This is a genomic window from Collinsella sp. wc0529 (genome assembly GCF_046116875.1).
GTDB lineage: Bacteria > Actinomycetota > Coriobacteriia > Coriobacteriales > Coriobacteriaceae > Collinsella.
Genome location: NZ_JBJXBO010000001.1, coordinates 1 through 57,671 on the forward strand (window position 1 = coordinate 1; position 57,671 = coordinate 57,671).

At 58.5% G+C, this 57,671-nt stretch carries 49 protein-coding genes, 1 tRNA gene and 1 other RNA gene (1 of these 51 running past the window's edge); 18 read left to right on the top strand and 33 right to left on the bottom strand.

Annotated elements, in window-relative coordinates; all coding sequences use genetic code 11:
• Window positions 1–176, top strand: a 176-nt coding sequence (locus ACKUTP_RS00005) for an ATP-binding protein (protein WP_409063866.1), incomplete at its 5' end; no start/stop codon positions are given.
• 479 nt (window positions 177–655) lie between these two features.
• Here the strand turns inward: ACKUTP_RS00005 and ACKUTP_RS00010 are convergent.
• From ACKUTP_RS00010 to ACKUTP_RS00030, 5 genes are all read right to left on the bottom strand, one after another.
• Window positions 656–1,153 carry a nucleotidyltransferase domain-containing protein gene (locus tag ACKUTP_RS00010; RefSeq protein ID WP_009247521.1) on the bottom strand — a complete coding sequence of 166 codons (498 nt, stop codon included), beginning with the start codon at window positions 1,151–1,153 and terminating at the stop codon, window positions 656–658.
• Window positions 1,154–1,684: 531 nt separating this feature from the next.
• Window positions 1,685–2,839, bottom strand: coding sequence for an AAA family ATPase (locus tag ACKUTP_RS00015; protein ID WP_009247525.1), 1,155 nt, complete (start codon window positions 2,837–2,839; stop codon window positions 1,685–1,687).
• Window positions 2,829–3,164 (bottom strand): plasmid mobilization protein, encoded by a 336-nt coding sequence (locus tag ACKUTP_RS00020; RefSeq protein ID WP_009247526.1) that lies wholly within the window; start codon window positions 3,162–3,164, stop codon window positions 2,829–2,831. The genes ACKUTP_RS00015 and ACKUTP_RS00020 overlap by 11 nt, the downstream gene beginning before the upstream one ends.
• Window positions 3,154–4,245 carry a tyrosine-type recombinase/integrase gene (locus ACKUTP_RS00025; protein ID WP_409063227.1) on the bottom strand — a complete coding sequence of 364 codons (1,092 nt, stop codon included), beginning with the start codon at window positions 4,243–4,245 and terminating at the stop codon, window positions 3,154–3,156. The genes ACKUTP_RS00020 and ACKUTP_RS00025 overlap by 11 nt, the downstream gene beginning before the upstream one ends.
• Window positions 4,246–4,434 carry a transcriptional regulator gene (locus ACKUTP_RS00030; RefSeq protein WP_009247528.1) on the bottom strand — a complete coding sequence of 63 codons (189 nt, stop codon included), beginning with the start codon at window positions 4,432–4,434 and terminating at the stop codon, window positions 4,246–4,248. It abuts the gene before it with no gap.
• Window positions 4,435–4,882: 448 nt separating this feature from the next.
• On the opposite strand from ACKUTP_RS00030, the gene ACKUTP_RS00035 reads away from it, so the two are divergent.
• Window positions 4,883–5,413 (top strand): helix-turn-helix domain-containing protein, encoded by a 531-nt coding sequence (locus ACKUTP_RS00035; RefSeq protein ID WP_009247529.1) that lies wholly within the window; start codon window positions 4,883–4,885, stop codon window positions 5,411–5,413.
• A gap of 292 nt (window positions 5,414–5,705) precedes the next feature.
• Here the strand turns inward: ACKUTP_RS00035 and guaA are convergent, their stop codons facing one another.
• On the bottom strand, window positions 5,706–7,304 hold the full coding sequence (guaA, locus tag ACKUTP_RS00040; protein WP_409063228.1) for a glutamine-hydrolyzing GMP synthase: 1,599 nt from the start codon (window positions 7,302–7,304) through the stop codon (window positions 5,706–5,708).
• Window positions 7,305–7,572: 268 nt separating this feature from the next.
• On the opposite strand from guaA, the gene ACKUTP_RS00045 reads away from it, so the two are divergent.
• The gene (locus ACKUTP_RS00045; protein ID WP_409063229.1) at window positions 7,573–8,586 is read left to right on the top strand and encodes an asparaginase; all 1,014 of its coding nucleotides are present in this window, start codon (window positions 7,573–7,575) and stop codon (window positions 8,584–8,586) included.
• Between the two features lie 321 nt (window positions 8,587–8,907).
• On the opposite strand, the gene ACKUTP_RS00050 is transcribed toward ACKUTP_RS00045, so the two are convergent.
• Window positions 8,908–9,126, bottom strand: coding sequence for a helix-turn-helix domain-containing protein (locus ACKUTP_RS00050; protein WP_035136926.1), 219 nt, complete (start codon window positions 9,124–9,126; stop codon window positions 8,908–8,910).
• A gap of 76 nt (window positions 9,127–9,202) precedes the next feature.
• Here ACKUTP_RS00050 and ACKUTP_RS00055 point away from each other — a divergent pair, with 76 nt between their 5' ends.
• Complete coding sequence (locus ACKUTP_RS00055; protein ID WP_409063230.1) at window positions 9,203–9,592, top strand: hypothetical protein; 390 nt, start codon at window positions 9,203–9,205, stop codon at window positions 9,590–9,592.
• 9 nt (window positions 9,593–9,601) lie between these two features.
• Here ACKUTP_RS00055 and ACKUTP_RS00060 read toward each other — a convergent pair whose 3' ends face one another.
• The 5 genes from ACKUTP_RS00060 to ACKUTP_RS00080 all read right to left on the bottom strand — a co-directional run bounded on the left by ACKUTP_RS00060 (window position 9,602) and on the right by ACKUTP_RS00080 (window position 14,282).
• Window positions 9,602–9,985: a DUF1648 domain-containing protein gene (locus ACKUTP_RS00060; RefSeq protein WP_117628884.1), complete on the bottom strand. Its 384-nt coding sequence runs from the start codon at window positions 9,983–9,985 to the stop codon at window positions 9,602–9,604.
• 11 nt (window positions 9,986–9,996) lie between these two features.
• The gene (gene ychF / locus ACKUTP_RS00065; protein WP_409063231.1) at window positions 9,997–11,073 is read right to left on the bottom strand and encodes a redox-regulated ATPase YchF; all 1,077 of its coding nucleotides are present in this window, start codon (window positions 11,071–11,073) and stop codon (window positions 9,997–9,999) included.
• Between the two features lie 127 nt (window positions 11,074–11,200).
• Window positions 11,201–12,544 (bottom strand): 6-phospho-alpha-glucosidase, encoded by a 1,344-nt coding sequence (locus ACKUTP_RS00070; RefSeq protein ID WP_195520637.1) that lies wholly within the window; start codon window positions 12,542–12,544, stop codon window positions 11,201–11,203.
• Between the two features lie 155 nt (window positions 12,545–12,699).
• Window positions 12,700–13,110 (bottom strand): glucose PTS transporter subunit EIIB, encoded by a 411-nt coding sequence (locus ACKUTP_RS00075; protein WP_409063232.1) that lies wholly within the window; start codon window positions 13,108–13,110, stop codon window positions 12,700–12,702.
• Complete coding sequence (locus ACKUTP_RS00080; protein ID WP_409063233.1) at window positions 13,092–14,282, bottom strand: PTS transporter subunit EIIC; 1,191 nt, start codon at window positions 14,280–14,282, stop codon at window positions 13,092–13,094. The genes ACKUTP_RS00075 and ACKUTP_RS00080 overlap by 19 nt, the downstream gene beginning before the upstream one ends.
• 390 nt (window positions 14,283–14,672) lie before the next feature.
• On the opposite strand from ACKUTP_RS00080, the gene ACKUTP_RS00085 reads away from it, so the two are divergent.
• Window positions 14,673–15,698: a zinc-dependent alcohol dehydrogenase family protein gene (locus ACKUTP_RS00085; protein ID WP_409063234.1), complete on the top strand. Its 1,026-nt coding sequence runs from the start codon at window positions 14,673–14,675 to the stop codon at window positions 15,696–15,698.
• Window positions 15,699–15,763: 65 nt separating this feature from the next.
• The gene (locus tag ACKUTP_RS00090; RefSeq protein WP_161116120.1) at window positions 15,764–16,519 is read left to right on the top strand and encodes a GntR family transcriptional regulator; all 756 of its coding nucleotides are present in this window, start codon (window positions 15,764–15,766) and stop codon (window positions 16,517–16,519) included.
• A 131-nt stretch (window positions 16,520–16,650) separates the two neighbouring features.
• Here ACKUTP_RS00090 and ACKUTP_RS00095 read toward each other — a convergent pair whose 3' ends face one another.
• The 4 genes from ACKUTP_RS00095 to ACKUTP_RS00110 form a co-directional block, all read right to left on the bottom strand.
• A complete protein-coding gene (locus tag ACKUTP_RS00095; RefSeq protein ID WP_161116119.1) occupies window positions 16,651–17,904 on the bottom strand; it encodes a 4Fe-4S binding protein in 1,254 nt (417 codons plus the stop codon).
• Window positions 17,905–18,055: 151 nt separating this feature from the next.
• A complete protein-coding gene (locus tag ACKUTP_RS00100; RefSeq protein WP_161116118.1) occupies window positions 18,056–18,562 on the bottom strand; it encodes an iron-containing alcohol dehydrogenase in 507 nt (168 codons plus the stop codon).
• 113 nt (window positions 18,563–18,675) lie between these two features.
• Window positions 18,676–19,776 (bottom strand): glycerol dehydrogenase, encoded by a 1,101-nt coding sequence (locus ACKUTP_RS00105; RefSeq protein WP_117563611.1) that lies wholly within the window; start codon window positions 19,774–19,776, stop codon window positions 18,676–18,678.
• A 78-nt stretch (window positions 19,777–19,854) separates the two neighbouring features.
• Window positions 19,855–21,078 (bottom strand): iron-containing alcohol dehydrogenase, encoded by a 1,224-nt coding sequence (locus tag ACKUTP_RS00110; protein WP_035136916.1) that lies wholly within the window; start codon window positions 21,076–21,078, stop codon window positions 19,855–19,857.
• A 500-nt stretch (window positions 21,079–21,578) separates the two neighbouring features.
• On the opposite strand from ACKUTP_RS00110, the gene ACKUTP_RS00115 reads away from it, so the two are divergent.
• The 4 genes from ACKUTP_RS00115 (at window position 21,579) to ACKUTP_RS00130 (ending at window position 26,294) form a co-directional block, all read left to right on the top strand.
• On the top strand, window positions 21,579–22,655 hold the full coding sequence (locus ACKUTP_RS00115; protein ID WP_409063235.1) for a hypothetical protein: 1,077 nt from the start codon (window positions 21,579–21,581) through the stop codon (window positions 22,653–22,655).
• A complete protein-coding gene (locus ACKUTP_RS00120; RefSeq protein WP_215675220.1) occupies window positions 22,655–23,698 on the top strand; it encodes a hypothetical protein in 1,044 nt (347 codons plus the stop codon). Before ACKUTP_RS00115 ends, ACKUTP_RS00120 begins: the two co-directional genes overlap by 1 nt.
• A 45-nt stretch (window positions 23,699–23,743) precedes the next feature.
• Window positions 23,744–25,918 carry a MurT ligase domain-containing protein gene (locus ACKUTP_RS00125; protein WP_409063236.1) on the top strand — a complete coding sequence of 725 codons (2,175 nt, stop codon included), beginning with the start codon at window positions 23,744–23,746 and terminating at the stop codon, window positions 25,916–25,918.
• Window positions 25,919–26,217: 299 nt separating this feature from the next.
• Window positions 26,218–26,294 (top strand) — tRNA-Glu (locus tag ACKUTP_RS00130).
• Window positions 26,295–26,734: 440 nt separating this feature from the next.
• Here ACKUTP_RS00130 and ACKUTP_RS00135 read toward each other — a convergent pair.
• On the bottom strand, window positions 26,735–28,069 hold the full coding sequence (locus tag ACKUTP_RS00135; protein ID WP_409063237.1) for an IS256 family transposase: 1,335 nt from the start codon (window positions 28,067–28,069) through the stop codon (window positions 26,735–26,737).
• 374 nt (window positions 28,070–28,443) lie between these two features.
• Entirely contained in the window at window positions 28,444–30,531 is a 2,088-nt protein-coding gene (locus tag ACKUTP_RS00140; RefSeq protein WP_409063238.1) for a glutamine synthetase III, read from the bottom strand.
• 426 nt (window positions 30,532–30,957) lie between these two features.
• On the opposite strand from ACKUTP_RS00140, the gene ACKUTP_RS00145 reads away from it, so the two are divergent.
• The 6 genes from ACKUTP_RS00145 to ACKUTP_RS00170 all read left to right on the top strand — a co-directional run bounded on the left by ACKUTP_RS00145 (window position 30,958) and on the right by ACKUTP_RS00170 (window position 38,323).
• Window positions 30,958–31,830, top strand: a complete 873-nt coding sequence (locus ACKUTP_RS00145) for a methylenetetrahydrofolate reductase (RefSeq protein ID WP_409063239.1) — start codon at window positions 30,958–30,960, stop codon at window positions 31,828–31,830.
• The gene (locus tag ACKUTP_RS00150; protein WP_409063240.1) at window positions 31,830–32,618 is read left to right on the top strand and encodes a hypothetical protein; all 789 of its coding nucleotides are present in this window, start codon (window positions 31,830–31,832) and stop codon (window positions 32,616–32,618) included. The genes ACKUTP_RS00145 and ACKUTP_RS00150 overlap by 1 nt, the downstream gene beginning before the upstream one ends.
• A gap of 9 nt (window positions 32,619–32,627) precedes the next feature.
• Window positions 32,628–35,186, top strand: coding sequence for a homocysteine S-methyltransferase family protein (locus ACKUTP_RS00155; RefSeq protein WP_409063241.1), 2,559 nt, complete (start codon window positions 32,628–32,630; stop codon window positions 35,184–35,186).
• Window positions 35,187–35,294: 108 nt separating this feature from the next.
• Window positions 35,295–36,659, top strand: coding sequence for a PFL family protein (locus ACKUTP_RS00160; protein ID WP_035136908.1), 1,365 nt, complete (start codon window positions 35,295–35,297; stop codon window positions 36,657–36,659).
• A 480-nt stretch (window positions 36,660–37,139) separates the two neighbouring features.
• Complete coding sequence (locus tag ACKUTP_RS00165; RefSeq protein WP_409063242.1) at window positions 37,140–37,865, top strand: class I SAM-dependent methyltransferase; 726 nt, start codon at window positions 37,140–37,142, stop codon at window positions 37,863–37,865.
• A 158-nt stretch (window positions 37,866–38,023) separates the two neighbouring features.
• Window positions 38,024–38,323 carry a YhbY family RNA-binding protein gene (locus ACKUTP_RS00170; protein WP_006234690.1) on the top strand — a complete coding sequence of 100 codons (300 nt, stop codon included), beginning with the start codon at window positions 38,024–38,026 and terminating at the stop codon, window positions 38,321–38,323.
• Between the two features lie 69 nt (window positions 38,324–38,392).
• Here ACKUTP_RS00170 and ACKUTP_RS00175 read toward each other — a convergent pair whose 3' ends face one another.
• The 8 genes from ACKUTP_RS00175 to ssrA all read right to left on the bottom strand — a co-directional run bounded on the left by ACKUTP_RS00175 (window position 38,393) and on the right by ssrA (window position 47,825).
• On the bottom strand, window positions 38,393–41,392 hold the full coding sequence (locus ACKUTP_RS00175) for a BTAD domain-containing putative transcriptional regulator (RefSeq protein ID WP_409063243.1): 3,000 nt from the start codon (window positions 41,390–41,392) through the stop codon (window positions 38,393–38,395).
• Window positions 41,393–41,840: 448 nt separating this feature from the next.
• On the bottom strand, window positions 41,841–42,569 hold the full coding sequence (gene nagB, locus ACKUTP_RS00180) for a glucosamine-6-phosphate deaminase (protein WP_409063244.1): 729 nt from the start codon (window positions 42,567–42,569) through the stop codon (window positions 41,841–41,843).
• A gap of 271 nt (window positions 42,570–42,840) precedes the next feature.
• Window positions 42,841–43,308: a PTS glucose transporter subunit IIA gene (locus tag ACKUTP_RS00185; protein WP_306421699.1), complete on the bottom strand. Its 468-nt coding sequence runs from the start codon at window positions 43,306–43,308 to the stop codon at window positions 42,841–42,843.
• A gap of 101 nt (window positions 43,309–43,409) precedes the next feature.
• Window positions 43,410–44,747: a phosphoglucosamine mutase gene (glmM, locus tag ACKUTP_RS00190; protein WP_271730316.1), complete on the bottom strand. Its 1,338-nt coding sequence runs from the start codon at window positions 44,745–44,747 to the stop codon at window positions 43,410–43,412.
• A 123-nt stretch (window positions 44,748–44,870) separates the two neighbouring features.
• Complete coding sequence (rpsI, locus tag ACKUTP_RS00195) at window positions 44,871–45,266, bottom strand: 30S ribosomal protein S9 (protein ID WP_022094634.1); 396 nt, start codon at window positions 45,264–45,266, stop codon at window positions 44,871–44,873.
• 2 nt (window positions 45,267–45,268) lie between these two features.
• Complete coding sequence (rplM, locus tag ACKUTP_RS00200; protein ID WP_022094635.1) at window positions 45,269–45,712, bottom strand: 50S ribosomal protein L13; 444 nt, start codon at window positions 45,710–45,712, stop codon at window positions 45,269–45,271.
• A 193-nt stretch (window positions 45,713–45,905) separates the two neighbouring features.
• Window positions 45,906–46,784: a patatin family protein gene (locus ACKUTP_RS00205; protein ID WP_409063245.1), complete on the bottom strand. Its 879-nt coding sequence runs from the start codon at window positions 46,782–46,784 to the stop codon at window positions 45,906–45,908.
• Between the two features lie 677 nt (window positions 46,785–47,461).
• Window positions 47,462–47,825: a transfer-messenger RNA gene (gene ssrA, locus ACKUTP_RS00210) on the bottom strand.
• 236 nt (window positions 47,826–48,061) lie between these two features.
• On the opposite strand from ssrA, the gene ACKUTP_RS00215 reads away from it, so the two are divergent.
• Window positions 48,062–48,496: a hypothetical protein gene (locus tag ACKUTP_RS00215; protein WP_409063246.1), complete on the top strand. Its 435-nt coding sequence runs from the start codon at window positions 48,062–48,064 to the stop codon at window positions 48,494–48,496.
• Window positions 48,497–48,554: 58 nt separating this feature from the next.
• Here ACKUTP_RS00215 and ACKUTP_RS00220 read toward each other — a convergent pair whose 3' ends face one another.
• From ACKUTP_RS00220 to ACKUTP_RS00245, 6 genes are all read right to left on the bottom strand, one after another.
• On the bottom strand, window positions 48,555–49,070 hold the full coding sequence (locus tag ACKUTP_RS00220) for a type II toxin-antitoxin system VapC family toxin (RefSeq protein ID WP_409063247.1): 516 nt from the start codon (window positions 49,068–49,070) through the stop codon (window positions 48,555–48,557).
• Entirely contained in the window at window positions 49,067–49,420 is a 354-nt protein-coding gene (locus ACKUTP_RS00225; RefSeq protein ID WP_409063248.1) for a hypothetical protein, read from the bottom strand. The genes ACKUTP_RS00220 and ACKUTP_RS00225 overlap by 4 nt, the downstream gene beginning before the upstream one ends.
• A 139-nt stretch (window positions 49,421–49,559) precedes the next feature.
• Window positions 49,560–51,575: a heavy metal translocating P-type ATPase gene (locus ACKUTP_RS00230; RefSeq protein WP_409063249.1), complete on the bottom strand. Its 2,016-nt coding sequence runs from the start codon at window positions 51,573–51,575 to the stop codon at window positions 49,560–49,562.
• A 78-nt stretch (window positions 51,576–51,653) separates the two neighbouring features.
• Entirely contained in the window at window positions 51,654–51,899 is a 246-nt protein-coding gene (locus ACKUTP_RS00235) for a DUF6110 family protein (protein ID WP_022094642.1), read from the bottom strand.
• A 145-nt stretch (window positions 51,900–52,044) separates the two neighbouring features.
• Window positions 52,045–53,802, bottom strand: a complete 1,758-nt coding sequence (locus tag ACKUTP_RS00240) for an ABC transporter ATP-binding protein (protein ID WP_409063250.1) — start codon at window positions 53,800–53,802, stop codon at window positions 52,045–52,047.
• Window positions 53,803–55,629, bottom strand: coding sequence for an ABC transporter ATP-binding protein (locus tag ACKUTP_RS00245; protein WP_409063251.1), 1,827 nt, complete (start codon window positions 55,627–55,629; stop codon window positions 53,803–53,805). It abuts the gene before it with no gap.
• A 120-nt stretch (window positions 55,630–55,749) separates the two neighbouring features.
• Between ACKUTP_RS00245 and ACKUTP_RS00250 the strand changes: the two genes are divergently transcribed.
• Entirely contained in the window at window positions 55,750–56,748 is a 999-nt protein-coding gene (locus tag ACKUTP_RS00250; protein ID WP_409063252.1) for a helix-turn-helix domain-containing protein, read from the top strand.
• A 64-nt stretch (window positions 56,749–56,812) separates the two neighbouring features.
• Here ACKUTP_RS00250 and ACKUTP_RS00255 read toward each other — a convergent pair whose 3' ends face one another.
• Window positions 56,813–57,671, bottom strand: partial view of an ATP-binding protein gene (locus tag ACKUTP_RS00255; RefSeq protein WP_409063253.1) — the 3' portion only. Its footprint extends 506 nt past the window's final position; only the last 859 of its 1,365 coding nucleotides appear in the window; the start codon falls outside the window, past its right edge — the gene reads right to left on this strand; it ends in the stop codon at window positions 56,813–56,815.

A 57,671-nucleotide genomic window follows, 5' to 3' on the forward strand; every position in this document is an offset into this window, starting at 1 on the left:
AGCGCCTCTTCACAGACGACTCCTCCCGCTCCTCGCGCGACGGAGGCCGCCACTACGGGCTCGGCCTCCACGCCGCCTCCGAGGCCGCGAGCGCCCACGGGGGCTCCGTCTCGCTCGCCAACAGCCCCTCGGGCGGCGCGGTGGCCACCATCGCTGTCCCCCTGTGCGGGGCCTGACGAATCAGGCCCTCACACTGGCATACCTCGCAATCAAACGCTTCCATCTTGAAATACGGGGAGTAAATAGCGAAATCGCAGGTGAAGGGGAGTAAAACGACAAAGAAAAAGCCTCCGTTCCAACGAGGGAACAGAGGCTAGAAAATCGTTTTTACTCACCGCCGTCGCTGGCGGCTTTGCCGTAACTCTCGTCCGAAACGAAACTCAGCGGCACAGTGCGGCACTCAAAAGTGCAGGTCAAAGCCCTGCTTACTCAAACTCTACAAAGACTAACGCTTTTTGTTTAGGAATTATTCTCTGTAATGTTTCTCGTTCTTTTGATTATTTGATATATCCATATTATCCTGCCTATACGAGCTAATGTTATCATTTTGTTATCGGCATTGATAACACCTACTCGATAACTGTGGATAATAACTATATGTAGCATGTCAAATTATAAGCTATTTTGCTTAGAGATTCAACACAAAACTGAAATTTTACTTTTCCTTATATTCATCTGGTATTGCTATTTGAAATGTTTCACACAACAGCATCACATCATGCACATCATTTTTATCGTGTTCATATCCCAAATGAAGCATTACCTGACTCAATGGTTCAATACAAGAAACAGTTATATCTCCAACTTTTCCAATACCGGAAAAAGTTTTTGATGGAAATATATCTCCCTCATAAACAATTCCGTCATCTGTAAATTCAAAACAATGTAAATCAATGATTCTTTGTTTATCATCTTTCCAGACAGTATGACCATCCGTTGTATAATCAGTATTTACTTCCTCAAATCCATGCTGCTTAATCACATAAATATAATCATGATAATGTTTCAGTTCAACAAACAAATCAATATCATTGTGTATTCTTGATTCTCTTTTAAGAAGTGCATCAACACCCCATCCGCCATCTAAATATACTTTAATTTCGTTTTGCAAAGCATATTTTATAATTTCACATGCATCTTCTGTACGTACCATAATCTATCCTCCAAATTCAAATCTTTGTATGCTTTCCAACTCACTAAAAGCCTGAAATTTGTCAGTCTTTCATCCTTTTTGTTATCAATCACCAATTAGCTGTAATCCATTAGGATTTAGCTGATATATTTTATCGCACACCTCTTCAATATATTGACCGAGCCTTTACCGACCATTGCACTTATCGTTCTCTGCATTTTTTCATCTCCCATCTGTAAATTTCAACATTCTCAGGTTTTGTTACTTTTGTCAAAAGTAACGCAAAAGCACTTTTGACGGGTACACCCATCAAAAATGCGACCTGTAAACAGGTTTTGCGTTCTCCGAAGGCTCTCCGAGGGGTGAGCGTGTGCCGGTGGCACACACGCCTGCGAACCGACCGAGCCAGCAGGCGAGACCAAAGAGCCGCCTTTGAAAAGGCACTCTCTGCACACTCCCCTAAACTTTATCCGGTGTCAAAGTGTGACGATGGTGACAATGTTTTTCACAGCGTGCTGCTCTCAAAAACATTGACACCTTTGACACCGTTTGTCACGCCGTCTGCTCGGTTTCTTTCCAAAGTGAAACCTTTCTTCCGTCGTGTGTGCGGCTGTTCTGATAACGGATACCGTAATCACGAAACAGCCTGCTTGCGTTGATACTGAGCCTTAAAGAAAGTACATTCGGCTTTATATCCACCGCAAGCCTTTCGCAAAGTTCCGAAGCAGTTCCTTCCCATCTGTCACTTTCCGAAAAGAGCGTATCCGCTATCTTCTCAAGCAGAGGTTCGGGCGGTTCTTTCCACATCTCCGTTTCCGATTTTGCAAAGTTCCACACCAATCGCTCGCTGTCCCTTACAAGATGGATTTTCATATCCTGCTGGTCTCTGCCAGCAACATCAAGTGTGGCATTGTTGGAAGTACGCTTGTCCTTACTGAGAACAAATGCACCGTCTGCCGCACCCATCAGACCATTCGTGCCTGAAATCATATCGAATATATCTTCCGATTTTTGTTTGCGTGTATGATGAACAATAAGCATTGAAACCTTGTAACTGTCTGCCAACGCTTTCAGCCTTGCCACAACATCATAATCACTTGCGTAGCTGTAATCTGCTCCGCCTGCTTCACGCACACGCTTTAAGGTGTCTATGATAATCAAGCCTGTGTCTGGGTGTTCCCTCATAAACCCTCTTATCTGTTCTTCCAGTCCGCCATTGACCGTTTTACATTCCGTTGCGAAATACAGATTGCCTGTCTCCTTTGCACCGAACATCTGAAACAATCGCTTCTGCAAACGTGGGTAATCATCTTCAAGGGCAAAATAAAGCACCGTTGCCTTACGCACCTTATACTCCCAAAGCGGTGTGCCTGTGCTGATATGATAGGCAAGCTGTGCCATCATAAAGCTCTTTCCCACTTTCGGGGAACCTACGAAAAGGTAAGTTCCCCTTTGGAGCAGACCGTCGATAAGTGGTGTCTGAACCTCAAACACCGTATCATACAGCGTTGTCATTGATACTGTTTTCAGATAGGAAGGGTCTAACTGTCTGAGTATTTCCCTTTGCATTTCTTCAAAAGATTGCTCGTACCCCTTGAAATCCGTATCCTGATTGACTATACTATTGTCAGTACATTTGGAAAGTGACTGTTCCGCATCTGTTGCCGCAGATACATTTGGAATAGTCATTTCTTTTTTATTCTCCATTCGCATCCTCTCCTTTCAAACCGCCGAGAATAATGGAAATCAGTTCTATTACACTCAGCAGTTCATCATCCACACCTTTTCCTGCTTCAATCCTTTTCAGTTCCGCAAGGACTGTGGCAAATTCCGTTTTCAACGCCTTATACACTCTCGGATTGCCCTGTACCACCACATCCTGATTTAAGCAACGGCGGTAACAATACTCCTGTTTTGGCAATCCTGATAGAGCTACAGCTCTGTTAATGAGTTCGTTTTCTTCGGGCGATACTCGAAACCCTACTGTGATATTCCTCCAACGATTTTTGTTATCTCTGTTCTTAGCTGACATTTTCAAAATCTCCTTTCCCTAAATCATCTAATTTTTCTGCCATCTCAATCTGCTTTGACGGAAAGAGGTGTGCGTACTGATAAGTAATATCAATACTTTCGTGACCAACTCGGTCAGCAATCGCCACCGCAGAAAAGCCCATATCAATCAAGAGTGAAATGTGGCTGTGACGGAGATCGTGAATGCGGATACGCTTCACGCCTGCCGCCTTTGCCCCTCTGTCCATCTCGTGATGAAGATAGCTTTTCGTCACCGTAAAGATACGGTCTTTCTTCTTCAATCCGTAAAGCATACCGAGATATTCTTTCATTTCCTCACACAGAAACTTCGGCATTTTAATCGTGCGGTTGCTCTTTTTCGTTTTCGGAGAAGTAATCACATCCTGCCCTTTCAAACGCTGATAGGATTTATTGATTGTGACTGTTTCCTTATCAAAGTTGAAATCTGCCGGAGTCAAAGCTAACAGCTCGCCCTCTCGGATACCGCACCAGTAAAGCATTTCAAACGCATAAAAGGAAACAGGCTTGTCCATCATCTCAAAAGAGAATTTCTTGTATTCTTCCTTTGTCCAGAACAGCATTTCCTTGTGTTCCTCACGTCCCATATTTCCCACCTTTGCCGCAGGATTGGAACGCAGTTCATAGTAGCGGACAGCGTGATTGAAAATGGCGGACAACTGATTGTGCAGCGTTTTCAGATACGTCTGTGAATAAGGCTTTTTCTTCTCATCACGATAGGCAAGCATTTCATTCTGCCAAGTAATAATCTCCTTTGTGGAAATCTCGCTGATTTTCAGTTTCCCGAAATACGGAAGTATCTTTGTGCGTATGATATGCTCATTGGTAAGCCACGTGTTTTCCTTCAAACGGTTCTTCACATCATTGATATAAAGCTCCGTAAAGGCTTCAAAACTCATATCAAGGTCTGAAGAAGTCTGCAATTTGAACATTCTTTCCCATTCCTGTGCTTCTCGTTTGGTAGCAAAGCCACGCTTGCATTTCTGCTTGCGTTCCCCTTTCCAGTTCACATACCTTGCCATCACATACCAAGTACCGTTATCTTCATTCTTAAATACCGGCATTTACATTTCCCCCTTTCCTGCTCCGTAGAGCCTTTCGTAAAAATACTGGCGATTTACACGCCCTGCAATCGTAATAAAGCCCTTTGCTTTCAATTCCTCATTTAATTGTCTGATGAGTTTATATGCATAAGGTTTTGATACGTTTAGTTCCTGAGCCACATCTTCGGCTCGGATAAATCTGTTTTCCATATCCTTTTTCTTCCTTTCTTAAAATAATTTTTTGCTTGCCGCTTTCTCCGTGTTAAAGTTCCAACAGGCACTCCTGCTTGTCGGCAGGCGCTGTGCTGTCCCAATGCACCGCAGTACATCAGGCGCTCGCTCGTATAGGGGTTCCCGAAAAGTCGGAGACTTTTGGGGAAGAGGAGGAGCAGTGCAGCGAATGAGCTTTTGTGCTTGCACACAAGCGAACGATACGGAACTTGCTCCGACGAGGTCTTGGCGGTTTGGCTTTTCGGACGGTCATTCAGTTGTCGCATTAAGCATATTTGTTTAATTCGTAATTTATTTTACTAAACATATTTGCTATTGTCAAGTGGTTGCAAAGAAAATATTAAACATTTTTGTTTCGGTTTTTCTTGACTTCCACTAAACATTTCTGCTATACTTATTTCACTAAATATAAAAGGAGCGTATCATTATGGCTATCAGCGAAAGAATACATTTTTTCAGACTAATGCGTGGTATGACACAAAAGTATCTCGGTACAGCAATCGGTTTTCCAGAAAAGAGTGCTGATGTGCGTTTGGCACAGTACGAAACTGGTACACGCAAACCGAAAGCAGACCTTACAAATGCATTGGCACAGGTGCTTGATGTTTCTCCACAGGCTCTTGATGTTCCTGACATAGACAGCTATATCGGTCTTATGCACACTCTGTTTACCCTTGAAGATATTTACGGTCTTACTGTCAGTGAAGCAGACGGAGAGGTATGCTTAAAGGTCAACAAGGACAAAGGCAGAGAAGCATATGAACTCCTCAAAATGCTGTATGCTTGGAAAGAACAGGCAGACAAGCTATCTTCCGAAGAAATCAACAGAGAAGAATACGATAACTGGCGTTACCATTATCCAGAGTTCGACACCACACAGCGTTGGGCAAAAGTTCCATCACAGGAATTAAGTGACGCTCTCGTGGAAGCATTCAAAGACCACTTGAAAGATAAATAAGCACCTACAGGACCTGCCACTGGCAGCTCCCTACAGATGCTTTGGCAACGACAAAAAAGCCCTTAACTATGGTTATTAACCACAGCTAAGGGCTTAGTTTATAATATGGAATTTGTTCAGAGCCAAGCTCCGAACTTTAGTCTGCAAGCCACCTGTTAATTGTTCCGTTACCCATAAACCACTGGATAACAAGAATAATGGCACTTGCTATGACTGTTATCAATTTGTTATCAAAAGACTAATCGAAATCGCTGAAACCCGCATAAACACTGGCTTTTTTAAGCAACTCGATTTATTCCCACTCGATGGTCGCGGGCGGCTTGGACGTGATGTCGTAGCACACGCGGTTGGCGCCGGGAACCTCGGCCACGATACGGCCGGAGATGCGGGCAAGCACGTCATAGGGCAGCTTGGCCCAGTCGGCAGTCATAGCGTCGCTGGACTCGACGGCACGCAGGATGATCGGGCGCTGGTAGGTGCGCTCGTCGCCCATGACGCCGACGGACTTGATGTCGGGCAGGACCGCGAAATACTGCCAGCAGCTGTGCTCGGAGTTGCGCTCGCCGGTCTGCTCAAACAGACGCTGATTGTAGGCATCCAGCTCCTCGCGCACGATGGCGTCAGCGTTCTTGAGAATCTCGAGCTTCTCCTTGTCGACCGCACCGATGATGCGGATGGCAAGACCCGGGCCCGGGAAAGGCTGGCGGAACACGATGTGACCCGGCAGGCCCAGCGCCAGACCAAGTGCACGGACCTCGTCCTTAAAGAAGTGGTCGAGCGGCTCGATGAGGTCGAAGTGCACGCCCTCGGGGAACGGGATCAGGTTGTGATGGCTCTTGATGGTGGCCGTCTTGCCGCCCGTCTTGCGAGCGCCGGACTCGATGATGTCGGGGTAGATGGTGCCCTGAGCCAGGTACTTGACCGGCTTGCCATCGGTCTCGAGCTGCCGAGCAACCGCGAAGAACTCTTTCCAGAACTGCGTACCGATGATGCGGCGCTTCTCCTCGGGCTCGGTCACGCCGGCCAGAAGCTCGGCATAACGGTCCTCGGCGTGAACGTGGATAAAGTCGACGTCAAACTGCTTGGTGAAGACCTCCTCCACCTGCTCGGGCTCACCCTTGCGCAGCAGACCGTGGTTGATGAACACGCAGGTCATCTGCTTGCCCACGGCGCGAGCGCCCAGCGCAGCCACGACGGAGGAGTCGACGCCACCGGACAGGGCCAGAATCACGCGGTCGTCGCCGACCTTCTCGCGGAACTCGGCCGTCATGGTCTCGACCAGGTTGTCCATACTCCAGTTGGGCTCCAGGCCGCAGATCTCAAACAGGAAGTTGCTCAGCAGCTGCTGACCGTACTCGGAGTGCTTGACCTCGGGGTGGAACTGCGTGGTGAAGATCTTGCGCTCGGGACACTCCATGGCAGCAACCGGGCACACGTCGGTGCTGGCGGTAACGGTAAAGCCCTCGGGCACCTCGGACACGGCGTCGCGATGGCTCATCCACACGGTCTGCTCCATGGGCGTGGAGTTAAAGAGCTTGGCGCCTGCCGTGCGCGTGATGGTGGCGCGGCCGTACTCGCCCACCTCGGAGTGGCCGACCTTGCCGCCGAGCGTCACAGCCGTGATCTGATGGCCGTAGCAAAAGCCCAGGACGGGAAGGCCCAGGTCAAAGATGGCGGGATCGATGGACGGAGCGTCCTCGGCGTACACGGAGGCCGGACCGCCGGAAAGGATGAGCGCAGAGGCGTTCATCTCGCGAATCTCATCGGCCGAGATGTCGCAGGGGACAATCTCGGAATACACGTTGAGGTCGCGGACGCGACGGGCAATGAGCTGACCGTACTGCGCACCAAAGTCGAGTACGAGGACCTTTGCGGAAGCCTTTTGATCCATGGTTTCCCCCTCTTGTTGGCGGGGAGCCGGTGCCCACCCGCATGAATGAACGAAAATAACTTCCATAGTGTACACGTTATATGGGGTTTCTCGTCCCTCGCAGCCATCAGCGCACGGCAAACGCACGACCTGGGCCCCTATTTGACGGCAATTGAAGTGTTACCAGACGTTACAGATGATGTAATACGTTTGAACATTGAACGCTCTGTGCCACAATACTGCCGAACGACTCCGCCTCTGCGGCGGCAAATACGATAGGAATAACAGCATGAAGCGCATCCTTCTCATCGCCACGGGCGGCACCATCGCATCGACCGAGGACGGCAACGGCCTCTCCCCCGCCCTGACCGGTGAGGAGCTCGCCCAGAGCGTCCCCGAGATCTCGGGCCTCTGCGAGCTCGACGTCGTGCAGCCCATGAACATCGACAGCACCAATATGCGTCCCAGTGACTGGATGCGTATCCGCGACGTCATCGTCAAGGGCTATGCCGACCACGACGGCTTCGTGATTCTGCACGGCACCGACACCATGAGCTACACCGCGGCAGCACTTTCCTATCTGATTCAAGACAGCCCCAAGCCCATCGTGCTCACCGGCTCGCAAAAGCCCATGGGCAACCCCTTTACCGATGCCAAGCTCAACCTGTACCAGAGTCTGCTCTATGCACTCGACGAGCATTCGCACGATGTTTCGATCGTGTTTGGCGGCGTCGCCATTGCTGGCACGCGAGCCCGCAAGCAGCGCACCATGAGCTTTAACGCGTTCATTAGCGTCAACTATCCGCCCATTGCCTACATCCGCAACGACCGCATCGTGCGCAACGGGCTCCACGGCACTCATCAGGGCGAAAACCCGGTCCGTTTCTACGACAGCATCGACCCGCGCGTATTTGTACTCAAGCTTACGCCCGGCGTAAACCCGGGCATCCTCGACGCCCTTGCCGATAGCTACGATGCTGTAATCCTTGAAACCTTTGGCATTGGCGGTATCCCCGAGTTTGGCGAGTCGGGCGAGTCGTTCCAAGAGGCAATTTTCCGCTGGGTCGATTCGGGCCGCACCGTCGTTATGACCACGCAGGTCCCCGAAGAGGGCCTCGATCTGGGCGTTTATGAGGTCGGCCGTGCTTACGCCGATCATCCGGGCATTCTGCGCGGCGACGACATGACCACCGAGACGCTCGTGGCCAAGACCATGTGGGCACTCGGCCAGTCACGCGATGCCGCCGAAATCCAGCGCCTGTTCTACAGCCAAGTCAACCACGACCGCATCCCGATGGCGTAATCCCTAAGGCAGTTCCACTTATCGCAGCCTCAAACGACAGGTGGTCCCCCTCGGGCCGTGCAAAAATCGGAGTATTCTGCAATTTCTCCGCCGGAGACATAGAATCGGCCGATTGTTAGACGAACTTTTAGGGCGAAGAGGCCGTCTAGTAAATATTTATTCCACATTTTTATTAAGCGTGTGGATTAACTACTGTCAAAAAGGCAAAGCCAGCCGCTCGAGCTACCATCTACGGCTGAACAAGTGCTGAATACTCGCGATTTTGCACATCGCAACCAGGGGGACCCGCCCAAAGAGCGTCAAATACAGCGGGGGAACGCCCTATTCGATACCCTCGAGAAGCTCTGACACCGTCATGCCGAGTGCGGGCGCGATCTTAAATAGAACCTTGAGCGTGAAATTTGCCGTCCCATCTTCGATTCGGTCGAGGTAGGGTCGGCTGATTCCTGTCGCCACACAAAAATCAACCTTGGAGATACCAAGGTCTCTGCGTGTCTCTTCGACCCGCCTGCCAAGAATCTGTTTCGCACGTTCGTCCATGCAGCCGAGTTTGAAATGGAGCCGAACATAAACGTAAACTATAGTTTACGTTTTGCCGAATACACAGGAGTTTTCTATGTCGGGTTCTTCGGTCCGCATGTACCGAGCCACGCTTCGCACAAACAGCGCGCCGCCCAAGCTCGTCGTCGTTGAAGCAGAATGCCTTTCGCCCGATGAGCGCACAGCATTTGCATTGCTATCAAGTCGCGTCGCCGCCGTTCTGGTCCCTTGCCCGGTGCAAGGTGAACTTGCCATCCAATGCCAAGCGCACAGCTGCTCGCTCAAGCAGGCTGCCGTAATCGCAACCAGCCAACGCGGCCTGCCGCTCCTTTTAGAAGCCGACATCGCACTCGCCCTTCGTGGCGCCGGATACGAAAACGAGACCGCCGCCGACATGGTCTTTAAACCACGATCGAGCGGCGGCCTCGCAGCAGCCATTGAATATGCGTGCAGGCTCGTTGCCTAAAAGGACAAGCTAGAAACCAAAGCCAAAGCCCGTTCCAGTAATCGCCGAATACATAAAGTAGACGTTGACCACGTTGAGAAACACACCCGTGATGCAACCGTTGCGCAGGTAGCGCTCGCACACGATGCGCGCCATGGCGGCGGAGTCATCATTGTTTTTAGCCTGGCGTCCTGCCGTAAAGTACGTCGCCACGCTCAGCAGCAGGTTGAGCACCGGCAGTGCCAGCAACTCGTAGCTCTTGCCCCAGCGCGTCGCCTCGCCGGCGGCATTAAACTTTGTTGCCACCTCGGGACCAATGTTGGGGATAACACACGCTGCGACCACCAGCGGAATCACCGCAAGCACGAGCAGAGCAATACCCATGTAGCCAGCTTTTTTGCCATATTTAAACATATGCGTCGTCCTTACACGTTAAAGCGGAAGTGCACGACGTCGCCATCGGCCATGACATAGTCCTTGCCCTCAATACGCAGCTTCCCGGCGGCCTTGGCGCCCTGCTCACCGCCGAGCTCGATGTAGTCGTCGTAGCCAATGACCTCGGCCTTAATAAAGCCGCGCTCAAAGTCGGTGTGGATGACGCCGGCGGCCTGCGGGGCGGTCGCGCCCTGACGAACCGTCCAGGCCTTGACCTCCATCTCGCCGGCCGTAAAGAACGACTGCAGACCGAGCAGCTTATAGGCCGCCTGCGCAAGCACGTCCAGGCCGGGCTGCTCCAAGCCCAGGCTCTCCAGGTAGTCGGCCGCATCCTCGGGATCGAGCTCGGAAAGCTCGGCCTCGATCTTGGCGCAGATAGGCAGCGGCTTGACGCCGTCGATGGGCGCCAGATCGTCGTTGAGCATATCCTCGTCCACGTTGGCCACGTACAGGATGGGCTTCATAGTGAGCAGGAACAGGCCCTTGGCGGCGGTACGCTCCTCGTCGGTCATCTCCATGGACGCGGCGCGCTTGCCCTCGTTGAGCCAGGCAAGCAGACGCTTGGCGACCTCGAACTTGGGCATGAGTTCCTTGTCGCGCTTGGCCTCCTTCTCGAGCTTGGGCAGCTGCTTCTCGAGCGTGCCCATATCGGCCAGGATGAGCTCGGTCATGATGGTGTCGGCATCGCCGGCGGGATCGACGAACTCGCCCGTGCGGCCCACCTCGCGCATGACGTTGGGGTCCTTAAAGTAGCGCACGACCTCGCAGATGGCGTCGGTCTCGCGGATGTTTGCCAAGAACTGGTTGCCCAGGCCCTCGCCCTCGTTAGCGCCCTTCACCAGACCTGCGATGTCGACAAACTCGACCGTCGCCGGCACAATGCGGCCGGGGTTGACGATGTCGGCGAGCTTTTGCAGGCGGCTATCGGGCACATCGACGATACCCACGTTGGGGTCGATCGTGGCAAACGGGTAGTTGGCGGCAAGGCCGGTCTTTTTGGTAAGCGCGGTGAACAGCGTCGACTTGCCCACGTTGGGCAGGCCCACGATACCGATGGAAAGGGACACGACAGCTCCTTTTGGTACAGGTACTTCAAACTTCATAAGTATAGCGCCGCCGCAGCATCCGGGCGAATCCGGACACCGCGGCGGCGCAAATGAAGCAGAGATGCGTGAGAGTTCGGGACAGCAGTCCTTACTTAAGCTCGGGCCAGAAATCCTTGTTGGCCTCGATGAGCTCGTCCAGGATCTGCTTGGCAACGCTCGCCGAAGGAATGGTCTTGGAGAGCGTGAGTGCCTGCCAGAGCTTCTGGTAGCTGCCTTCGACCCAAGCCTGGACAACGAGCTTCTCGACGGAAACCTGCTGCTCCATCAGGCCCTTCTGGAACTGCGGGATCGGGCCCTGGCAGATCTTCTCAAAGCCGTTGGAGCCAACGATGCAAGGCACCTCGACCATGGCCGTCGGGTCGAAGTTGGGCACAGCGCCATCGTTGGGGACAATCAGCAGGAAGCGCTCGAGCGTGTTCTCGGCCAGCGCGCAGGCAAGGTCGACGATGTAGTTGGCGTGTACGTCGGGCTCAAAGCCGCCGTCCTTGGCAGTACCCTTGGCGATGATGTCGCGGCAAGCGCCAAAGACCTTCTTCTCGCGGCCGTCCATAACCTCATTGGCGCGAGTGTAGTTGGGGTCAGACGTCTCGACAACATAGTCCGGGTACAGGTAGTACTTGAGGTAGGTGTTGGGAATCGTCTCGGGATCTACAGCATAGACATCCTTGGCCTTGCCGAAGGTGTGAATCCAGCTCTCCTCGACATGCTGCTCCTTACCGGCCTCGTGCTCGATGCCGTCCAGGTAGCCGTTCTTAGCCATGTGCTCCTTGATCTGCGGCATGAGGTCGTTGCCGTCCTTGTCGTAGATCTTGCTCCACCAACCAAAGTGGTTGAGGCCGTAGTAGCTATACTGCAGCTCGCGACGATCCTTGATGCCGCACATACGGCTCATCTTATCCATGAGGTCGATCGGCATGTCGCAGATGTTGATGATGCGGCTGTTGGGGCGCAGCACGCGGCAGGCCTCGGCGACGATGGCCGCGGGGTTGGAGTAGTTGAGCATCCAAGCGTTGGGGCTGTACTTCTCCATGTAGTCGAGGATCTCGATGACACCACCGATGGAGCGCATGCCGTAAGCGATACCGCCGGCACCGCAGGTCTCTTGGCCAACGCAGCCGTACTTGAGAGGAATCTTCTCGTCGAGCTCACGCATGGCGTACAGGCCAACGCGGATGTGAGCAAGCACGAAGTCGGTCCCGGTGAATGCGGTCTCGGGGTCGGTGGTGTAGCTAAACTCAACCTCGGGGGCGTTCTCGTGGAAATAGATCTCGCAGGCCTTTGCCACGATCTCCTGGCGCTCGGCGTTGTTGTCGTAGAAGGTCACCTTGTTGACCGGGAAGCGGTCACGCTCCTCAAGCAGCATCAGAGCGATGCCCGGGGTGAAGGTAGAGCCACCGCCGGCAATGGTCACGGCATAGTTTTTCTTGGACATGATGTCCTCCTCATTCTGGCCGCTTGCTCAATCCATCCCCGTACGCGGCCTGCACGGTTTGGAATTGTTACCTAGAAGTGGAGTTTTTTATCTCTAGAATCGGCCTTGCGGTGCATACCGGCTCTGCAAGGCCGATTGTTTCGATGGACGATGGTTTACAGAAGATTCTCGAACTTCAGAAGACTCTCGAACTTCTCGCGAACCTGCGGGACGCTAAGGCCGACGATGACCTGGATTGACTGACCTTGGACCACCAAGCCATGCGTACCGATCGCCTTGAAGGAAGCCTCGGGTGCAACGACGCTCTTGTCCTTGACGTTAACGCGCAGACGGGTAGCGCAGTTAGTTACATCGATGATGTTATCCGTGCCACCGAGCAGATCGAGGATGTTCTCGGCAAGCACCAAGCGCTCATCATCTTTACTCTGGGCGACCGATTTGCCAGCAGCAGCACCGCTCTGCTTTTGCTTGTAGTCGGCCTTGGACTTGAGCTCGACCTCAACATCGTCATCCTCGCGACCGGGGGTCTTAAAGTCGAACTTGACGATCAGGAAACGGAAGACCACAACCCAAAGAGCGGTAAAGCACAGACCGACAAGGATGGAGATGGCGTACTGCAGACCGTGTGCGGCCCAAAGGGGCAGCCAGTCCCACGAGAGCATCGAGATGATGCCGCCGTCGAAGATACCCACGACGCCAAGGAGGTTTTGAGCCATGCAGCCAAGCGCTCCGAGCACGCAGTGGACGACGAACAGGCCGGGCGCGATGAACAGGAAGGTGAAGTCAAGCGGCTCGGTGATACGATACCGCAAAGCATAGCGGTAAGGGTGACCGGGATCAGCAGAGCCTTGACGCGCTGCTTGCGCTCGGGTTTGGCGGTCATATAAAACGCAATGGCGACGCCAAGCGAGCCGAAGACCTTAGTCCAACCAGGGCAGGTATAGGCAGCCCAGGGTGCGGCATCCTTAAGAGCAATGCTCGGATCGGCAGCCAGTTGGGGCAGGATGTTGGCCCAAGCAGCAAAGATGCCGCCGTTGACCGCCGCGTTGTCGTAATAGAACGGCGTATAGATAAAGTGGTGCAGGCCTGTAGGGATCAGCACGCGCTCGAAGAAAGCAAAGACACCCACGCCAAACGTACCGGCGGAAAGGATGAATCCCTGGAAGGCGGAGATAGCAGCCTGAACATGCGGCCACACCAGGCAGGCGATAAGAGCGACCGGAACCATAACGAAGAAACCGATCATATAGATGAACACGGAACCCGAGAACACGCCCAACCACTCGGGGAGCTCGGTGTCGAAGAACTTGTTATGCAGCATCGTGGCGATACCAGAGATAATGAGCGCGCCCATGATGCCCATGTCAAGCGTTTTGATGCTTGCGATAGTGGCAAGACCAGTACCGCTGCCCGCCTCGACAGAATAGTCGACACCAAAGACAGGGCCCCACTGCCCCAAGATTGTGCTTACAAAGTAGTTGAAGGTAAGGTAGATGGCCAAAGCCTCCATGCAGCAGCGAGCGTTCTGCTTGTTCGCGAGCGAGATTGGCAACGCTACGCAAAACAGCAACGGCATCTGGTTAAAGAGCGTCCAACCACCCTGGAGCAGCACATTCCAGCAATCAAACCAAAGATGGCCCGCAGCGGCCATCTCGCCAAAGATCGCCTCGGTGGTAAACAACGTACCCAGGCCGACGACGATTCCGGAAAATGCGAAAAGAATTGCAGGCGTGTACATTGCACCGCCGAAACGTTGTATCTTTTGCATCATGACGGGGAATCCCCCTCTCTTCATTCGGAGCGACTGCGGTTTTGGCTTCACTCGAGACCGCAGACGCGCCGTTTGCGTGTACCTCGTGCAATAGGACGGGTGGGCCCGCTTCCCTGACTTCTTGCGCTTCTATTTTTATCATGTAACTTATCTAGACAAGTTAGCATAAATACAACGGTCGGTAAACGGTTGATTATTGGCCGTAAACGGTATATGTCCAGTATTTCGCCTGTTAAATCTGACATAGTTGATGGCTGCATTTCAATTTTCTTTTCTACTTGTCTAGATGTGCTTGTCTATATCTATAGACATGCCTATACTTCATTACAACATTCACCGCCACGTTAAGGAGTCACCATGAAAAGCGCGGTCTTCTATGGAAAGCACGACCTCAGAGTCGAGGAATCGGCAAAGCCGGCCGTGGGCAGGCGCGACGTTCTGATCAACGTCAAAGCTTGCGGCGTCTGCGGTACCGACGTTCATATCTATGAAGGCGACAAGGGTGCAGCCGACGTTACCCCGCCCACGATCCTTGGTCATGAGTTTGCGGGCGTTGTCGAGGCCGTGGGCAGCGACGTCGCTGGCTTTAAACCGGGCGATCGCGTGTGCATCGACCCAAACCATCCCTGCGGCTGCTGCGAACCCTGCCGCGACGGAATCAACCACTACTGCGAGCATATGACCGGTTACGGCACCACCGTTAACGGCGGCTTTGCCGAGTACTGCTCCGTCGATATGCAGCAAGTCTACAAGTTGGGCGATCACACCAGCTTTGAGCAGGGTGCTATGACCGAGCCCGTCGCCTGCTGCCTGCACGGCATCGATATGTGCAACATCAAGCCCGGCAGCACAGTTGTCGTTATCGGCGGTGGCATGATCGGTCTGCTCATGATGCAGCTTGCTAAAAACGCCGGCGCCACCAAGGTTGTCTTGCTCGAGCCCGTCGAAGGCAAGCGCGAGGTTGCGCTCAAACTCGGCGCCGACCTGGCAATTGATTCCATCCACGAGGACGTCCCGGCCCGCCTGAAGCGGGAGGGCGTCGGCAACGTCGATGTCGTTATCGAGTGTGTTGGCAAGCCCGTCACCATCGAGCAGGCCATCCAGATCGCCGGCCATAAGGCTACGGTCATGATGTTCGGCCTCACCAAGCCCGATGAGACAATCACCGTCAAGCCCTTCGAGGTCTTCCAGAAGGAGCTCGTGCTCACCTCGTCCTACATCAACCCTTACACACAGCGTCGCGCGCTCGAGCTCATCGACTCTGGCAGGCTCGACGTATCCTCGATGGTCGCAAAGGTAGCCTCCCTCGACGAACTCGGCGCCATCCTGTCAGACCCGGCCCTGCGTGCCATGGGCAAATATATAATCGACCCCGGCAAGTAAATCGATTGACACCTGCGCGGGCGGCCCCCATCCGTCGTTCACGCACCCAGCTCTAGGAGACCGTCATGGCGCGAGCCATCTTCCAAACTATTTATGACAACGTGAAGCAGTCGATTGACGACGGCACATACGCCTATCAGAGTTATCTGCCTTCGGAGACTGAGCTCACGCAGCTGTTTGACTGTTCGCGCATGACGGTCCGTCGCGCCATCTCGATGCTTGCGGCAGATGGTTACGTGCTCCCCCAGCAAGGCAAAGGCATGCGCGTCATTCGCAACATCAGTGACGAGACGAGTCGTGGCGGCGGCGGACTCGAGACCTTTAAGGAAATCGCGGTCAACCGAGGCTTTGAGCTCAAGACTGTCACCACCGTCTTTGAGCTCCTCATCTGCAGCAAGGCGCTCTCCAAGATTACCGGGTTTCCCGAAGGCTGTGAGCTCACACGCGCCAAACGCATCCGTTATGCAGACGGACAAGCCGTGTGCTCCGACGACTCCTATTACCTAAGTTCACAAGTACCGGGGCTGACACCCGAGATTGTCAACGACTCGATCTATCGTTACCTCGAAGAAGACCTTGGCATTAAGATTGCCACGGGCAAACGCGATGTAACGATCGAGCATCCCACGCCCGAGGATACGCGCGTGCTCGATCTCGACGACTTTAACGCACTCGCCGTTATACGCGGGCAGACCTACAACGCCGACGGCATCCTTATGGAATACACCGAGACCAAACAGGTCCCCGGGTTCTTTTTGCTCCATGAAACCGTGACGCGCAACGGTACCGGTCGAACCGGCCACCAAAGCAGCATGAACTAACCATCTATTAGTTGCGGTGGGATAGTTCCTAGAATTGCCAGCTTAAGGGCAAAACAGGAACTATTCCACCGCAACTTTTTTGGCCGGCGGGGCAGTACCTGTCCCACCGGCCATCATTTACGCTCTTTTAGCTAGTCCGCGAGCTTCTCCACCTGATCGAGCATCTTGTCGAGCTTGGCCTTTGCTTCGGCCTTGACCTTCTCAGCTTCTTCGTGAGCCTTCGCCTTCTGGGCGGCCTTTTCCTCGGCTTCGGGATCGACGACGACCAGATTGGACGCATCGTGCTCAACAAGCTTGAGCGCATGCTCGGGACAAACCTTGACACAGGCGCCGCAGCCTAAACAATACGTGGACTCCAACGCAAAGCGGCCGCTTCCCACCAGATCGCAGGCAAACGTGGGGCACACGTTGACGCACTCGCCGCACGACGTACACTTGTCAAAATCGCACTCCGGCGTGCTCACCTGCATGTTCTGGGCAAGCTCGGGGTGGTTTTGCAACGTCGAGAGCACCAGTTGGCGCCCGTGCGTGAGCGAACGGCGACGCTTGGTCGTCGTGGTGCCGCACATGGTGTTGAGCGTGCGCTCCAGCTGGGTAATCTGATGGCGATGGGCCTTGAGCTTTTGCGTCACCGAGGCCAGCGCCGCCGTCGCCGGATTGAGCTTGGTCACCGTCAGGCCCGTGGTGCGGGCGATCTTTTCCATGTACTCCTTGCGCTCGTACTCGCGGCGCTTATGGCACTTGAGGCTCTTGGGGTCGACCTCTAGGCCCATACCCGTGCCAGACCACTCTTCGGCCTTCGCAATCGCCTCGCCAAGAATGTCCTCACCGCCGGTGTTGCGGCATTTATCGCACACGCCCAACGGCAGGTACACACTCACGTTGGGATAGTCGGCCAGTACCGAGAACCAGGTCTCCGCCGTAATATCGCCCACGCAGGCAACGACGACTTCGTTTTCGCGCGGCATGCGCTTAAGGGCACGCGTGCAGGTAACGTAGGCGGTCTCGTGGCTCGTAGCCGCCGAGACAATGTCGTCGTAGACGTTTTTGGGTGCAAGGCGCGGAGAGATGATCGCCTCCGTCGGGCAAGTAGCGGCGCACAGGCCGCACTTGCGACAGGAGTCGAGGATCTCGATGGCGTCTTCCTCGACCTCGATAGCGTTGACCGGGCACACGTCCATGCACGCGGTGCAGCCGCTCTTTTCGTTTTTGCAGGTCAAGCACGGAATGGTGTTGCCGCGCGGGCGCTCCTTGTAGTCGGCAGGATTCCACTGCGGCGCCGATGGATCGAGTGCATCGGTCACGCCGCCAAGCGGGTTTTTAAGAAAGTCGAAACCCTTGCTGATCTCGATAATGTCATCAAACAGATCGTGTTCCTGCGCCATGCGCGGCCCCTCCCTGAGCAGTGCAAACAAGCAAGAGATAATGATACGCTATCGGCCCACGCCTCGGGCAAATTACACGCGGAGCATCTTTGCGGCAAATAGCCCATGGCCTATCGCCGCCTCGATTGCACAAGGTCAATCAAGTGCCAAGCTATGCCTCGCACATGAGCTGCACGAGTTTTTGTTTGGTCACCTTGGCCTGCTCGTTGGCCATATTGCGCTCGTTTCTAAAGACCGCATTTGCAACACCCTGCAGATCGGCATCGGAAATCTCGCTGCACGGACCGTCCATCGAAGCCGCCGTGGGGCATACGCACAACGGCAGCTCAGCATAAAACGCAACGGCCTTGGCGATATCGAGCATCTTGCCGCCGCCAATGCCCACCACCATGTCGCAATACTCGGCCCGGGCTTCCTTGGCCATTTCGACAACGGCATCTTCCGTACACGGACCGTTGTAAATCTTAAAGAACGGCTCGCTTAGATCATCGTCCAGAAATCCATCGACGATCTGCCTGCACAGCCGATCCTCGGTGCCCTGGTCAAACAAGACGTAAGCAGCGCAGCCCAACCATGACAAATACCTGCCCTGACGCGAGAGTTCGCCCGGCCCCTGAACATACCGACCGGGACCGCCGTAAACCATAGGAAGCGCCATACGAGAATCCGCCCTTCATCAAACAACGATTGGTGCAAAGTAACCTGACCCCTTTGCACCATAGCAAAAAGGGGCAAAGTCATCTGTTAGCTTTGCCCCTTCCTTAGCTTGATTTACTCATCCATGAGATAGTAGTGGCCCAGCGCGTCGGCACCCAGGATGGCGTTTGCGACCATCTCGGGCGTCACCTCAAAGGGCATGTTGCACATGGTGTCATCGGGTGCGCAGGCGGCCTCGGCAACAATCATGGCCTGCTCGCGCGTAAGCTCGGCAACGCCAAGTTCCTTCATCGTGACCGGCAGGCCAAGCTCAATGCAGAAGCCCAAGACTTCCTCGAGCTTCTCGGTCGGGGCATCCTCGAGTACCAGCTGGACGATAGTGCCGAAGGCGACCTTCTCGCCGTGATACATGCCGTGGCACTCGGGCAGCATCGTCAGACCATTGTGGATGGCATGAGCAGCGGCAAGGCCCGAGCTCTCAAAGCCAATGCCCGAAAGCAGCGTATTGGCCTCGATGATGTGCTCGACGGCAGGCGTGAGCGCGCCCTTCTCCAGCGCGACCTTGGCCTTGACGCCATCGGCCATAAGCGTCTCGTAGCAGAGCTTGGCGAGCGCCAGACCGGCCATTCCGCCCTTGCCGCCGGCGCAGGTGCCGCCGTCGGCATCGTGCGTCGCCTGAGCCTCGAAATAGGTTGCGAGCGCATCGCCCATACCGGAAACCGTCAGGCGCACCGGGCTCGCCGCGATAACCGTCGTATCCATCAGGACGATATTGGGGTTTGCCTTAAGGAAGAGGTACTTATCAAACTGGCCGTCATCGGTGTAAAGCACCGAAAGTGCCGAGCACGGTGCATCGGTCGAGGCAATGGTGGGGCAAATGATAACCGGGGACTCCAGGTAATAGGCGACGGCCTTCGCGGTGTCGAGGATCTTGCCGCCACCGACGCCGACGATGATGTCGCAACCGTTGTCGCGAGCGAGCGCAACCAGGCGATCGACCTCGCCCTTGGAGCACTCGCCGTTAAAGTCCTCAAACAGCAGCTCGGCCTTGGCCTCGGCAAAGCCGCCCTCGATCTTGGCACCGACGCGCTTCTTGCCCGAAGGCGTCACGATGACGAGGGCCTTAGCGCCGAGCGGCTCGACATAGGAGCCGAGCTTGGCCAGCTCGTCCGGACCCTGGATGTACTTGCTGGGGCTATTGAAAATTGCAGCCATAACTATCCCATTCTCTAAAAAAGAAAGGGGCTCCGTACGGATACGTGCGGAGCCCCTCGTTACGATAACAAGAGTCGATTAGAAATCGATGTCGGTGTCGTAGTAGCAGGCCTTGAGGATCTTCTCGAAGTCGGCAGCCTTGGTCTCACGCGGGTTCTCGGGCGTGCAGGCGTCCTGCTCGGCGTTCGCGGCGATCTCGGGCAGCTTGGCGAGGAACTCCTCCTCGGAAACCATCTGCGGGTTCTCGGCGTCGACCTTCACGCCACCATTCGCGTAATCCTTGATGGACTGCGGAATGTTGAGCTGGTCGTTGAGGTCGCGGATCTTCTGGACGAGCGCAGCGATGAGCTCCTCGTTGGTCTCGCCGGGAAGGTGCAGGATCTCCTTGGCCACGTAAGCGTAACGCTCGGCAGCACGGGGATCCTTGGAGTTCCACTGGATGACCTTGCCCAGGTACATGGCGTTAGCGGCACCGTGGATGATGTGGCCGTTCTCGAAGGCAGCACCGGTCTTGTGAGCCATGGAGTGAACGATGCCGAGCAGGCCCGAGGAGAAGGCGATACCGGCGATGCACTGAGCCTCGTGCATGTGCTGACGGGCCTCATGGTCGCCAGCATAGGACTTGGGCAGCCACTCGACGATCTCGCGGATGCCGTGCAGAGCGTTGGCGTCGGTGAACATAGAGGCGCAGGTGGAAACGTAGGCCTCCATGCAGTGGGTCAGAGCATCCATGCCGGTGTGAGCGCACAGCTTGGCGGGCATGGTGTAGGTGAGCTCGGGGTCGACGATGGCGACATCAGGGGTGATGTTGAAGTCGGCCAGCGGGTACTTGATGCCCTTGGCGTAGTCGGTAATGACGGAGAACGCGGTGACCTCGGTAGCGGTGCCGGAGGTAGAGGAGATGGCGCAGAAATGAGCCTTCTGACGCAGCTCAGGGAAGCTGAACGGCTGGATGATGTTATCGAAGGACTCCTCGGGATACTCGTAGAAGACCCACATGGCCTTAGCGGCATCGATGGGCGAGCCGCCGCCGATGGCGATAATCCAGTCGGGCTCGAACTCGCGCATGGCCTCGGCGCCCTTCATGACCGTCTCGATGGACGGGTCGGACTCGACGCCCTCGAACAGCTTGACCTCGAAGCCGCCCTCTTTGAGGTCGGCCTCAACGTCCTGCAGGAACCCGCCGCGGCGCATAGAGCTGCCGCCAGAAACGATGATGGCCTTCTTGCCCTTGAGGTTCTTCACCTCGTGGCGAGCGCCCTCACCAAAGTACAGATCGCGAGGATTGGTAAAACGTCCCATACTGTGCCTCCTAAACAAGCCCCTCTTAGACTTGCGTATATAACGGAGCACCCAATTGGCTCCGTTAGGACCGGTTTGCGCGTTGCCGGCGATGACAATGCGCGATGTCTAAACGTCTCAACGCTCAGACAAACACTATTTTACCGTTCTGGTTGGTCAGTTATTCACCTAAAGCCGATAATGATGAAACGTTTTTTCTATCCCTGAAGACCCTTGTGGGGCATTCATACTCCCAAGCTGGGCAAACGTTTTATCAGGGTTAACCACATATCCCGGGCAGGACTGTGCCCCTCCAAAATGTGCCCCGTTCGCCGCCAAAATTCGACCGTTTACGGCACTGTGATACCACCTGCGCAACCGAGGTGCCGACATTTGTGCGACATCCGTCTTCGTGGTGCAAAGGTGCAAGTCCAAGTGCGGCACCCTCGGTGTGCCACATGCGGGTAAACTAGAACTTTATATAGAAACATTTGAACCCTAACCGCAGCAAAGGAGGCCCCATGGCATTCGATCCCATTCAAGAGGATTGCCATCGCCTCGTTCTTGAGGCCTTGCGCCGCGACAATATCCCGCTCACCGACGGTGCCGCCGTAGAGCGTCTGATGGAACAATTCACCCGCAACCCCGCACCGCTCATCGTGCACGACCGCGACCGCGCCGGGCACCTCATTGCCAAGGTGGTCGAGGCTGTCGACTACCGCATTCCCTTTATCCCTGACGATACCCAGGCAGAGCAAGAAGAGGCAGCTGCCGAGAACATGCTCCGCGAGGCAGCCGCGCTCGACCCGACCAACTGGGACGCTCAGCGCATGCTGACCGCCCTCACCGCCGGCTCCAACGAGGAATACGTGCAGTATCTGGTGTCCAAGTGCGACGAGGTGGAGCACGATCTGGCGCTCAAGACCGCCTCGGCGCAGGACCCCTACGAGCGTGAGGCCGCAGGCGACCTTATGCGCCGCCCCTACCTGCGCTGGCTTGCCGCCTTGGCATCGCGCGCGCTCATTAGCGGACGCTACCGCATGTCGCTCCAAGCCGCGAATCGCAGCTTGGACTTTGCGCCCAACGACCCCGCTGGTGTCCGCCACACCGCGATGCTCGCTATGACAAAGCTCGAATACCCCGCCGAGGAGCTCAAGCGATTTCGCTCTGCCCACTCCGTGCCGTACCTCGCGAATACCCCGCTGCGCCGCCGCCCCAAAGATGCGGAGCGCGACTTGGACCCGTGGACGCTCATCGCACTGATGAGCGCAGCCTGGCGCGAGCTGGACTACGAGGGCGCCGAGCACTATTTGCGCATCCTCGCACGCTCGTGCCCGCACGCGGCCGAGGCGCTCTACTTCCAAACCGAGTTTCCCGATGGCGTCTATGCCCGCGTCAACGTGGGTGTGGGCTCCACCGACGAGCTCGTCCTTGCGCTGTCCGAGGCGACGCCGGTACTGCAGGAGGGCCTGGGCGCCCCCGACAACGCCAGCTTCGCCGCCTGGGTCGCCACCAACGATATCGTGCGTTCCCAAATCGATGAGCGCATACTGCGGGCGGCCGAGCAGGGTTTGCCGTTTAAGGGAGGAGACCTCTAATGGATCCGAGCGTCTACATCCCCGCCTACCTGGAGCGCACCTATCTGGCGTCGCACCCCGAACTCACCGATGCAGCACGCGAGCTTGTCCATAACGACATTAGCGCGAATCCCCAAAAGTACGCGCAGTCCGAGCATGCCCAGGCGCTGCTGTCCTATGCCGGTGTTCATCGCCACCTGCTCGACGAGCTCCATCGCATCGAGGACATGGGCAGCGACGAGGAATTCGAGCAGACGCGCAATCGTCTGTTCGACGACATGCGCGATGAGCTGCTCAAGATTGTCCGCGTCGATGCGTATGTCCTCGATGCCCAGCTGCTCGCCATCATCCTGGCTGACACGCCCGTTGACGCCTGCCTGGGCGACCTGATGAAGCTCGAGGCGACCACAACCGATTACCTGCAGCAAAGCGTGCCCGGGTTCGACATGGAAGCCCCGCACTACTGGGCCAATAAGGTTTTGACGGACGGTGTGACGGCGGCAGAGCTCACCGTGAGCGAGCCGGCTCTTATCGGGTGGCTTCACACACTCGAGGCCATCTCGCAGCTGTGCATGGCGAGCGCTCGCTACCGTGCTGCCGCCAACTACGCCCGCCGTGTTCTTAAGGCGGAAGGCTACCCCACCCGAGCCGCAGGCACCGTGTTGCTCGCCCTCGCTCGCCTGGAAGACCAGGACGGCTTTTTTGCCCTGGCCCACCAGCTCGAGGAAGAGATCGGGGCTGACGCGCTCGAGAACTCTCCTTGGTATCTGCTCGCCCGCACGATTCTGCTGTTCAAAACAAACAAGATGCGCCCGGCGACACGCGCGCTGCGTGAGTTTGCCAACCGTTGCGAGGGCGGTGCGTTCTTCTTACTGAACCCCATGTACCAGACACCGTACCTTCCCTGCCGGCCCGAGCCACACGATCCCTGGGATCTTTCGCACCAGGCCGTTTGGGAAGCGGACGGTATTATCTCGGACACTCCCGACTTTGCCCCCTGGGCCAATGCCTGCGAAGACGTGTCGCAGCTTGCCCAGGAATTTGCGCGCCGCTACGGTTTTTAGTGACGCACTCGACCCGACCATGTCGTTTACGTTAGGAACGGTTTCATGAACCTCCGCTCATCTCTTGCCTGCACCTCGAGCGATATCGCTCGCTGGGGGCTGCGCTCCGTCCTTAAGCGCCAGGGTGGCGTGCTTCCCGGCCGCATCGCCATGAAGATCGACCCCGAGTTGCTGAGCGACCTCGCTGCCCTTGTCGACCGCAGCGTGGTGATCACCGGCACCAACGGCAAGACCACCACCTCCAACCTCATCGCCGACGCCGTTGCCGCCAGCGGCGCCACCGTGGTATGCAACCGCGCCGGCAACAACATGGAGCCGGGCGTGGTGGGCGCACTGCTCGAGGCGCGCAGCGGCCTCAAGCGAGCCGGTGGCAAGCGCGTGGGCGTTTTTGAGTGCGATGAGCTTTACACCGTACGCGTTCTGCCCAAGCTCAAGCCGACGTACTTCGTGCTGCTCAACCTGTTCCGCGACCAGCTAGATCGCTATGGCGAGATCGATCACACCCAGGAGGTCATCGCCCATGCGTTGGAGCTTTCGCCGGCAACAACGCTCATCTACAACGCAGACGACCCGCTGTGTGCCGCGATCGCCGCACGCGTTCCCAATGCAAGCATCGCCTTTGGCATCGACGGCGCCACCAACACCGAGTCCGACCGTATTAGCGACTCGCGCTTTTGCTCACAGTGCAACGCGCCGCTGGAGTATGACTACGTGCAATACGGCCAGCTTGGCGCATACCATTGCCCCTCGTGCGGTTGGGCACGCCCCGCACTGGTCCGCCGTGTGACGGGCGTGAAGCTCGGCTGCGACGGCTACGGCTTCGACCTGGTCTTTGGATCTGCGCCCGACGCGGCTGCCGTACACATCGCCACACGCTACAACGGTCTGTACATGGTCTATAACGTTGCCGCCGCATTCTTTGCCGCACATGAGTTAGGCGTGGATACGGCGCACCTGCAGCCCACGCTCGATGCCTACGTCCCCGCCGGCGGACGCATGGGCCGCTGGGATATCGCCGGCCGCACCGTCGAGGCCAACCTGGCCAAGAATCCCGTAGGCTTCGATCGACAGATCCAGTCCATTAAGACGGCGGGCGGCAGACTCTGCGCCTTCTTCCTGAACGACAACGACGCCGACGGCCACGATGTATCGTGGATCTACGACGTCGACTTCGAGCGCATCGCCGACACACCGGGTCTTGTCGCCTTTGCCGGAGGCACGCGTGCGCACGACATGCAGGTACGCCTCAAGTACGCCGGCATCGATGCCGCGATTATCTCGGACGTCGCGCAGGCAATTGGCGCCGTGGCAGACGAGGCCGCCGATGACACCTTTTACGCCGTCGCCAACTACACGGCCTTCCCGCCGCTGGTCAAAGAACTCGATGGGCTGAAGGGTGCCGATGCAGCCACGGTTGCTGCCCGCGCTGCAACGTGTGCCGATGGCAGTGCCGTCCCCGTCGGCATCGCGCCAGTCGAGCTTTCGCGCCCGCTGCGCATCGTATACCTGTATCCCGATGCCCTTAACCTCTACGGCGACGGCGGCAACGTCATCGCCCTCGAGCGCCGCTGCGCCTGGCGTGGCATTCCCGTGCGCGTGGACGAGGTCCGTATGGGCGAATCACTCGATCTCACCGATGCCGATATCGTCATGATGGGTGGTGGCTCCGACCGCGACCAGCTAGCCGTGGCACACGAGCTGCTCGCTCAAAAAGACAAGGTCGCATCCTATGTTGAGGATGGCGGTTCGCTGCTCGCCATCTGCGGCAGCTATCAGCTGCTCGGCCGTTCGTACTATATGGGTGAGAATCGCATTGAGGGTCTGGGGGTCATTGCCGCCGAAACCGTACGCGGCTCCGACCGCCTGATCGGCAACGTAGCCGTCAAAACCGACCTGGCACCCGAGCCCTTTGTGGGATTCGAGAACCATGGCGGCCGCACGCTTTTGGACGCCGATGCCACGCCGCTCGGAACGTCCGTCGTCACGGGCACCGGCAACAACGGCGATGATGGTCTTGAGGGCCTCATCTACAAGGGCGTCATCGGCACGTACCTGCACGGACCGGCACTGCCCAAGAACCCCGAACTCGCCGACTGGCTCATTACCCACGCCCTCGAGCGCCGTGGCGACGCGCAGGCCACAGCCCTGCTGCCGCTCAAGCCCCTCGACGACACCTACGAGCGCGCCGCCCACGACGCAGCCATGAAGCTCCTCCCCTAGCACCCCACCACCACAAAGGGAACAGGCACCTTTGTGGTGGTTTTGACCCATCCCAGCGGTTTGTCTCAATCTGTAACATCTAGACCGTTAAAAGTCGTCTTACTGTTACAGAATGAGATGTTCGTCCCGACGCCTGCCTTTTGTCTCGATCTGTAACAGATAGAGCCGATTTGCCCGCCCAGATGTTACAGGTTGAGATATTTGAAGATCGGGATAGAGAGCCAGCTCCTATGTGGTGGTTTTCCAGTTTGCCAACGATATACGCGCCGGCAAAAAAGTCTGCTATACTCTTTCCCGCTGTCCCCATCGTCTAGCGGCCAAGGACGCCACCCTTTCAAGGTGGATATCGCGGGTTCGAATCCCGCTGGGGGCACCACAGAATCTGAGAAGCCCGTTACCAATTCGGTAGCGGGCTTTTTGCTACCCATGCGCCGGGATTCGAACCCGACAGGGTGCGGAGCTGAGGAAACGCGAAGCGTTTTCCAGCGCAGCACGCAAGGAGCGAAGCGACGCGGCGAAAGCGGGCGGCGTCAGCCGCACGCGGACATCCCGCTGGGGGCACCATTTAAACTGAGAAGCCCGTTGCCCTTGCAGTGACGGGCTTTTTGCTACCGATATGCCTGGATTCGAACCCGACAGGGTGCGAATCCCGGCATCATCGCAAGGCCTGTGGGCAAAAAATAGCAAATATGAGTACTGTCACCAATTTAGTAACAGCGATTTCATGCCATCAGAAGGCGATTTAGACGCCAGGGGGGTGGCGCGCGCAGACGTGGTGTAAGAGTGTCCTGAGGTCCGTCGCTGCAAGCCCCGATGTTACTCCTTCTTGAGGCCGCGCTTCTCGACTATCTCGTCCACTATCTCCCTGGCGCGCCGCCCGAGCGCGCGGCGCCTCCCCTCTGTCGGGGCCGGCCTGTCCGCGGTCTCGGCGAAGCCCTCGGCGGCCGAGGCCTCGGAGAACACGCGCTGCTGGGACCACTGCCCCTCGGTCTCCATGAGGCTCGCGCACGTCAGGCGCAGCATCGACTCCCTCGAGGGGAAGGACTGCACGACCCTGTAGCGGCGCTTGATCTCGCGGTTGGCGCGCTCCTGGACGTTGTTGGTGCGGAGCTTGGCCCAGTGCGCCCTGGGGAAGGCCGTGAACGCCAGCGCGGAGTCCTCGGCCTGCTCGAAGACCTCGCCGGCCCTGGCGGACACCGACGCCACCCAGGGCGCCGCCTCGGCCCACACGCAGCGCGCGAGGTCGGGGTCGTCCTGGTAGACCGCGGCGTGCACGAGGTCCCTGACGGCCGCCTTGGAGTCCTCGGGCCTGCCCGAGCAGGCGCTCTGGAGGTTGCGCTGCAGGTGCGTCACGCAGCGCTGCCAGGCGCAGCCCTGGAACAGGCGCGAGACGGCGGCCACGAGCCCGGCGTGGCTGTCGGAGACCACGAGGCGGACGCCGGCCAGCCCGCGCTCGCGCAGCCCGCCGAGGAATGCCGCCCAGGAGTCCTCGCTCTCGGTGTCGACCACGTCGCAGCCCAGGAAGTGCTTGCGCCCGTCGGCGCCCAGCCCGATCGCGGTCACGACGCCCTGCGAGACGACCGACGAGCCGACCCTGCAGCTCATGTAGGTGGCGTCGAGCCACAGGTAGCAGCACGGCGTGCCCGAAAGGTCGCGGCGGCGGAACTCCGCCACCTCGGCGTCGAGGTCGGAGCAGAGGCTCGAGACCTCCGAGCTCGACAGCGAGGATATGCCCAGCTTGGACGCCACGCGCTCGACCTTGCGGGTGGACACGCCGCACACGTACATCTCCTGCACGATGGCGGCCACCGAGGTGTCGACGCGCGACCATCGCGCGAGCATGCCCTCGGGGTAGTAGGTGCCGTGCCTGAGCTTGGGTATCTCGAGCTCCACGTCGCCCACGGCGGTCTTGAGCGACCTGGGGCGGTAGCCGTTGCGGCTGTTCTCCCTGCCGTCGCTGCGCTCGTTGCGGCTCGCGCCGCACATCTGCTGGGCCTCGGAGTCCATCAGTGCGTTCATCACGCCGCCCAGCACCCTGCACGCGAACTCGCGCGCGTCGCCGCACTCCTGCCAAAGCCTCGCCGCCTCGAGGGCCTCGTCGCGACCGAGGCGCAGTACACTCTCTTCTTGGGGCATCGCCTTTCCTTCCATTCGTCACCTTCATTACTCCAACGACGAATTCTAGGCGGTGTCCCCTCCCTTTCAAGAAAGGGCGGAGGCGGGGCATGCCCCGCCTCTTACACCACATCTCTGTGCGCTACCGCCAGGGGTCCTACGGCGAAAGAATTGCAGGCGTTTATCAGCTAAGTACTTGAACATATGTTGTGTAACACTGCATATTTTGCAAAAAAATAATGCTACAGGACTTGTGACAGTACTCATATTTGACGTTTTTTGTCCACGCCCCCTTATTGCGTGGGCGAATCAGGTGCAAAACGGGCTTCAAAGCGCCCTTCGCAAACAAAAACCGGGGCCCGCATGATGCGGACCCCGGCTCAATACCGTGACGATATGTCAGTTACGCTCTACACGTAGAACAGGATGTCGTCATAGGTCGGGACCGGCCAGTAGTCGGCGGCCACGATCTCCTCCATGGCATCCACGGCGGCGCGCAGCGTATCCATAGCGGGAACGACCTCATGTGCATACACGTTGGCCTGCTCCTGACCATCGAGGCCCTCGGCCTTCTGATGCACGGCGTCGAGCGCCTTGATGGAGTCGTTGATGGTGGTGATACCGTTGCAGAGCTTGTTGAGCGTGTTCTGCTCGCACTGCATGGCGGCCTCGGCACCGGCGGCACGAATAGTCTCAAGGCCCTTAGCGACCTTGGTGGCATATGCGGTAATGACCGGGCGATAGGTACGACGCGCCTCGCGAACCATCGTGGTGGCCTCGATGTTCATGAGCTTGTTGTACTTCTCGAGCTTGCAGTCGTAGCGGCACTGAGCCTCGGCCTTGGTCAGGACACCCGTCTCCTCAAAGAGCGCGATGGCCTTTTCGGAAACAAAGGCGGGCAGGGCGTCGGCCGTGGTCTTGTTGTTGGCAAGGCCGCGCTTCTCGGCCTCGACGGGCCACTCGTCGGAGTAGCCATCGCCGGAAAAGAGGATGCGCTGGTGGTCGGTCAGGACCTTCTTGCAGTACTCGAGCGCAGCGTCCTGGAACTCATCCTCGGGCGTACCCTCAAGCGCGTCAGCGAAGGACTTGAGCGACTTGGCCACGGCGGCATCGAGCACCAGGTTGGAGTCGGAGACGTTCTGCTCGGAGCCGCAGGCACGGAACTCGAACTTGTTGCCGGTGAAGGCAAACGGGGAGGTGCGGTTGCGGTCGGTGTTGTCCTGCATCAGCTTGGGCAGAGTATCGGCGCCCAGGTCGAGCACGCCGCGCGTGGCATGGACGGAAGCCTTGCCATCGATGATCTTCTCGACGACCTCGGTAAGCTGGTCGCCCAGGAAGATGGACATAATCGCCGGAGGAGCCTCGTTGGCGCCCAGACGATGGTCGTTGCCGGCCGAGGCAACAGAGGCGCGCAGGAGTTCCTGATAGTTATCGACGGCCTCGATCACCGCGGTGAGGAAGACGATGAACTGCAGGTTGTCGAGCGGGGTGTCGCCCGGATCGAGCAGGTTCTCGGACTCGGTGCCAAGCGACCAGTTGTTGTGCTTGCCCGAACCATTGATGCCCTCAAAGGGCTTCTCGTGTAGCAGGCAGACCAAGTCGTGGCGGGAGGCGATGAGCTTCATCTTCTCCATCATGACCAGATTCTGGTCGATGGCCTCGTTGACCTCGCCATAGACAGGGGCGAGCTCATGCTGGCAGGGAGCAACCTCGTTGTGCTTGGTCTTGGCGGGAATGCCAAGCGCCCACAGCTCATCGTCCAGATCCTTCATATAAGCCGAGACGGTGGGGCGGATAGCGCCAAAGTAGTGCTCCTCGAGCTCCTGGCCCTTGCAGGGAGCAGCACCAAAGAGAGTGCGGCCGGTGATGACCAGGTCCTTGCGCTTGCGGTAGGCGTCCTTCTTGATCAGGAAGTACTCCTGCTCGTCGCCCACGGAAGGAACGACCTTCTTGGGGGTCTTACCGAACAGCGCCAAAACGCGCTTAGACTCACGCGAGAGCGCGGTCATGGAACGCAGCAGCGGGGTCTTCTTGTCCAGGGCCTCGCCCGTGTAGGAGCAGAAAGCCGTGGGGATGCACAGGACATCGTCCTTGATAAAGGCGGGGCTAGTGGGGTCCCAAGCGGTGTAGCCACGGGCCTCGAAGGTAGCACGCAGGCCGCCGTTGGGGAAGCTCGAGGCATCGGGCTCGCCCTGGATGAGGTTCTTGCCCGTAAACTTGGTAATGGCGGTGCCGTCGTGGTTGGGCTCCAGGAAGCTGTCGTGCTTCTCGGAAGTAATGCCCGAAAGCGGCTGGAACCAGTGCGCATAGTGCGTCGCGCCCTTGGAGATGGCCCAGACCTTCATGGCATGGGCAACGGCGTTGGCCACATCCAGGTCGAGCGGCTCACCGCCCTCGAGGGTTGCAGCAAGGCGCTTCCAAATGTCCTTGGGGAGGTAGTCCTTCATGACTTCCTCAGAGAACACCATGGTCCCGAAGCGGTCAGTAAGTTCGGCCATACGGAACTCCCTTCGTATCGGCACCGCGTGAGAAGCGGTGTTGATTACTAACGAACGAGTCATAGCTTAGACTCGCCGTGTTTCCGCGACATTACCGTTATGTTGCTGTCGCGAAACCAATCAATGAGGTTACCCTATCGAGGCGGCGTTGCCACCCTCAACAGCCAATCAACTGCATAAATTGCAGACCTCTCCCCATGGTTTAAGGGTAGTCAATTTGGGATTGAGCTCTATTAACTGGTATTTTGCATCAGATACCAGTCTTTATAGTCCGTGCCTAGATTAGCCGCTCTGTTATAGAGAAAGCCGATAGCAAGGCATCTTTGATTGGTATCCCCGAATAACGAGTGAAACTCCACCGTGACACAGTGGTGCTGTAGAATCCTTACAACACATCACACTATTACGTATCTAGAGGAGCACGATATGCGCGTCGACGAGGTTTTTAAGCAGGCAGCATCCCAGGGTACCGCACCCGTTTCGTTTGAGATGTTCCCGCCCAAGGGCGAGCTTACCCTCGATACGGCTCGCGAAGTGGCAGGCAATCTGTGCAAGCTTTCGCCGAGCTTTGTCTCGGTCACCTGCTCGGCCGGCGGCTCGGGCAACGGTGCCACCACCGCCCCCATCGCGCATATGATTACGAGCGAATTCGATACACCCTCGGTGGCACACCTTACCTGCGTGGGCCGCTCGCATGCCGATATCGCCGCCAAGATCGACGAGTATCGCACCGCCGGCATTGAAAACATTCTGGCCCTGCGTGGCGATCTCCCTGCCGGCGCGACCGAGGACGACAAGCCCGCCTCGGACTACGCCTACGCCCGCGACCTCATCCCCGAGCTCGTCGACGCCGGCTTTTGTGTGGGCGCCGCAGCCTACCCCGAGGGCCACATTGCCTGTGAGGACCTCAACCTCTCGGTCGAACACCTCAAGCAAAAGCAGGACGCCGGCGCAAGCTTCTTTGTGACGCAGCTCTTCTTTGATAATGAGTGCTTCTACCACTTCCGCGAGCTTGCCGACAAGGCCGGTATCACCGTGCCCATTACCGCGGGCATCATGCCGTTTATGGGCAAGTCGCAGATCAGCCGCATGGTCTTTATGTGCGGCGCGTCGCTGCCCTCCCCCGTCATCAAGATTCTCGCCAAGTACGAGAACGACCCCGAGAGCCTGCAGGCAGCTGGTGTAGATTATGCAGCCCGCCAGCTTTGCGACCTCAAGGAGCACGGCGCTGACGGCCTGCACCTGTACACTATGAACCGTCCTGCGATCGCCGCGACCATTATGGAGCGCCTGGGGTAATGGAAAAACCGCACATCGATACAATCGCTGTCGAAGTGCCGGCCGACCTTGCGTCGCCGGCGCTTTACCGTGTCGATGCTGCGCACCATCCCCGCGTCGACCGTGCCGAGATGCTGCGGTATCTGGGTTACGGCGGCCAGCAGATTGAGCCCGAGTTGTCGCAGCGTATTGAGCTTGTGGTCGAGCGTCTGGAACTGGACATTGAGCCCCGTGGCGTGCGACGCGTGTTTGCCGTCGATGCCACGGGCGTTGACGAGCAGGGCGAGCCCAGCATCCGTCTGGTTGGCACCAACGTTGAGCTGCGAGGTCGCGATATCTATCGACATCTCAAAGATGCCCGCTTTGCCGCGCTCATGGCATGCACCCTCGGCATGGACGCCGAGCGTCGCCTGCGCACCACGGGAGCCCAACATCCCCTGGAGGGCGCCGTGCTCGACGCCGCGTGCTCTGCTTACGTGGAAGCCGCCGTTGAGCAAATGGACCAGCAGGTCAAGACGGACGCCGCCGTTCATGGGCTCGCCGGCAACTGGCGCTTTAGTCCCGGCTACGGTGACTGCCCGCTCTCGGCCCAGCGCTCGATCGTCAATGCGCTCAACGCCACGCGGCTCATCGGCCTGACCGTCACACCCACCAGCCTGCTCATGCCCACCAAAAGCGTGACCGCGGTGATCGGTCTGTTTGACGGCGAAGTCCACGACGCCCAGACCCGCCCCACCTGCAATATCTGCCGCATGCGCGAGAACTGCCGCTTCCGCGCCGCCCACACCACCTGCTATTCCAGCCATTAGGAGCCCCCGATGTTTACTCCGCTTATCACTCATGATTCTGACGGCACTGCATTGGCGGCACCCGTTGATGCCGCACGTCGCAACGGTGCCACGTACAAGACGCACACGATCGACGATCTGCGCATTAAGGACGATCGCCTGCGCGCCGCCATCGAGGGCACGGGGCACCTGCTGTTCGACGGCGGCATGGGCACCATGTTGCAGGCCGCTGGCATGAAGGCGGGCGCCCTGCCCGAGTCGCTCAACTTTGAGGAACCCCAGGTCATTACCGACATTCAGCGCCAGTACGTCGAGGCTGGCTGCGACGTGATTACCGCCAACACCTTTGGCGCCAACGCCCACAAGCTCGACGGTGCCGCCACCGTGGCAGACGTCTTTGCCGCCGCTGCCGCCTGCGCCCGCGAGGCCGGTGCCCACTACGTCGCCGGCGATATCGGCCCCATCGGCGCACTGCTTCGCCCCCTGGGTACCCTGAGCTTCGACGAGGCCTATGACCTCTTTGCCGAGGAGGTGCGCGCTGGCGTCGCCGCGGGTGTGGACCTCTTTATTATCGAAACCATGACCGACCTGGCCGAGATCAAGGCAGCCGTCCTCGCCTGCCGCGAAAACTCCGACCTGCCCGTCTTTGCCACCATGACCTTTGAGGAAGACGGTCGCACCTTCCTGGGCACGAGTCCCGAGGTGGCCGCCATCACGCTCGACGCCATCGGCGCCGACGTTTTGGGCATCAACTGCAGCCAAGGACCGGCCGAGCTTCGAGGACTCGCCGCGCGTATGCTCACCGTTACCGACAAGCCCATTATGGTGCAGGCCAACGCGGGACTTCCCCATGTGGACGACGACGGCAATACCGTCTTTGACATCCAGGCCCCCGAATACGCCAAGGCCGTCGCCGGCATGATCGCCGACGGCGTGAGCGTCGTGGGCGGCTGCTGCGGCACCACGCCGGCGCACATGGCAGCGCTGCGCACGCTTATCGACAACCACACGCCCAGCCCGCGCCGCCGCAAGCCCAGTATGTCGGTCACGAGCGCCCAAACGGTCGTGGACCTTCCCTGCGACGGCCACAAGATCGCCGTCATCGGCGAGCGCATCAACCCCACCGGCAAAAAGCGCCTGCAGCAGGCCCTGCGCGACGGCGACCTGGACTACGTCGTGAGCCAGGGCATCAGCCAGCAGGAACAGGGCGCCGACATCCTAGACGTCAACGTGGGCCTGCCCGAGATCGACGAGGTCAAGATCATCCAACAGGCGACCGAACAGCTTCAGGGCTCCACGCTGCTGCCGCTGCAGATCGACTCCACCGATCCCGCCGCTGTCGAGGCCGCCGTGCGCCGCTACGCCGGCAAGCCCATCATCAACTCGGTCAATGGCAAGCAGCAGATCATGGATGAGATCTTTCCGCTGGTCGCCCACTACGGCACCAACGTCGTCGGCCTCACGCTCGACGAAGGCGGCATCCCCGATACCGCCGAGGCTCGCTTCGCCATCGCCGAGCGCATCGTGGCCGAGGCTGCCCGCTACGGCATCGGACCGGACCGCATCCTCATCGACTGCCTGGTCATGACCGCCTCGACCAATCAACGCCAGGCCGAGCAGATCCTGCGTGCCATGTCCCTGTGCAAGGAGCGCCTGGGCGTCAAATGCGCACTCGGCGTGTCGAACATCAGCTTTGGCCTGCCCGCTCGCCCGCTGCTGGGTTCGGTCTTTTTGGCCGCCGCCTTCGGCGCGGGCCTGGACGCCCCCATCATGAACCCGGGTTCCAAGCGCTTTATGGATACCGTCTACAGCTATCGCGTCCTGAGCGTTGAGGACGAGGGCTCGACCGGATACATCGAGCGCTATGCCGGCTGGACCGATCCGTACAAGATCGCCGCCAACCCGGCAGCTGCTCAGGCAGTATCGACCGACGCTGTGCCCGCTGCTGGCACCGCCGGCACCGACGGCAACGACGACCCGATTCGTCGCATGGTCGTCTCGGGCCGCAAAGGCGAGATCGCTGCCGAGACCGAGCGCCTGCTGGCCGACCACGACGCCATGGACCTCATCAACAATCACTTTATCCCCGCCCTCGACGAAGTTGGCGTCCTCTTTGACCAGGGCAAGTTCTTCTTGCCGCAGCTCATGGCCTCGGCCGAGGCCGCGCGCGTGGGCTTCGACACCATCAAGCGCCTGATGCCCGCCGGCGAGATCGCCGACAAGGGCAAAATCTGCGTGGCCACCGTTAAAGGCGACATCCACGACATCGGTAAGAACATCGTCAAAATGCTGCTCGACAACTACGGCTACACCGTCTTTGACCTAGGCCGCGACGTCGACCCGCAAGAGGTGCTCAAGACCGTACAGGAGCGCGACATCAAGCTCGTCGGCCTTTCGGCGCTTATGACCACCACCGTCGTGGCCATGGAAGAAACCATCGAGTTGCTCCATGCCGAGGTTCCAGGCGTCAAGATCATCGTAGGCGGCGCCGTACTCACCCCCGAATACGCCAAGCAAATCGGCGCGGACTACTACGCCAAGGACGCCGCCGAAAGTGCTCGTATCGCCGAAGAGGTCTTTGGGCAGTAACACAACGGAAACAACCGAGCACCAAAACGTGCCGCACGCGCCACTTGGCACGTGCGGCACGTTAGAATAGATAAGACTATGCTCGTTTTGGTAGATAGGAGCGCAAGGATGGCGATCACGCCCGCAGAAATCGCGGAAACCCGCGGCATGGTTGAGGAGCAGAACCTCGACATCAGGACCATCACCATGGGTGTTTCGCTCATGGGTTGCGGCGACGAGAACCTCGACCGCATGTGCACGAAGATCTACGACCACGTGACGCACACGGCTGAACACCTGGTCGAGACCGCCGAGAACCTCGAGCGCGAGTACGGTATCCCCATCGTCAACAAGCGCGTTTCCGTCACCCCGGTGGCGCAGATCGCCGCGTGCTGCAAGGATGAGGACCTCACCCCCATCGCGCATGCCCTCGACCGCGCGGCCGAGACGCTCGGCATCGATTACCTGGGCGGCTTCTCCGCACTCGTCCAGAAGGGCATCGGCGACGCCGACCGCCGCGTCATCCAGTCCATCCCCCAGGCGCTCGCTACCACGAGCCGCGTCTGCTCCAGCGTCAACGTCGCTAGCCTGCGCGCCGGTATCAACATGGATGCCGTGCTCATGGCCGCGCAGACCATCATCGACGCCGCCAAGCTCACGGCCGACCAGGACTCCGTCGGCGCTTCCAAGTTTGTCTGCTTTGCCAACATGGTCGAGGACTCCCCGTTTATGGCGGGCGCCGTCCACGGCGGTGGCGAGGCCGACGCCGTCATCAACGTAGGCGTCTCGGGCCCCGGCGTTATGGCCGCAGCCCTGGAAACGCTGCCCGATTCCGCATCGATGATGGAAGTCGCCGAGAAGATCAAGCAGACCGCCTTTAAGATCACCCGCGCCGGCGAGCTCATGAGCCGCGAGGCCGCCCATCGTCTGGGTGTCGAGAAGGGCATTGTCGACCTGTCGCTGGCTCCCACGCCTGCCATCGGCGACTCCGTCGCGCGCATCCTCGAGATCATCGGCGTGGGCACCTGCGGTGGCCCCGGCACGACCTGCGCGCTCGCCATGCTCAACGATGCCGTCAAGAAGGGCGGCGTCATGGCCAGCTCCAGCGTGGGCGGTCTCTCCGGCGCCTTTATCCCCGTGTCCGAGGACGCCGGCATGATCGCCGCCGTCGAAGCCGGCGCGCTTTCGCTCGAGAAGCTCGAGGCCATGACCTGTGTGTGCTCCGTCGGCCTGGACATGATCGCCATCCCCGGCGACACCCCGGTCGAGACCATCGCCGGCATCATCGCCGACGAGATGGCCATCGGCGTCATCAACAACAAGACCACGGCCGTCCGCGTGATTCCCGCCATTGGCAAGGGCGTGGGCGACTGCGTCGAGTACGGCGGCCTGTTCGGCCGTGCGCCCATCATGCCGGTGAACCCCAACGCTGGCACCGTGCTTGCCCACCGCGGTGGACGCTTCCCGGCACCGCTGAACTCGCTGAAGAACTAGCTGAGGGGACTGGCGAGGAGCCCCGGGGAGGGCAAATATATAAGGTCGCCTGCTCGGACAGTCCTGACTCACACGGAGAGCACATTAAGTGCTCTCCGGCTCGTGCGGAACTCGCGATCGACCTTATATATTTGCCCTCCCCGGGGCTCCCGCACAACGGGACCTCGGTTGGGTTCTATCCCGGTTGCAGTCGCTTCGCTCCTGCACCACTTGACTGGTGCGGTGGTTTGGCGTTGGAACGGTTCTTTTTCTGATATATGCTGGTTGCGGCTCTTCTTTTGGGGGGGAGTCGCTTTTTTGTTGCTAGGAGGTTGGCCCGTGGTTGATGGGGATACTCGTTCTGAGCTGCTTTCTGCGGATTGGAATGGCGAATGGATGCGTCTGCAAGCTGATCGGCGGCGGGCTGATGATTCTTTTGAGTGGGATAAGCGGGCTCGGCATTTTCGGCCGCTTGAGACTGCCCCTTATGCTCGGGATTTTATGAAGCTGTTGGCGCTTGAGCCAGACGAGTCGGTGCTGGATATGGGGTGCGGGGCTGGGTCGATTGCTATTCCGCTTGCGCAAGACGGGCATCCCGTGATTGCCGCTGATTTCTCCCCCGCCATGCTGGGCACACTTGATGCCGGCATTGAGTACTACGGGCTCGAGGGGCGCATAACGCCGCTTGAGCTTGCTTGGGATGATGATTGGGATTTGGTTGGACCGGTCGCGAAAGCGGTGGATGTTGCCTTTGCCAGTCGGTCGGTTACGACGACCAATCTAAAAGGCGCGCTTGCCAAGCTTGATCGTACGGCTCGTCGGCGTTGTGCTGTCACGATGGTCGCCAACTCCAGCCCGCGCTATGATCTGCACCTGATGAACGCTATCGGCGCCTCCGTTACCTGCAGCAATGGCTTTGTGTATGCCTTTAACATCCTTATTCAGATGGGTGCGCTGCCGCAGGTCACGTATTTTGAATCGCCCCGTCGCGACACCTTCGATAGCCTTGAGGCGGGCGTAGCAGATTTTTCCCGTATGCTCGAGCATGGCAACGAGGATAAGATCGACCGCCTGCGCGACTACATCGCTCAACACATGATTGAGAATCCCCGTGCCGGCGAGCCGGGCTCCAAGGGCGTACCGCAGGGACGCTACATGCTCGACCACGTCCGCAAGGTCCGTTGGGCGTTTATTGCATGGGAGCCGGTCTCTGCGCCCAGCTCATAGCCTGTTCGCAGCCCGCACTGCCCACTCACTCGGCATCCGCATTCTTTTTGAACTGGGCAAACGCGCTCCACACCGCGCCGTTCCTGCGCTATCGTGGGACAGCTCACGTAGATTAAGGCCCCGTCGCGGGGCGCCCCATACATAGAAAGCGAGAACCCATGGCACTGACAGGAGCCCAGGTCAAGCAGCTTCGCAGCATGGCCCATCACCTCAACCCCGCCATCATCATCGGCAAGTCCGATGTCAACGAGGGCACCGTCGAGCAGACGGTCGCCTACCTGGAGAAGCACGAGCTCGTTAAGTGCTCTGTGCTGGACGGCTCCAGCCTTTCTGCCCGCGAGGCCGCCGAGGAGCTCGCCGAGCGTTGCCACGCCGAGGTCGTCCAGGTCATCGGCCGCAAGTTCTCACTGTATCGCGAGTCCTCGCGCAAGGACATCGAGAAGATCAAGCTCGTCTAAGAGCCAATGATCCGGCGATCCAACACATAGCAAGCTTACGGGTGCCCAAGTACTTCGGGCGCCCGTTTTTTATCGCTCGACCAGCACGCGATTGAGCCGCCCCTCCACCAAGCGCTCGTATAGACGCCGCGTCTCGGGCTCGGGCACGCCATTGACCTGCTCCCTCAGGTGGTGCATATGCCCGCTGTACAGCTCGACGATATCGCGCCGCCGCCCCGCCGCACTGTAGACGCGCATGGCGCAGCGCACCATATCCTCACGCGCCGTTTCCTGTCGAAGCCCCGACTCCGCCAGCCAAATCGCCGACTGCAGATCGTTTTCTTCTAGAGCGGCATTTGCTCCCTTAATCATGCAATCGATGTACTTTGACTGCATAATGCGCCGCATGCGCAAAAAGTAGGTGGGATTACAGCCATTGGGAACATACAGCGGTCCGGCATAAAGCTGCTCAATCTTAAGGCACAGCTCAACTAAATGGGGCCCGCGCGCACCCGTGCGATTTCCCAAAACCTCGCGGCTTATCTGGTCAAACAGCCGTACATCGGTCTTGACGTAGTCGCCGTTGAGTCCGATGCATTCATTTTGGATGAGCACGCACGACTTGCCGTCTGGCGTCGGCCCCAAGGCCGACCGCAAGCGCGATATCGTCGAGTACAGGTTGTTGCGGGCGCTATTGAACTCGGCATGGGGCCACAGCTCCATGGCCAGCGTCTCACGATCGACGAGCGCATCCATGCCCAGTGCAAGCCGCTCGGCAAGTGTCGCCGCCTTCTTGCGGCGCCACATTTTGTCCGTGATGGGAAACCCGTCGCGCTCGGCGCGAAACGCACCAAACATGCGAATCTCGATATGGTCGATGGTATCAACGGCTTCAACCTCGCCGGCCTGGAACAGACGCTCGCCCTCCCCTTCCAAATCGTCGCGCAGCGAGTACCGCGACAGTTCGCGCACGGGAAGCTTCTTGCGTATCCTGCCCGCCGGCTCGCCCAGACAATGCATGGCAAGGCGCGCAAAGAGCCGATACGATGGCTCTAGAATCCCCGCACGATTCATGGACATCCAGGCCGCAAGATCGCTATCTCGGCCCGCACAGGCCAAATGTAGCGCCACCATCCAGGCTTCTGCGCCACCAACCTGTGTCTGACTTATATCGAGCAACTCCGCTTCCTCGCGCACCGAAACCATCGATGTATTTCGCAGATACGCTGCGCGCTCCAGCAGCAATGCGTTATCGCGCATGTACGCAATCGACTCCTCGGCAAGTTTGAGCACTTGGACCGCACGGAACTTTGCATTAACCGGCCGTCCCTCTGCCAGTGACTGCCAGCCTTCTAGCAACAGCCCAAACAGCTGAATCTGGTTGTCGCGCATGCGCACGGCAAAACGATCGAGCTCGTTGAACGCCGCGTCGTCGGTTACCGGCAAGCCGGAAAGGAGCCGCCGTGCCGCCAACACCATGCGCACCCAGATAGCCATCGCCTTAAGCCCACGTACGTCGAGCGCCTCCCGCACCACCGTCATCTCGTCGTCGCGCTCGTCGGTTCCCGCAAACGACCCGTCAAAGAGCTCCACCAGCATGCTATCGGCCTGTATAACAATCCCCGCGATGTCGAGCTCGCAGTCGTAGGCCTTGCTCGTTTTGAGCTGCTGTAGAACGCCGCCGTCATCTCCCCGTTCGGTCAGGCATCGCTTGACCTCGATATGCGCAGACAACATATCGAGTGCGGTATGGGATGTCTCGATTTCTGGCACGGCCAGGTTCGTAGGAAGCCCAAGCCCGTTGTCCCCATAGCAAACAGCCGTCAGTGTCTGGGCCACCCTCCATGAGACAGGGTCTATTTCGCAGGCCGCCCGTTCGCCCCCGCGCTCGATGACCGATGCCATATAGCGGGCGAGCTTTGTATTGGACACGCTGACCGCTGCCAGATATACGCCAAGCGCCTCGGCAGGCGTTGGCTCCGGAGCCGGATCGTCGGCATCGATCGTGCCCAGCGCTGCTCGGCAGATATCGGCCCCATGCCCCGTCAGAGCCAGATCGACCCCATACTGCCCAGCAAGTTCAAGGACCGCTTCACGGTCCAAAAAGGCGTCCGCCAGGCCCATCGCCGCATCGCATCGGCCCGCCTTAAGCAAAATCCGGGCCGCCCTCGGAACAAGTTCGGGGCGAACCTCGGCCACCAACTTACGCAAGCGCAAGCGTCCGTTATCCTCCGTGCCCAGACACGTAAAACTCCGCTCGGCGGGATCCAAGCCAAAGATCGGGTAGTCGCGTACAAAATAGGACTGGTCGACCATCGACAGCCTCACCCCGCAAGCCTCGAGTTCTGCGATATTGCCCTCGCTCATCAAAACCATGAGACATGCCACGCAAAACAGCGCATTATTGTCGAGCGAAGCCAGATCGGCAAGTGCCGCGCCATATACGTTGACAATCTCGTTTTCGAGCAGGCCGGCTACGTCGCCTTGGCCATACAGACCCGTCTGCAATGCCGAAACGAGCTCGGGCACGCCCTGCGTGAGCTGATAAAAGTCGAGCGATGTGCTGATCGAAAACGCCGATGCCCACGCCGAATACTCATAGGCATGCACCTTGAGCATCTGCGCATTGATCTTAACCGAATCGCCCAGCCCATGAATCAGCTGACGATTTGAAGGACGGCAGGAGATAAAGACCCCTATCCCCATAGCGCGCAGGCTGCGAATCCTGTCGATGAGGTCTTCGGTATCGTGCTGATCGAGGTTTGGCACATTATCAATCGCGATAAGGGAGTGCGGTTTGTCTTTGAGCTCTTCGGCAACCACCTCGAGCTGCATAAACACCTCGCGCCCAGTGGCGCGATCGGCCTCGATAATCCGCACGGGGCCTCGCGTCGGGTCGCATTTAACCTCATGGGTGTACTGCAGCAGCACCGAGGTCTTCCCAAACCCGTCGGGCGCATAAAGAACCACGATGCCGGCCTTTCGGCCCTTGGCGATAAGCTCATTCATCAAGCGTTCGCGTCGCACCATATAGCCTCCGCCTAACGGCATCAGCTCGAGGTCGTCTATACCGCTCAAATCGTTTACCATGCCCGCTCCTCAACTCGACCGTATGGACACTGTAGCCGCAAGACCATACAAGCCGCGCTATGAATAGAGCGACCTTGTGTTTTAGGTTGTCTTTTGGTACGCAAGCGGCAAGTTTTTGTACAGCGAGGGCCGATTGTTATTAATCCCCCGACTAATCGGTCTTTAAGCAGGTAAATGAGCTTGTCAGCTTGTCCCATCTAAGCGGCAGTGTAACGCAGATGAACAAGGTTCAGCCATGTCATTCAACTCGCCTAGCACCCGCTACCGTCTACGACCTTCTAGTGGCATTTTTGCATAGAATCTGGTATAGAATGAATCAAGCTGTTGGACATCCGGCATTCGTCAAGCTTGCGGCAAGTTTTTGGTCAAGTGGGCAAAAAGGGATAGCAAAAAGGCCCCCGCAAAGCGGAGGCCTTAGGCAAGGCTATGTCGAGCTGCAGGATTCGCGCTACTCGCAGAGCGAAAGGGCGGCCTCGTCGGCAACGACAACGCAGTTGGTGTGCAGCTGCACGATCGAAGCCGGGCACTCGGGCGTAACCGGACCATAGCACATGTCATGCACGGCCTGAGCCTTGGCCTCGCCGTTGGCGACGACCAGGATCATGCGGGCATACATGATGGTCTGGGTACCCATGGTGTAGGCCTGACGGGGGACATCGTCGATGCTGTCGAACAGGCGGCTGTTGGCCTGAATGGTGCTCTCGGTGAGGTCGACGCAGTGCGTGCCCTTGGAGAAGTGGTCATCGGGCTCGTTGAAGCCGATATGACCGTTGTTGCCAATGCCGAGCAGCTGCAGATCCGGGTAACCGGCGTCGGCGACGATCTTGTCGTACTCAGAGCAGGCAGCGGCGGCGTCGGGGTTGGAACCGTCGGGCACATGTGTGTTGTTCAGGTCGATGTTGATGTGATCGAAGAAGTTCTCACGCATGAAGTAGTGATAGCTCTGGGGATCGTCGTGCGAAAGGCCGCGATACTCGTCCAGGTTGTAGGTGCTGACCTCGGCAAAGTCGACGTCGCCCTTCTTGTACCAAGCAGCGAGCTGCTTGTAGGCACCGATCGGGGTGGAGCCGGTGGCAAGGCCCAGCACACAGTCGGGCTTGAGGATAACCTGCGCCGAGATAATATTGGCGGCCTTGCGGCTCATATCCTCGTAGTCTTTAGCTTTAATGATCTTCATTACGCGTCCTTTCTCGTACAAGAGAGGCAAGGCTCCCTTACAAGCACTTGCCCGCGGCCCGCGTCGGCCGCAACCAACGTGTGCGGCCACCAGGGCGAGGTCGCGTAATGTATGTGTCTCGTGTCTAACCGCGTCGAGGCCCCTGCCCGTCCACGGTGACCCAAAGCTGTTTAGCTTCGGACAAATCCCATCTTGCCACGGAGGGCGTCCTCTTTCAAGGGCGCCCTCCGTAAACGTGTTTGAATTGTAGGCTAATGGCCACGTGCACTTGCTAGCGCTCGCGAGCAACGATGAGTTGGTCCATCTCTTCGACATGCACGCCAACGGAGCCCTTGATGCTCGAGAACTCAACGGAGTTGCACACCAAGATGGGAACCGTCACATCGTAGCCCTCGGCAGCAATTGCCTCGCGATCGAACTCAATGAGTACATCGCCCTTATGGACGATGTCACCCACTTGCGCATGTACGGTAAAGTGCTTGCCCTCGAGCTGAACAGTGTCCAAACCAACGTGGATGAGCACGTCCAGGCCATCGACCGTGTTAAGCGCAACAGCGTGTCCCGTGGGAAAAATGGCCTCGACCTTGGCATCAGCCGGTGCAATCACACGCGTTCCGGTGGGCTGAATCGCCACGCCCTGGCCCAAAAGGCCGGTGGCAAACGTCTGGTCGTTTACCTCGGAAAGCGGAATGACATCGCCCGAGATGGGAGCATCCAGCGTAAGGACTCGACCACGCATACCAAAAGACCTTAGGACTTTAGTGAACATGCTCCCCCTCGGACATACCAATCAATCAAAATAACCTTAACAGTTTACCACTTGGCAACGGTTTTTGACCATTAGGGAAGTTCGCGCTTGACAACCTCGACGATGTCGTCAACAACGCGCTGGGTCAGCTCGTGCGTCTCGGCCTCGGCCATCACGCGGACCAGCGGCTCGGTACCGCTCGGGCGCACCAGAATGCGGCCGCGGCCGTCAAGCTCCTTCTCGGCAGCAGCAACGGCGTCCCAAATGGGCTGGCAATCGTCCAGACCAGCCTTGTTGTCGGAATGCACGTTGACGAGTACCTGCGGGTACTTCTTCATGATGCCGGAAAGATCGGTGAGGGTACGACCGGTGCGCTTGAGCACGGCCAGCAGCTGCAGAGCCGTCACCAGGCCGTCGCCGGTGGTGTTGTGCTCCAGGAAGATGATGTGGCCGGACTGTTCGCCGCCGATGACGGCGCCGTCCGCGAGCATGCGCTCCAGAACGTAGCGGTCGCCCACGGCGGTCTGGACCATCTCGAAGCCCTGCTCCTTCATAGCGATGGAGAAGCCCAGGTTGCACATGACGGTCGAGACGATCTCGGAGTTGGCGAGCTTGCCGCGAGCGGCAAGGTCAGAACCGCAGATAGCCAGGATGTAGTCACCATCGATCTCATTGCCCTCGCTGTCCACGAACAGTACGCGGTCGGCGTCGCCGTCGTGGGCCAGGCCGATATCGGCATGGGTGCGCAGCACGAGCTCGCGCAAGGGCTCGAGGTGCGTAGAGCCGCACTCGACATTGATGTCCGTGCCGCAGTAATCGGTGTTGATAGCATGGACCGTGGCACCCAGGCGCTGCAGCGCGGCGGGCGTAGTCTGGCAGGAAGCACCGTGACCGCAGTCGACGGCAACGACCAGGCCGTCGAGCCTAAGACCGTCAAGCGTATCGATGGCGTGGTCGACGTATGCCTTGCGGGCGTCCTTCATCTTGATGATGTGGCCCACGCCGGCACCGGTCGGCAGCGTGTCGGCAGCCATGGCTTCCTCGGACATGACCCAGGCGCTGATCTCTTCCTCGACCGCGTCGGGAAGCTTCATGCCCTTGCGACTAAAGAACTTGATGCCGTTAAACTCCGGCGGATTATGCGAAGCGGAGATGACGATGCCACCGTCGAGCTCGTTTTGAACAGTGAGCAGCGCCACGGCAGGCGTGGGGATGACGCCGCAGCAGTGCGGACGGCCGCCCTCGGCCATGATGCCGGCGGTCAGAGCGCTCTCGAGCATGGTGCCCGAAAGGCGCGTGTCACGGCCGATGCAGATGTCCGGACCAAGGAACTTGGTCGCCGCGCGGCCCAGGCGAAACGCGAGGTCGCACGAAAGATCGGCGTTGGCGACGCCACGGACACCATCGGTACCGAAAATGTTCTGGGGCATAGGATTGCTCCTTCCCTAGCAGGCGATATGCAACCGCCCACCCTAGTCGAAAAAGAAAAGCGGGACCCGCCGAGGAATCGGCAGGCCCCGCTTGTACATTGTATCTCGAAAGGAGATAAAACCTTAGCGCTTGGAGAACTGGGGAGCGCGGCGGGCCTTCTTGAGGCCGTACTTCTTGCGCTCGACCACGCGAGCATCGCGCGTAAGGAAACCGGCCTTCTTGAGGTCAGCACGGTAGTCGCCAGCGTTCAGAAGAGCGCGAGCGATGCCCAGGCGCAGAGCGCCGGACTGACCGGAGATGCCGCCGCCATCGCACAGAGCGATAACGTCGAACTGACCGGCGGTGTCGGTCACCTTGAAGGGAGCAAGGGCGTTCTCAACGAGCTGATGACGGCCGAAATACTGCTCGGCATCACGCTTGTTGATGGTCACCTTGCCGGTGCCGGGGACGAGACGGACGCGGGCGACGGCGTTCTTACGACGGCCGGTACCCTGGTAGACAACGGTGTTCTCAGCCATCTTTAAGCCTCCAGCTCAATCTTCGTGGGGTTCTGGGCAGCATGCGGATGCTCGGCACCAGCGTAGACCTTAAGCTTGGTCATCTGGGCACGGCCGAGGGTGGTCTTGGGCAGCATACCGCGAACGGCGCGCTCGATGACCTTCTCCGGGTGCTTCTCCATAGCCTGGCGGAAGCTCTCAGCCTTGAGGCCGCCGTTGTAGCCGCTGTGGCGATAATAGGTCTTCGTGTCGGCCTTGTTACCGGTAAGCTGGACCTTATCGGCGTTGATGACGACAACGAAGTCGCCGCAGTCGCTGTTGGGCGTGAACTGGGGCTTGTTCTTACCGCGCAGGATCATTGCGATCTGGGTGGCAAGACGGCCCAGGACAGCACCATCGGCGTCGACGAGAACCCAGTTGCGCTGGACCTCGCCCTGCTTGGCGTAGTGAGTCGATTTCGAAATCACTTAGACTCCTCCATGTACAGTACGTGTTGTTACAGAGATTCACGGGGCTCTGCAAGTAACCCGTCCATATTACCCCGCTCGCCGTACGAGTCAACAGGTATTTTGGCTCCGACCAGAGTTTCTGCACATGTCATCCACGAGCCGTGATTTTCCAGCTCTTTAGCTGTTGTCATCTTTTGAGGGTTCGCCGTCGCTAGCGCTCAACGAACTCTTGGATTTCCGCGAGCAAGCGCTTTGCCTCCTGACGGCCCTGGATATACAGGTCCAAAAGCTTTGCCGAATCGTGCTCAACGTGGCCGACCTCGACCGGCTTTTGCGGAGCGATGACCAACGCACGGCCCTCGCGCTCATACTTCCACAGATGCATGCGCTGCATGTTGTAGCGGTCGTGGCGCGTCTCGATAGCCTCGAGCAGATAGGGGTAGTCGGCATAGCGGGCGCGTGCGGCGGGCATAAACTCGTAGGGCTTTTTCTCATACGAACGGTCCTGCGTGACGATGACAACCGCGCGGTCGAAGCCCGCCTCCTCGAGCACATGCTCGATAGGAACCGAATCGGCCACGCCGCCGTCGACGTATTTGTGCCCGTCAATCTCGACCGACGGCGTCACCAGCGGCAGCGACGTCGAGGCGCGCACGGCATCGAGGTCAAGAACGGCGCTTTTGACCGGGAGGTACGTGGCGGTTCCAAAGAGCATATCCGTCGCGACGGCGTACATCTCGATGGGGCTCGCGTCGAACGTCTCGTTGTCAAAGGGATCCAGGCGGTCCTGGACATCGTTGAAGATAAAGTCGTAACCCACAATGGAGCCCGTGGACGCAAACGATGCGGCGCCCATGAAGCGGCTGTCGTTGCAGAAAGCCAGGTTGATGCGGTTGGCACGGCCGATCTGGTGCGACTTATAGTTCACGCCGTTGAGCGCACCGGCCGATACACCATAGACAGCCGGAATCTCGACGCCAGCCTCCATGAGAACGTCGAGCACGCCTGCGGTAAATTGCCCGCGGAAGCTGCCGCCCTCCAAAACGAGCGCGACCTTGCCGGCGTTCTTTGCCTTATCTTCTGCAGTCATATTGACCTCCTGCGATTGCGTTTTGACTTTCTTCTACCCAGTTTTGGGATGGAGGGCGCGCGGGTTTTGGAGTTGAGGAGATGGAGCGGAAAGCGCGTCCCAGTTTGAGGCGGGATTCCGGGATGCGCTTTCCGCCTGGGCTGCCATTGGGAAAGCATGTCCCACTCTACGGCTCGATTCCGGGTCGCGGTTTCCGCTTGAGGCGTCATCCGGAAAATGTATCCCATTCCGAGCTTAGATTCCGGGATGCGGCTTCCGTTTGAGACACCATCCGGAAACTACGTCCCAGTCTGAGTGCGGATTCCGGGATGCGCTTTCCGCCTGGGCCGCCATTGGGAAAGCATGCCCGGTCTGCGTTGCCAAGGCGTTTTCTTTACGCTCGCGCCCTGCATAGAGTTCGATTCTCCGCGGTACGGGGGGATCCGATGATGCGGGGCACGGCAGGCTGAAATTCGATAACATCGCATCCGTTTTGAGTCGGAAGTTTGCGCGGAGAATCCGCGTATTTGCTTCGCAAATACGCACCGGCTTCGGCCGCCTGCCGGCGCCCTCGCCCGCTCGCTACAAACGCTTCGCGTTTGCTTAACGCTCGCGCCCTGCATAGAGTTCGATTCTCCGCGGTATCTGTAAGTAATAAAAAGGCAGGTAGAGACACTTCTCTACCTGCCTGTTACTTATGGTGGAGGCGCGGAGAATCGAACTCCGGTCCACGAAAGCCCCCTGATTGGCATCTCCAAGCTCAGTCGCTGGTTTAGTCTCGGACGCTTTGCGCGCAGCGACACGCTCGCGGCGTCCCAACCGGTTCGGTCTTAGCCTGCGCCATACCGATTACGTGCGCAGGAGCATTCCCCTAAAATGACGTCGCACCGGTGGCGGGGAAATCACCGGGTTGACGCGCCGCTATAAACTAAGCAGCGAGAGCCATAGGCTCAAAAGAAGAGTTGTTGTCAATTCAATTTGACGGTACCCCTGTTTAACGAGGCGAGGAGACCTCGGCTTGCTTCCTCTCTCAGAGCTATCGTGTCGAAACCAGTCGCCCCCGAATGTCGGGAAGTCTGGATGGCATTGGGCACGAGCACCCAACACCCATCGACTTTTCAAGGAACATGCAGGGCGAGCCCCGCTTGTGGAGTGTTATCTTACCACGTTCTGAAAGCGGACAGCTGTTCTATGCACGAGCTGTGAAGACCCCAATGTGCTCCGCACTTCACACTTTTGCTACCGATCGCGTCACGTATATTTTCGCCAAGCAAAATTGACCCGTCGAAAGGACCGTTATGGATACCAAGCAGCAACTCGTCAATGCCCTCGCAGGCCTGGGCTCAACCATTACCGAAGCTATGGATGTCATCGAAGGCTTTGTCCCCTGCGGACATCCCGCCCTCACGGTATCGAACGCACTCGTCGCGCTGGACGCTGACGATGATGCAGCTCTCGCCCAGCAGCTTGAGACCGTCGAAGGCTTTATCGACCACGTGAGTGAGAACCGCGGCGTGACCGCCTACCACGGCATCGAGGTCGAGCTCGCGGGTCCCAAAGCCGATCTGTTCGCAGCAATCCGCGAGGTAGGCGCCCTTATGCAGACCGCAGGCGTCAAGAACACCCAGGTCAACGAGTGGGTCTACCGCAGCCTGGCAGCACTAAACGATTCCGACGAAAAGGCTGCCGAAAAGCTCACCGAAGCTCCCGCCATTAAGGCCGAGCTTTTGTAAATAGCAGACGCGGGCCCCTTGGCGCATCGTCGTCCAAGAGGCCCGCAAACAGTTCGCGTCAACCGATAGCCGCGCCGCCACGTTCGGCCAAAGCAAGAATCGGCATCATTTGACGAGGTGTCTTTGCTGCAAGATCGGCATGTTCGAGCAGCTTGCGATCGTTGGTCACCAAGTAATCGACCTGCGCGCGCTTGCATGCGGCGAGCACTAAGTTGTCCTCGTAATCGCGATGGAGCGCTAAGTATTTGTCGGCCAGCCAAAGGTCCGACGCATCTGCACCCACGGCCGTAGCGTTTTCGGTCATGTTCCGAACAAACGCCAACGCCGCATCGCCAATTGCGCGGGCAGATGCCTCGTCGAGCGCTCCCCCGCTGGCAAGAACGCTACGCTTCAGCTCGTGTTGGACAACGTACAGCACGTCCTTAGCGATATGCACCGGGAAGAACAGCAACGCCCCCGTCTCCGTCGCCTGCCCAATAAACGCACGCGCGGCAAGCGACTCGGCATGGTCGACGCAAAACGAATCAACCCATACGTTGGCGTCCACCATTATTTTGAGGGGAGACCCGCTCACAGGATCATCCCCTTTTGGCGATAGCGCTCGTCCATGGCTTCGGAATAGATTGTGTCCCAATCGCGATCGTCGGATACGGGCGACGTAGCGATGCCCAGGTCCGCGTAAAGCTGATCCGCCGCCGCCCACGACGCAGCGAACGGAGTATCGGGCGCGATGGTCTGTTGCCGGCCATCAACGGCAGACAGCACTTCCTCGCACTGCCCACCACCCTGTGCGACCTTGGCCACAACCTTTTTGATGAGGTCGGGCAGTGACCTGCCCGAAAGCTGCAACGCTTCCTCGGCGCGCTCTTTAACCGAGCGATCTACGCGAACATTCACTTGCGCCATGCTGCCAACGGTAGCCATCTCAACCTCACCTTCAGCATTTGCTAGCAGTGCTAGCACAAGCATATATCCGAGCTAACATCTCGTCAAACAAAAGAAGGCCTGCACCCTGGCGGCTGCGGTGCCGCCCGAATGCAGGCCATATACTCAATCGAAAACGCTAACGCAGGTAAGCCTTCGCGTTGCCCAGGCTGTAGGCGATCGTTGAGCCGTTGTGCAGCAGTGACGACGTCTGCGGAGTAATCATGCCGGTAATACCCAGTGCCAGGAGCGCCGAGTTGGTGAGCATCACCTTGGAATACGAACTCGTCAGACGGTCGATAAGCCCCTGACTCATACGGCGCAGGCGCACGATCGCGGCCAGATCCGTATCGGTCAGGATGATGTCGGCGACCTCCTTGGCAATGTCGCTGCCGCCGCCCATTGCCAGGCCCACGTCGGCCAGGCCCAGTGCCGGTGAGTCGTTGACGCCGTCACCAACCATGGCAACGTGGCGCCCCTCGCGCTTAATCCGCTCCACATAGGCGTACTTGTCCTCGGGCAGTAGCTCGGCCTTAAACTCGTCGACACCTGCCTCGCGAGCAATGCGCTCGGCCGTGCGCTCCGAGTCGCCCGTGAGCATGACCACGTGCTTAACGCCCAACGCGTGCAAGTCGGCGATGGCCTCGCGAACCCCGGGCTTAAGCGGGTCCTCTATACCGAGCACGCCCACAACGGTGCCATCGACCGCCAGATACAGCGACGACAGACCCTGCATCTGGAGCTCGATTTGCTCCTTAATGTCGGACTCGAGCTGCGCGCCCTCATCCTCAAACACAAAGTGTGCCGAGCCAATAATCGCGCGTCGCCCCTCAATGGACGAGGCAATACCATGCGCCACGATGTACTCGACGGCGGCATGGCGTTCACGGTGCTCGAGCCCACGCTCGTGAGCAGCGTTGACCACGGCACGCGCCACCGGATGCGGGAAATGCTCCTCCAAGCAAGCGGAAAGGCGCAGGATCTCGTCCTCGCTCCAGCCATCGGTGGTGAGTACGCAGGCAAGACGCGGCTGCGCCTCGGTGAGCGTGCCGGTCTTATCAAACACAATGGTGTCGGCCTTGGCAAACGACTCAAAGTACTTTGCGCCCTTGACCATCACGCCCATCTTGGCAGCATCGCTCATGGCGGTCATGACGGCGACGGAACCCGTGAGCTTGAGTGCGCACGAGTAGTCAACCATCAGCGCCGCTGAGGTCTTGATGAGGCTGCGGGTGGTAAGCGCAACCAGGCCCGCGAGCAGGAAGTTCCACGGGACGATCTTGTTGGCAAGGTCCTCCATATGCGACTGGCCCTCGGATTTGAGCGAGTCGGCCGTCTGCACGAGCGAAACGATTGAGCGCAGTTTGGTTTGCGCCGTATTGGCGCGCACGCGCACCAAGATGCTGCCGTCTTCCACGACGGTGCCGGCGAACACGTCGTCGCCCGCGCTGCGCTCGACGGCCAGCGGCTCGCCGGTCAGGGTCGCCTGGTTGACCATAGCGTTCCCCTGCTCGACCACGCCGTCGATGCAGATGGACATACCGGTGCGCACGGCGACCAAATCGCCGGGCTCGAGCTCGGTCGCGGCAACGCTTACCTCGGTGTCGCCGACGACCTTTTGCGCCTTGTCGGGCACATCGAGCAGCGAGTTGATGAGCTCGTTTTCGCTCATGGCGCGCGTGTAGTCCTCGAGCAGCTCGCCCACGTTGAGCAGGAACATCGTCTGCCCCGCGGTGTCGACATCACGCTTGACGAACGAAATGCCGATGGCCGAAGCGTCGAGCACAGGAACGGTCAGGCGCGGCTGCGCCAGCTCATGAAGAGCAGCGCGCAAAAATGCCATGTAACCGGCCACGACAAAGATGGCACGCAGCGGCGTCGGCAGGAACCAGCGGCGCGCGTAATGGGCACCGACGAGTGTCGCCAGGTCCATAACGAGTTTCTGCTTGCGCGGCTCGAGTTGCATCACGTAGCCCGACTTGGCATCGGTGATAGCTTGAGCATCGAGTGCGCCTAGGGCGTCGAGCACGCTTGCGCGGCGCGGCTCGTCGTACTCCAGCGCCATCTGGCCAATGCGGCCATACACGCGCACCTTGTGCACGCCATCGATGTCGCCGCCAAGCTTAAGAAGTGCATCGAGATCGCTCTCTGGCACAGGACCCGCCAATTGAAGACGGGTCCTGCCGGGGATCTCGCTAATAATCGAGAATCTCATAGTTTGTGCCTGGGAGCGTTACTCGGCTGCCTCGTCAGCAGCGGCCTCGCTCTGGGTGATGTAGGCAGCCTCGGCAACCATGTCGTCGACATTAGCCTTGGCCTGCTCGACCATGTCCTGGTAGCAGTTCTTGACGCGCATACCGCACGCAATGCCCTGCACGCAGGCGTTCTTTACCGGAGCGCTGGTGAGCAGCTTGATGCCGGCCGTACCAAGCAGAAAACCGCCACCGACAAGCAGGGTGTTAAACGTCGACTTCTTCATGTTGCTTCTCCCTTTTGCCGCACAAGCGCGGCATGGTGCCTTAGCACCCGAGTTCATTAGTTTGCTCGAGCACGCTTTTGAGACTAGTTTAGTCGAACTATTATGGTCAACCAAAGTTAACCTTTGGAAATCTTGGTCGCCTTTCCTACAGCTGCCAGGCAGCCGCCTCCTTTTGCAGCGCAACCATGCGGGCGAATTCTCCGCCTGCCGCCTTAAGCTGCGCCGGAGTGCCCTGCTCGGCAACCACACCATCCTTGAGCACGACGATCTTGTCGGCATTTTCCACCGTACGCATACGGTGGGCAATAACGATAACCGTCTTACCTGCAAGCAGACGGGAGAGTGCCTGCTGTACCACGGTCTCATTCTCCACATCCAAGCTTGCCGTCGCCTCGTCCAACAGCACGATGGGCGCGTCTTTGAGCAGTGCGCGGGCGATAGAGATGCGTTGGCGCTCGCCGCCGGACAGCTTGGAGCCATTCTCGCCGATCATGGTGTCGTAGCCCTGCGGCATGCGGTTCACGAACTCGTCGCAGTTGGCGGCACGCGCGGCCGCAAGCACTTCCTCATCGGTGGCGTCACGACGCCCGAGGCGGATGTTTCCCATCACCGTGTCGTCAAAGAGCAGCACGTCTTGGAACACAATGGCGTAGTCGCGCAGCAGTACCTCGGGATCCACGCTCGCAACATCCACGCCACCCACGGTGACCGTGCCTTCGGTGGCATCCCAAAAGCGCGCGGCCAGGCGGCTCACCGTAGACTTACCGGAACCCGAAGGACCGACCAGTGCCGTGACCTCGCCTTCCTTGGCGGTAAAGCTCACATCGGTAAGAACTTTCTCGCCGGCGCGGCCGTCCTCGCCCGCACCATAGCCAAATGCCACATGATCGAACACCACATCGTGGCCCACGGGCTCAAATTTCTCGCTGCCCCGCGCCACAGGCTCTTCCATGATGGAACGCATACGCTTGGCAGACGACTCGGCGGCAAACAGCTCGGACACCAGCATTAACGCCTGGTCAAACGGCGCATAGATACGGCTCACCATAAGCAGGAAGGCAAACATCACCAAAAAGTCGACCTGCCCGGAGGCGACCATCGCGGCACCCGTGACCAGCGTGGTGGCAATGCCCAGACGCAGGATGGCAAAGGCGGAGTTGACCAAAAGCCCGTTAACGAGCTCGCCCTTGGTGGTCTCACGCTCCTCGGCATCGATCACGACGTTGAGTCCCTCAAGATAATGGGCCTCCTGGTTGGTGGCGCGGATCTCGCGAACGCAATCGAGCGTCTCTTGAATAGCCTCGGTAACCTTGACCTTCTCGGCACGCACGCGATCGAACACCGGAGCCATGGGGCCGCGTGTTAGATACAGCACGGCAAAGGCCACGGGAACGCTCCAAAACGCCGCGATCGCCAGCTGCCAGCAAAAGAACAGCGACCCCACGAACACAATGGCGCTTGCGATGATGGCGCCCCAAAGCTCTCCCAGCACGTGGCTGTAGGCGTGCTCCATGGCCTGAACGTCGCCCATGATGGTCTCGGTTAAATCGGCCAGATCACGACGACCAAAAAACGACAGCGGCAGTTTGCGCAAGCGCTCGGCGATCTCCATACGCTGCTTGCCGCACTCCTCGTAAAAGATGCAGTAGGTGTAGTAATACTGCTGCCAGTTAGAGGCAAAGAGCAACACGAAAAAGACCAGGAGGCCGCCCACGATCGGCAGGGCATCCGGCAGGTCGGCGCCGCTGGCGAGATGCTCGACAAAGCCGGCCATAACCAGGAATAAAAAGCCCATGCCGGCCATGGTAATGAGATTGGTGAGCGTGGTCCAGAAGATGCCGCGTTTTACGCCGGCGATGCCTTTATCGGATAGGAAATACTTCTTTTGGAATGAGGCGAACATTTAGGCCTCGCCTCCCTTCGCGACGGCGGTATCCGCGGTCGTAGCAGTAATCTTCCAGCTCGCGGCCTGTTCGTATTCGGCCCACATCCTGGCATACAGACCCTCTTGGGACAGCAACTCGGCATGGGTACCCGACTCCTGCACGCTGCCCTGGTTGAGCACCACGATTTGGTCTGCGCCCACTACAGTCGAGAGTCGGTGCGCAATCATAATGACTGTGCGACCAGCCGCCAGCTTGCTAAAGGCGCGCTGGATGAGCGCCTCGTTCTCGGGATCGGCAAACGCCGTGGCCTCATCGAGCACCACGATAGGCGCGTCTTTAAGGATCGCGCGGGCGAGTGCCACGCGCTGGACCTCGCCGCCCGAAAGATATGCTCCGCCGGCACCGAGCATGGTATTGATGCCCTGTGGGAGCTTGGCCACAATGTCGTCGCACTGAGCTGCGGAGAGGGCCGCACGCACTTCGTCGTCAGTGGCCGTAGGCTTGGAGGCGCGCACGTTATCGGCAAGTGTTTGCCGGAACAGCTGGTTGGTCTGGAACACGAAGGCGACCTGGCCCATAAGCTCGTGCGGATCCATATCGCGAACGTCCACACCGCCCACGAGCACTCGACCCGAGGAAACGTCCCAAAAACGCGGGATCAGGCTTGCGCAGGTTGACTTGCCGCCACCCGAGGGACCCACCAGGGCGAGAGTGCTACCCGCGGAAACGCTGAAACTCACATGGCTAACGGCAGGTGTTTCGGCACCCTCGTAGGTAAAACTCACGTCCTCAAATCGCACGTCGCCACCGGCAGGGTGCTTGGGTTGGGCGGGCACGGAGAGCTGCTTGGAATCCATGACGCTTCGAATACGATCCAGCGAATCGGCACTCATCTGAGAGGCCTCGCCCACAAACATGAGCTTGGTCATGGCCGTCGGCACCACGGCCGAAAATATCGCGTAAAACGTGAAGTTGGCCATAAAATGCGCGAAGTCCGTCTCGCCCGGCGCCAACAGCAACGCCACGGGCAACAGGAATGCCACAAGACCGTTGAGCGCGGTAAGGTTGAGTACCTGCGGACCTCGGCAGAACGTGCCCGCATAGTTTTGTGCCATGTCGGCGTATTCGGCGATCGCATCGTGGAAAGCCTTAAAGGAGTAGACCGTCTGCTGAAACACCTTGACCACGGGGATGCCGCGTACGTATTCGGTGCCGGTCTTGTTCATCTTGACCAGCGCTCCCATGTAGGCCTTCATGAACTCGGCGCCTTTGCCGCCCATCATGGTGGCCATGGCGCCAAACGAAACGACGACCGAGATAAGGCATGCCGCGCCCAAGCGCCAATCGAGGGCGAAAAGCAATACGAGCAGGCCCACGACCATGGCGGCGGCGCCGGCGATATCGGGCAGCATGTGCGCGAGCAGGGTCTCGGTGGAGGCGGCGCATCCGTCTACAACACGACGCAGCTCACCGGTGGCGTGCGTGTCAAAGTAGCCAAGCGGCAGCTTAAGCAGGTGCTCGCTCGTAGTCTTGCGAATATTGGACGCGCAGCGAAACGCAGACAGGTGCGTGCACATGAGCCCCACGAAATAAGCTACGATGCTTGCCAGGGCAAAACCCACGGCCCACCAACCGTACATCGCGATGTTAGTGGCTTCGCTCCAGTTAGGCGCCACAGCGATCAGATCTCGCGCGACAAGCCAAATGCACACGTACGGGCCAAAGCTCAGCAGCTGCGAGAACGCCGAGAGCGCCATGCCCAAATACGTTAGGAATTTACGGTCGCCGGCATATGCAAGCAGCTCGCCGATACCGCCACCTTCCTTTTTTGATTCCTTTGCCATGAGATCCCTTTCTAACGGCTTGAGAGTTAACCGTAATGAACTTATCATTGATGTGTTAGCCATGGCTCACAATCAACCGAGCTGTGGACGTTTCTGCAAAGGAAGGGGACGCTTTTGCAAATGCGGCGGGCAGCGACCGACATAACCGAGCTCTACGCACCACAGTTTGAGCAGTTTGGCCTGGAGCTTTCCGGCAAAGGTGCTGTCTTTACCGGCGAGGTGGCAAACGATCGGGCGCACGGACGCGCATGGATCATGCCCCTCTCCCCCGCCTGCATTGTCATGGAGCATTTCATAACCCCGACGCGCAACATGTACCTAGCCGAATACACGCCCGAGCCGTACGCCTGCGTGAGCGAGGTCAGCGCGCCCACACTTACATGCATGCCCGAGGCTGGCATAACGCCCGCGAACCTCAAACCATTGCATGGACCGTGGCCAAACAATGCCGTTTGCAGCTTTATCCAAGATAGCTGTGGCGAGGAATTAAGCCCGCTGTTTGCGGGGGAGCTTTATCACTCGCGCTCGGTGCTCTTTTTGCCTGGATATTTTGACGAACTGGAGCACCGCTATCCCACCGAGTTCGCGGGAATCTTTGAGGCGTTTGCCGAGCCATGGCACGAGGAAGCGACGTCTGCCATCTGCCACACGCTGCGCCGGGTTAACGAGGAACGCGCCCGCACCGTAGGCGGACACGTCTATATGCAGGGCATCGTGGAGACCATGGTCGCGGAGCTCGCCTGTTCGCGCGCGGCCCACAAGCAGGCACGGCAGGCGGCGGACACACGCGTCAGCATAACCATTGCCGAAGAAGCAACGGCAATGATTGAGCGCACGCTCGATACAGGCAGACGTGTGGGTATCAACGAGGTGGCCGAGAGGCTCTACACAAGCCGCTCCAAACTATGCGCCACCTTTAAGGCCCAAACTGGCGAATCCCTGGGCGCCTACATTCGCAGACGCCGTATGGAGCGAGCACAGGACCTTTTGGCCGACAGCTCGCTCACGATAGCGCAGGTGGCAGAGCGGCTCGACTACCCTCAGCAAGCCGCCTTCGCCCAAGCCTTCAAACAACACACTGGCATGACACCCACGGCTTGGCGAAGCAAGCATCGCTAAGGCCCAAGCTCCCTGGCCGTAACGGAGCGATTAATTAGCCGCCGCCCGTCAGCTCACCCAGGATCTAAACGTCAAGATGTGCACGATCAAGCGCCTTTTTGATAAGAGGGACAGATCGATCAGCCAAATACAACGGAATGTTGAGCACCCCGTCGTCGAGCTTTAGGTTCTTAAGTGAGTAGCGGACCCTCAATGGAGTCGTCCCCGCATGCTTGTCGGCATAGTACTTAAGGCTCTTGGAATGAACGACCTCTCCCGATTTGACCTCGACGGGAACGATTTCGTTTCCGACTTGAATCAAAAAATCGACTTCGTGCTTCGGCTTCTCGTTTGTCCAATAACGCGGAGCAGCATCTAACTGTGAAAGTAATGCCTGAAGCACATAGTTCTCGGCGAACGAACCTTTGAACTCCGAAAATAGCGCATCCGAGATGGCAAAAGCGGACGCATCCAGCCTTGCCATGCGGCGCAGCAAGCCGACATCAAGACAGTAGACTTTAAATGCCTTGAGGTCATCGTACGCAGAGAGCGGCACACCACCGGCAGCATTAAGGCGAACCGCCGTGATGAGCCCAGCATCGGCAAGCCATTCCAGAGCATCCTCGTATTCTCGAGCACGAGCCCCCTCGCGCACCGCACCCCAAACGAACTTTTTGTTCTCGCGCGCCAACTGAGCTGGAATCGAGTTCCATATTTGCGAAAGCTTGGCGAACTGCGCACGGCCACCATGCTTGGCAAAATCGCGCTCGTAGGAATCCAAGAGATCAGACAACACCTTATCGACCTGAACGATATCGCCCGTCTCCACCCACCGGCCAAGAGCCTCTGGCATGCCGCCGCATGCAAAATAACGACGAAGATGCTCGACGAGACGGACATGGAAGAAATCGGGCACTGTCTCGATCTGATCCAGGCCGCCAAGG

What these genes read in the sequence shown, in the direction of transcription:
- ACKUTP_RS00010 (WP_009247521.1), bottom strand. Translation starts at nt 1,153, where the DNA reads ATGGTACGTACAGAAGATGCATGTGAAATTATAAAATATGCTTTGCAA.
- ACKUTP_RS00015 (WP_009247525.1), bottom strand. Translation starts at nt 2,839, where the DNA reads ATGGAGAATAAAAAAGAAATGACTATTCCAAATGTATCTGCGGCAACA.
- ACKUTP_RS00020 (WP_009247526.1), bottom strand. Translation starts at nt 3,164, where the DNA reads ATGTCAGCTAAGAACAGAGATAACAAAAATCGTTGGAGGAATATCACA.
- ACKUTP_RS00025 (WP_409063227.1), bottom strand. Translation starts at nt 4,245, where the DNA reads ATGCCGGTATTTAAGAATGAAGATAACGGTACTTGGTATGTGATGGCA.
- ACKUTP_RS00030 (WP_009247528.1), bottom strand. Translation starts at nt 4,434, where the DNA reads ATGGAAAACAGATTTATCCGAGCCGAAGATGTGGCTCAGGAACTAAAC.
- ACKUTP_RS00035 (WP_009247529.1), top strand. Translation starts at nt 4,883, where the DNA reads ATGGCTATCAGCGAAAGAATACATTTTTTCAGACTAATGCGTGGTATG.
- guaA (WP_409063228.1), bottom strand. Translation starts at nt 7,304, where the DNA reads ATGGATCAAAAGGCTTCCGCAAAGGTCCTCGTACTCGACTTTGGTGCG.
- ACKUTP_RS00045 (WP_409063229.1), top strand. Translation starts at nt 7,573, where the DNA reads ATGAAGCGCATCCTTCTCATCGCCACGGGCGGCACCATCGCATCGACC.
- ACKUTP_RS00050 (WP_035136926.1), bottom strand. Translation starts at nt 9,126, where the DNA reads ATGGACGAACGTGCGAAACAGATTCTTGGCAGGCGGGTCGAAGAGACA.
- ACKUTP_RS00055 (WP_409063230.1), top strand. Translation starts at nt 9,203, where the DNA reads ATGTCGGGTTCTTCGGTCCGCATGTACCGAGCCACGCTTCGCACAAAC.
- ACKUTP_RS00060 (WP_117628884.1), bottom strand. Translation starts at nt 9,985, where the DNA reads ATGTTTAAATATGGCAAAAAAGCTGGCTACATGGGTATTGCTCTGCTC.
- ACKUTP_RS00070 (WP_195520637.1), bottom strand. Translation starts at nt 12,544, where the DNA reads ATGTCCAAGAAAAACTATGCCGTGACCATTGCCGGCGGTGGCTCTACC.
- ACKUTP_RS00080 (WP_409063233.1), bottom strand. Translation starts at nt 14,282, where the DNA reads ATGTACACGCCTGCAATTCTTTTCGCATTTTCCGGAATCGTCGTCGGC.
- ACKUTP_RS00085 (WP_409063234.1), top strand. Translation starts at nt 14,673, where the DNA reads ATGAAAAGCGCGGTCTTCTATGGAAAGCACGACCTCAGAGTCGAGGAA.
- ACKUTP_RS00090 (WP_161116120.1), top strand. Translation starts at nt 15,764, where the DNA reads ATGGCGCGAGCCATCTTCCAAACTATTTATGACAACGTGAAGCAGTCG.
- ACKUTP_RS00095 (WP_161116119.1), bottom strand. Translation starts at nt 17,904, where the DNA reads ATGGCGCAGGAACACGATCTGTTTGATGACATTATCGAGATCAGCAAG.
- ACKUTP_RS00100 (WP_161116118.1), bottom strand. Translation starts at nt 18,562, where the DNA reads ATGGCGCTTCCTATGGTTTACGGCGGTCCCGGTCGGTATGTTCAGGGG.
- ACKUTP_RS00105 (WP_117563611.1), bottom strand. Translation starts at nt 19,776, where the DNA reads ATGGCTGCAATTTTCAATAGCCCCAGCAAGTACATCCAGGGTCCGGAC.
- ACKUTP_RS00110 (WP_035136916.1), bottom strand. Translation starts at nt 21,078, where the DNA reads ATGGGACGTTTTACCAATCCTCGCGATCTGTACTTTGGTGAGGGCGCT.
- ACKUTP_RS00115 (WP_409063235.1), top strand. Translation starts at nt 21,579, where the DNA reads ATGGCATTCGATCCCATTCAAGAGGATTGCCATCGCCTCGTTCTTGAG.
- ACKUTP_RS00120 (WP_215675220.1), top strand. Translation starts at nt 22,655, where the DNA reads ATGGATCCGAGCGTCTACATCCCCGCCTACCTGGAGCGCACCTATCTG.
- ACKUTP_RS00125 (WP_409063236.1), top strand. Translation starts at nt 23,744, where the DNA reads ATGAACCTCCGCTCATCTCTTGCCTGCACCTCGAGCGATATCGCTCGC.
- ACKUTP_RS00135 (WP_409063237.1), bottom strand. Translation starts at nt 28,069, where the DNA reads ATGGAAGGAAAGGCGATGCCCCAAGAAGAGAGTGTACTGCGCCTCGGT.
- ACKUTP_RS00140 (WP_409063238.1), bottom strand. Translation starts at nt 30,531, where the DNA reads ATGGCCGAACTTACTGACCGCTTCGGGACCATGGTGTTCTCTGAGGAA.
- ACKUTP_RS00145 (WP_409063239.1), top strand. Translation starts at nt 30,958, where the DNA reads ATGCGCGTCGACGAGGTTTTTAAGCAGGCAGCATCCCAGGGTACCGCA.
- ACKUTP_RS00150 (WP_409063240.1), top strand. Translation starts at nt 31,830, where the DNA reads ATGGAAAAACCGCACATCGATACAATCGCTGTCGAAGTGCCGGCCGAC.
- ACKUTP_RS00155 (WP_409063241.1), top strand. Translation starts at nt 32,628, where the DNA reads ATGTTTACTCCGCTTATCACTCATGATTCTGACGGCACTGCATTGGCG.
- ACKUTP_RS00160 (WP_035136908.1), top strand. Translation starts at nt 35,295, where the DNA reads ATGGCGATCACGCCCGCAGAAATCGCGGAAACCCGCGGCATGGTTGAG.
- ACKUTP_RS00165 (WP_409063242.1), top strand. Translation starts at nt 37,140, where the DNA reads ATGAAGCTGTTGGCGCTTGAGCCAGACGAGTCGGTGCTGGATATGGGG.
- ACKUTP_RS00170 (WP_006234690.1), top strand. Translation starts at nt 38,024, where the DNA reads ATGGCACTGACAGGAGCCCAGGTCAAGCAGCTTCGCAGCATGGCCCAT.
- ACKUTP_RS00175 (WP_409063243.1), bottom strand. Translation starts at nt 41,392, where the DNA reads ATGGTAAACGATTTGAGCGGTATAGACGACCTCGAGCTGATGCCGTTA.
- nagB (WP_409063244.1), bottom strand. Translation starts at nt 42,569, where the DNA reads ATGAAGATCATTAAAGCTAAAGACTACGAGGATATGAGCCGCAAGGCC.
- ACKUTP_RS00185 (WP_306421699.1), bottom strand. Translation starts at nt 43,308, where the DNA reads ATGCGTGGTCGAGTCCTTACGCTGGATGCTCCCATCTCGGGCGATGTC.
- glmM (WP_271730316.1), bottom strand. Translation starts at nt 44,747, where the DNA reads ATGCCCCAGAACATTTTCGGTACCGATGGTGTCCGTGGCGTCGCCAAC.
- rpsI (WP_022094634.1), bottom strand. Translation starts at nt 45,266, where the DNA reads ATGGCTGAGAACACCGTTGTCTACCAGGGTACCGGCCGTCGTAAGAAC.
- ACKUTP_RS00205 (WP_409063245.1), bottom strand. Translation starts at nt 46,784, where the DNA reads ATGACTGCAGAAGATAAGGCAAAGAACGCCGGCAAGGTCGCGCTCGTT.
- ACKUTP_RS00215 (WP_409063246.1), top strand. Translation starts at nt 48,062, where the DNA reads ATGGATACCAAGCAGCAACTCGTCAATGCCCTCGCAGGCCTGGGCTCA.
- ACKUTP_RS00225 (WP_409063248.1), bottom strand. Translation starts at nt 49,420, where the DNA reads ATGGCTACCGTTGGCAGCATGGCGCAAGTGAATGTTCGCGTAGATCGC.
- ACKUTP_RS00235 (WP_022094642.1), bottom strand. Translation starts at nt 51,899, where the DNA reads ATGAAGAAGTCGACGTTTAACACCCTGCTTGTCGGTGGCGGTTTTCTG.
- ACKUTP_RS00240 (WP_409063250.1), bottom strand. Translation starts at nt 53,802, where the DNA reads ATGTTCGCCTCATTCCAAAAGAAGTATTTCCTATCCGATAAAGGCATC.
- ACKUTP_RS00245 (WP_409063251.1), bottom strand. Translation starts at nt 55,629, where the DNA reads ATGGCAAAGGAATCAAAAAAGGAAGGTGGCGGTATCGGCGAGCTGCTT.
- ACKUTP_RS00250 (WP_409063252.1), top strand. Translation starts at nt 55,750, where the DNA reads ATGCGGCGGGCAGCGACCGACATAACCGAGCTCTACGCACCACAGTTT.